The 49,732-nt window shown below is 51.2% G+C and carries 27 protein-coding genes and 1 pseudogene (1 of these 28 only partly in view); 13 read left to right on the forward strand and 15 right to left on the reverse strand.

Annotated elements, in window-relative coordinates:
* Positions 1 to 72 (reverse strand): annotated as a pseudogene (locus MRY86_RS27240) (AAA family ATPase) (its annotated part extends 75 nt beyond the left edge of the window); the annotation flags it as partial.
* Positions 73 to 385: 313 nt separating this feature from the next.
* Here MRY86_RS27240 and MRY86_RS19225 point away from each other — a divergent pair.
* The 4 genes from MRY86_RS19225 (at position 386) to MRY86_RS19240 (ending at position 6,771) form a co-directional block, all read left to right on the forward strand.
* Positions 386 to 4,030 carry a reprolysin-like metallopeptidase gene (locus MRY86_RS19225; RefSeq protein WP_293566959.1) on the forward strand — a complete coding sequence of 1,215 codons (3,645 nt, stop codon included), beginning with the start codon at positions 386 to 388 and terminating at the stop codon, positions 4,028 to 4,030.
* Positions 4,031 to 4,776: 746 nt separating this feature from the next.
* Entirely contained in the window at positions 4,777 to 5,514 is a 738-nt protein-coding gene (locus MRY86_RS19230) for a hypothetical protein (protein ID WP_293564382.1), read from the forward strand.
* 29 nt (positions 5,515 to 5,543) lie between these two features.
* On the forward strand, positions 5,544 to 5,882 hold the full coding sequence (locus MRY86_RS19235) for a hypothetical protein (RefSeq protein ID WP_293564380.1): 339 nt from the start codon (positions 5,544 to 5,546) through the stop codon (positions 5,880 to 5,882).
* A gap of 37 nt (positions 5,883 to 5,919) precedes the next feature.
* Positions 5,920 to 6,771 carry a DUF5777 family beta-barrel protein gene (locus tag MRY86_RS19240; RefSeq protein ID WP_293564378.1) on the forward strand — a complete coding sequence of 284 codons (852 nt, stop codon included), beginning with the start codon at positions 5,920 to 5,922 and terminating at the stop codon, positions 6,769 to 6,771.
* Between the two features lie 36 nt (positions 6,772 to 6,807).
* On the opposite strand, the gene MRY86_RS19245 is transcribed toward MRY86_RS19240, so the two are convergent.
* Positions 6,808 to 7,659 (reverse strand): zinc-dependent peptidase, encoded by an 852-nt coding sequence (locus tag MRY86_RS19245; RefSeq protein WP_293564376.1) that lies wholly within the window; start codon positions 7,657 to 7,659, stop codon positions 6,808 to 6,810.
* 85 nt (positions 7,660 to 7,744) lie between these two features.
* Here MRY86_RS19245 and MRY86_RS19250 point away from each other — a divergent pair, with 85 nt between their 5' ends.
* Together MRY86_RS19250 and MRY86_RS19255 are read left to right on the forward strand one after the other, a co-directional pair.
* Positions 7,745 to 8,191: a DUF2214 family protein gene (locus MRY86_RS19250; RefSeq protein ID WP_293564374.1), complete on the forward strand. Its 447-nt coding sequence runs from the start codon at positions 7,745 to 7,747 to the stop codon at positions 8,189 to 8,191.
* A 49-nt stretch (positions 8,192 to 8,240) separates the two neighbouring features.
* A complete protein-coding gene (locus MRY86_RS19255; protein ID WP_293564372.1) occupies positions 8,241 to 9,167 on the forward strand; it encodes a bestrophin family protein in 927 nt (308 codons plus the stop codon).
* On the opposite strand, the gene MRY86_RS19260 is transcribed toward MRY86_RS19255, so the two are convergent.
* Positions 9,164 to 10,240, reverse strand: coding sequence for a transporter substrate-binding domain-containing protein (locus tag MRY86_RS19260; RefSeq protein ID WP_293564371.1), 1,077 nt, complete (start codon positions 10,238 to 10,240; stop codon positions 9,164 to 9,166). The two genes, MRY86_RS19255 and MRY86_RS19260, sit on opposite strands and share 4 nt — an antisense overlap.
* A gap of 157 nt (positions 10,241 to 10,397) precedes the next feature.
* Here MRY86_RS19260 and MRY86_RS19265 point away from each other — a divergent pair, with 157 nt between their 5' ends.
* The gene (locus MRY86_RS19265) at positions 10,398 to 11,909 is read left to right on the forward strand and encodes a calcineurin-like phosphoesterase family protein (protein ID WP_293564370.1); all 1,512 of its coding nucleotides are present in this window, start codon (positions 10,398 to 10,400) and stop codon (positions 11,907 to 11,909) included.
* 16 nt (positions 11,910 to 11,925) lie between these two features.
* Here MRY86_RS19265 and MRY86_RS19270 read toward each other — a convergent pair whose 3' ends face one another.
* The 4 genes from MRY86_RS19270 to MRY86_RS19285 form a co-directional block, all read right to left on the reverse strand.
* Entirely contained in the window at positions 11,926 to 14,307 is a 2,382-nt protein-coding gene (locus tag MRY86_RS19270; protein WP_293564368.1) for a M14 family zinc carboxypeptidase, read from the reverse strand.
* A gap of 105 nt (positions 14,308 to 14,412) precedes the next feature.
* Entirely contained in the window at positions 14,413 to 15,645 is a 1,233-nt protein-coding gene (locus tag MRY86_RS19275; protein WP_293564366.1) for an ABC transporter permease, read from the reverse strand.
* 14 nt (positions 15,646 to 15,659) lie between these two features.
* Entirely contained in the window at positions 15,660 to 16,178 is a 519-nt protein-coding gene (locus MRY86_RS19280; RefSeq protein ID WP_293564364.1) for a hypothetical protein, read from the reverse strand.
* A gap of 16 nt (positions 16,179 to 16,194) precedes the next feature.
* On the reverse strand, positions 16,195 to 19,740 hold the full coding sequence (locus MRY86_RS19285; protein ID WP_293564362.1) for a PASTA domain-containing protein: 3,546 nt from the start codon (positions 19,738 to 19,740) through the stop codon (positions 16,195 to 16,197).
* Positions 19,741 to 19,844: 104 nt separating this feature from the next.
* Here MRY86_RS19285 and MRY86_RS19290 point away from each other — a divergent pair, with 104 nt between their 5' ends.
* On the forward strand, positions 19,845 to 21,134 hold the full coding sequence (locus MRY86_RS19290; protein WP_293564360.1) for an MATE family efflux transporter: 1,290 nt from the start codon (positions 19,845 to 19,847) through the stop codon (positions 21,132 to 21,134).
* Positions 21,135 to 21,140: 6 nt separating this feature from the next.
* Complete coding sequence (locus MRY86_RS19295; protein ID WP_293564358.1) at positions 21,141 to 21,890, forward strand: 7-carboxy-7-deazaguanine synthase QueE; 750 nt, start codon at positions 21,141 to 21,143, stop codon at positions 21,888 to 21,890.
* Positions 21,891 to 21,965: 75 nt separating this feature from the next.
* On the opposite strand, the gene MRY86_RS19300 is transcribed toward MRY86_RS19295, so the two are convergent.
* The 6 genes from MRY86_RS19300 to dcd form a co-directional block, all read right to left on the reverse strand.
* A complete protein-coding gene (locus MRY86_RS19300; RefSeq protein ID WP_293564356.1) occupies positions 21,966 to 25,577 on the reverse strand; it encodes a reprolysin-like metallopeptidase in 3,612 nt (1,203 codons plus the stop codon).
* A 153-nt stretch (positions 25,578 to 25,730) separates the two neighbouring features.
* Complete coding sequence (locus MRY86_RS19305) at positions 25,731 to 29,384, reverse strand: reprolysin-like metallopeptidase (RefSeq protein WP_293564354.1); 3,654 nt, start codon at positions 29,382 to 29,384, stop codon at positions 25,731 to 25,733.
* A 105-nt stretch (positions 29,385 to 29,489) separates the two neighbouring features.
* Entirely contained in the window at positions 29,490 to 33,149 is a 3,660-nt protein-coding gene (locus MRY86_RS19310; protein ID WP_293571825.1) for a reprolysin-like metallopeptidase, read from the reverse strand.
* A gap of 326 nt (positions 33,150 to 33,475) precedes the next feature.
* Positions 33,476 to 36,712, reverse strand: coding sequence for a UvrD-helicase domain-containing protein (locus tag MRY86_RS19315; protein ID WP_293566848.1), 3,237 nt, complete (start codon positions 36,710 to 36,712; stop codon positions 33,476 to 33,478).
* A 126-nt stretch (positions 36,713 to 36,838) separates the two neighbouring features.
* On the reverse strand, positions 36,839 to 39,586 hold the full coding sequence (locus tag MRY86_RS19320; RefSeq protein ID WP_293566849.1) for a carboxypeptidase regulatory-like domain-containing protein: 2,748 nt from the start codon (positions 39,584 to 39,586) through the stop codon (positions 36,839 to 36,841).
* Positions 39,587 to 39,836: 250 nt separating this feature from the next.
* Complete coding sequence (dcd, locus tag MRY86_RS19325) at positions 39,837 to 40,373, reverse strand: dCTP deaminase (protein ID WP_293566850.1); 537 nt, start codon at positions 40,371 to 40,373, stop codon at positions 39,837 to 39,839.
* 231 nt (positions 40,374 to 40,604) lie between these two features.
* Here dcd and MRY86_RS19330 point away from each other — a divergent pair, with 231 nt between their 5' ends.
* Positions 40,605 to 41,114 carry a hypothetical protein gene (locus MRY86_RS19330; RefSeq protein WP_293566851.1) on the forward strand — a complete coding sequence of 170 codons (510 nt, stop codon included), beginning with the start codon at positions 40,605 to 40,607 and terminating at the stop codon, positions 41,112 to 41,114.
* A 7-nt stretch (positions 41,115 to 41,121) separates the two neighbouring features.
* On the opposite strand, the gene MRY86_RS19335 is transcribed toward MRY86_RS19330, so the two are convergent.
* On the reverse strand, positions 41,122 to 43,398 hold the full coding sequence (locus MRY86_RS19335; RefSeq protein ID WP_293566852.1) for a hypothetical protein: 2,277 nt from the start codon (positions 43,396 to 43,398) through the stop codon (positions 41,122 to 41,124).
* Positions 43,395 to 44,327 (reverse strand): WD40 repeat domain-containing protein, encoded by a 933-nt coding sequence (locus MRY86_RS19340; RefSeq protein ID WP_293566853.1) that lies wholly within the window; start codon positions 44,325 to 44,327, stop codon positions 43,395 to 43,397. Before MRY86_RS19340 ends, MRY86_RS19335 begins: the two co-directional genes overlap by 4 nt.
* 83 nt (positions 44,328 to 44,410) lie before the next feature.
* On the opposite strand from MRY86_RS19340, the gene MRY86_RS19345 reads away from it, so the two are divergent.
* From MRY86_RS19345 to MRY86_RS19355, 3 genes are all read left to right on the forward strand, one after another.
* Positions 44,411 to 45,079, forward strand: a complete 669-nt coding sequence (locus MRY86_RS19345; protein ID WP_293566854.1) for a 4'-phosphopantetheinyl transferase family protein — start codon at positions 44,411 to 44,413, stop codon at positions 45,077 to 45,079.
* A gap of 429 nt (positions 45,080 to 45,508) precedes the next feature.
* Positions 45,509 to 46,177, forward strand: a complete 669-nt coding sequence (locus MRY86_RS19350) for a response regulator transcription factor (RefSeq protein ID WP_293571828.1) — start codon at positions 45,509 to 45,511, stop codon at positions 46,175 to 46,177.
* A 533-nt stretch (positions 46,178 to 46,710) separates the two neighbouring features.
* The coding region (locus tag MRY86_RS19355; RefSeq protein ID WP_293571829.1) for a hypothetical protein at positions 46,711 to 49,732 on the forward strand (3,022 nt) is incomplete at its 3' end.

Consider the following 49,732-nt stretch of genomic DNA (forward strand, 5'->3'; position numbering starts at 1 on the left):
CCCTGCAAGAATGGGGTATGTCTCAACCTGTCTACAAACAGCAGTGGTCAGCTGCCGGTTGATTATGCTCATAGTGACTAGATGGTAAATTTTGAAAATACAGGCTATGTATTTTGAATTTGCAGTGCTTAATCCAGTCATTTCGGTTATGAAAGGGCATAAGCAATCCTTCTTGTAAGCTGCGTTCGTGTTCTCCTCTGCATCGATTTTTTCTCAAAGGCAGCTCGCCTTGACCTGTTACGGTCTGACCACGTGAAGCTCCTGTCGCCCGGTCAGGTAACTCCAAAGTCTCGATAAGTCCGAGTTTTTTTTCACACTTGTATCATTTCCGCCAGCAAAGCAGTACGAGTAGTCAGAAATGGCACTGCCAAATTTTGTAACAATAATGCTATGTATTATGCTCAGCTTCACGAATTCCATGCCAGGACTTGTATTCATACTCTGCTTTCTTACAACTGGGCTGTCTGCACAGTCCAATCCCTGGAGAGCAGTAGGAGAGGGTGAATTTGCCACTCAGGCTATGGATCGCTCCATCATTCCTCAGAAATATTTGACTTATGCATTAGATATGGATGAATTGCAAGTCGTTTTGGAGCGTGCTCCAATGCGGTATTCTCCTGAATCTTATGAAGCGGTGGTAATACTACAGCTACCAATGCCCAATGGTGCAACGGAGCGCTTTAGAATTTTTGATGCACCGATTATGCAAACTGATCTGGCTGCCCGGTATCCTCTGCTTCATGCGTATGCAGGAGTCGGTATTGATGACCCAACAGCCAGCCTGCGATTCAATATCACCCAGTTTGGGTTTCATGCCCTGATATTATCTGGTAGGCACAGCCCGGTATATATCGATCCTTATTCAAAATCAGATACGCGTCATTACTTAACCTACTATAAGAGCGATTACCAAAAAGCAGAAAGCCACGAATGCCATTTCGGTGAAGAGCAGGATCTGGCAATTGAAGACCTTCCCCTCGGAAGTTCCCAGAGCGATTGCAACTTAAGGACCTACCGGTTGGCACTTGCCTGTACGACTACTTATGCTGATTTTCACGGTGGGAATAAGCCAGATGTGATGGCTGCATTTCACACGACGATGACCAGGGTGAACGGCATATTTGAAAGAGAAGTTGCGGTAAGTATGATGCTGGTCGCTAATAATGACGAGTTGATTTTTATTGAGGACTCCCCTTACAGCGACGAAACCTCCTTTGGTATTTTTGATGAAAACCAGGTGGTTTGTGATGATATCATAGGTACAGCGAATTATGACATAGGGCATGTATTTGCCCATGAAGGTGGCAGTGTAGCTTTAGGAGGAGCTGCGTACAGAAGCGCTGCCTGCGTTGACCAGATGAAGGCGAGTGCTTTTTCAAGCTTTGACCCACCAGTTGGAGACCCGTTTGACATTGATTTTGTAGCTCATGAAATGGGGCACCAGTTAGGTTGTAGCCATACCGCAAGCAACAACTGTAATAGTACGCGTGCGACCTCTGTGGAACCCAGTGACGCGTCCACTATCATGGGGCAGTACTTTTGTGACCTGCCCAATATACAGGCCAATAATGACGCCTATTTTCATGCTGTGAACCTCCTGGAAATTGGTTACAATACGACTGAAGGCCCGGCGGGGAGCTGTCCGACTTTGACGGATACCGGCAATACGCCTCCTGAAGTTGAGGTAGAACAGCAGCGTTATGTATTGCCTATTTCCACTCCTTTTAAATTGGAAGCTATTGGACAGGATGCCGATGGTGATGTATTGACCTATTGTTGGGAGCAAATGGATAACGAAATGATCCCTAACCCGCCAATACCTGAAATCGAAGCCGGTCCGGCATTTCGATCCTATGAACCTGTAGAGGAGCCCTATCGTATTTTTCCTGCGCTTGAATACCTCATTAATGGGACCGATTATCAATGGGAGGTCCTGCCGGCAGTGAGCAGGGAGATGGATTTCCGTGTCACGGTGAGAGACAATTTTATGGGGGCGGGGTGCACGAGCGAAGCCGATGTAGATTTGACTTTTGATGAAGGCGCAGGCCCATTTCTCGTTCAATCCCCGAACTCAGATGTAGTTTGGTATGAGGGCGCTTCCTATACGATTAGCTGGGATGTGGCCAATACAGATATGGCGCCGGTAAACTGTAGTCAGGTAGACATACTGTTATCAACCGATGGAGGATATACCTATCCGGTTAATTTGGCAACCAACGTCCCGAATGATGGTGCCCACATTATTGAAGTACCGGAAATACTTTCTAGCACGGTCAGAGTGATGGTCCGGTGCTCGGACAACCTATTCTTTGATATCTCAGATGAAGATTTTTCGATTGCTACCGCCTCCAACCCTGCTTTAGGGCTGGCAGTGGATGCCCCGGTGCAGCAGGCATGCCAGAATGCCGAAAGGGTTAATTATCAGTTGTCTTTCAGCTCGATTGCCGGGTTTGATGAGGAAGTGACATTAAGTGCAAGTGGTATTCCGTCCGGAGCAAGCTTCAGCTTTTCCAGTTCCAGCTTTATCCCACCGGCAAACATAAATCTGGACATTGAGGGGCTCGAGAATGTCGCTCCAGGAGCCTACACCATAGATATTAACGCCAGTTCCGCCTCTAGTGATCTGGGGCAGGAAGTTATACTGGAACTCGAACAGGACATTCCAGAGCCTATCTTGCTAACTACTCCGGCAAATGGGGCATCAGGAGTGTCGCTCCGTCCTGATTTTAACTGGTCTGGTGGAGGTAATGACCCAGAATATATTGTTGAAATCGCCAGAACGCCTGGATTTGGGCAGGCGGTGGTTGAGGTAGGCAGGGTCAACACGGAAGCTTACACTCCAACAGTAAGCCTCGCTCCTCTAACGGTCTATTATTGGCGGGTAAGAACGCAGAACTCCTGCACTCCTGCTGAAGGTGCCCCATGGTTTTCTTTCCAAACGGGTGGAGAAGGGTGTTATATCTTCACGAAGTCTGATCCGGCATACGTGCACGGATATGTGGACACTGAAACTTCTGAGTTAACCGTAGGGCATGACTTAAGTATAACCGATGCAAATGTTCAGCTTGAGATTTTCCATAAAAATATTGGCGACCTTTCGGTAAGCCTGACAGCACCTTCCGGCACATCCGTAGAATTATTCAATCGTCCGGGGGTTCCTGCCACTGATATTGGGTGCTCCAGAGACGATATGCTCCTGATATTCGATGATGAATCCTCCAATTCAGCCGAACAGCTGGAAAATTCTTGCATCAACGGGCAAGAATACGGCATTGAAGGAACCTTTCAACCTATGGTACCTTTAGCCAATTTTAATGGTCTGCCTTCGGCAGGCGTATGGACCTTAAATATATCAGATGACAAATTTATGCACGCTGGGTCAGTTGACAATTGGTCGTTAGAGCTTTGTTTTGATCAGGATGCTGCTAATCCGCCCGCTTTTTCCAAAATGGCCCTCGCCGTACCTGAAAATGGAAGTGCCCTTATTCAGAGCAATAACCTCCTGGCGAGCACTTCCGAAAACTCACCAGAAGAAATCATCTACACCATAGTGTCTATTCCATCCGCAGGCGATCTGAATTATAACGGAAGTGTTGCAATGGCTGGCACCACTTTCAGCCAGGCATCGATCAATGGTGGTGCACTGAGTTATACAAACACCAATCCGGATGCTGGCACTGATCAATTCAGCTTTGATATTGCCACTCCTCAGGGAGGCTGGATTCAAGGGGAATCACTAAACCTAAATATAGGTGAGGGGACAAGCGTTAGGGAGAATAGCTCTAGTCTTCAATTCGACCTTTTCCCCAACCCATCAACTGGAGTACTTAATTTAAATCTGGCAGAGTCAGGCTCCCAAAACCTCAAGCTACAGCTTTACAGCATCTCCGGCACCGTAATTTATGAAACGCAAATAGATCCGGCTCACCGGATGCAGGAACTTGACATGGAAGAAGTCCCGCCAGGCGTATACCTGGTCGTACTATCAGATGGCGCGCATCTCGGGCGGAAAAAGTGGATTAAGATCTAGAAGCATTAACCTTCACAGAAAGGTAAGTGAAAATGCCCCTGAAGTTTCAGATATACGCAGTACGGAGTGGTCACCCACTGGCGCTGACAGCCAGCACGGGGAACGATAAATGCCGGGCTAACAGTCCAGACACTCATCGTCTGGGGCATTGATCCAGCCATTCATCGTCTGGGTCAATGATCCAGCCATTCATCGTCTGGAATCTTGGGTTTGCGACATCGGCCACTGACAAAGCGTAGCTTATCAGGACAGGCCGCTGATGAAGTCAAGCTTATCAGGGCAAGCGCGAGCCACTTCTCAGCGTAAATGCTGACCCGCCTGCCTTAGTATTAGTACGGCTTCCGGTGGCCGAAGCCCACAGGCGACGGGACACGGGCAGGCATTGAGTAGGTTTGCTGCTCCGATCTTTATCGGAGACCACTTAATCGTCAGTATATTCAGGTAGATCGTATAGCTCAGGATAGCCCGATGCTAGAGTTGGAAATAGGGGCGGGCGAAGTGATGGTGGTTCGTTGACTCTTATGCGTTAGCCATGCTAATTATGCAATGCACCTGCCTCGCTTAACATAGAATACCCAGTGGTTTAACGCGGAGTTAACATACTGATAGTCAATATTGTAAAGGTAGGGTGCTGGTTCTGCTGTGGTGTTGATTAAAGTCAGCCCAGCCGCTGTTTTTCCTAAATGCAGATCGATAGCAATATGCTGAATTTGCAAAGGAATGATTCACCAATACACCGCTATCGTATGCATCCCCTTAAATACCTTTTATTGCTCAGCTTATTGATTTGGAGTTGTGACAACGCGACAAGACATCATGAAGTCACGATTGTTAATGGAACGGGTTCAGGCTCCTATGAGCTTGGAGAAAAGGTCTACATCGAATCTGATAATGCTCCAGAAGGAGAAGCTTTTTTCAAATGGGAAGGAGATACTTTTCTATTGGACCAAAGCAGGAGCCCCGAAACTTCCTTTACGATGCCATTCCAGGACATACAGCTTACGGCTACTTTCAAAGACTTGCCCAGATACAATCTTGCCGTTGAATCTGGAAATGGATCAGGTGCCTACCTTGCAGGTACTATAGTCCAGGTCTATGCGTTTGCAGCGGCTGAAGGAAAGGTATTTGACCACTGGGAAGGAGACGTCGCATTTCTAGAAGACTCCACCTCTATGCAAAGCACCATTGAAATACCGGAATTTGATATTAGCATCACTGCTATCTATGTTCCCAACCCTTCAAACCTGGTTAGTTTTAGCCAAGAGGTATTGCCGATCATGAAGGTGAGCTGTACCAATACAAGTTGCCATAGTTATGGCACGGTTTCGGAACCGCTAACCAATTATCAGGAGATTAAGTCTATTCTACCTAGTGTAAGGTCTGTGATTGCCAACGCCTCCATGCCTGTCGCGCCTTATGAGTTGACTCAAGAGGAACGGGAGTTGATCATCGAATGGATTGACCAGGGTGGATTGAATAATTAATACTATACCACAACTAAGTTTTAGTTTCTATGAAGAACGTGATAGCACTTCTGATGCTCTTGTTTTTGTTGCTGTTGACCAGTTTTTCGGATAAGGGTTCTGTAATTCCGGCCTCCATTGTATTTGAGAGAGATATCTACCCCATTTTTCAAACTAAATGCAATCAGGGGGAATGCCATGGAGATAAAGGGAAAGCTTTTCCGAAATACACCTCCTATGGTATTATTAAAGGAAAATCCAGGAAAATAGCCTATCGCCTGAATAAGGAAAAAGACCCTATGCCTCCAGTGGATGCAGACCTTCCATTGACCTCTGAAGAACGCCAACTTATACTTGACTGGATCGCCTCGGGTGCCCCAAGAGATTGATCATCATTGTCTGTACACCAAATAATTTAGTAGTCTGATGAAAAACATAGCCATAATTGTAGCCCTAATGCTTATTACCGGTAGCATATGGGCGCAGCAGGAGCCCGTTGAGCGATTTCCCGTCTACGAGACGTTTCGAACCTACTACTTACTCAACGGGCATACTACAGAGATGCTTGCAAAAAGGGATTTGCTCCTAAACATTTCCCATCGGTTTAACGGATACACTTCAGAAGGGATTCAAGAGCTTTTTGGCTTAGATGGATCTGCAAATATCCGGTTGGAATTAATGTATGGCCTTACTGAGAATCTGGATGTTGGGTTCGGCAGAAGTAGTTTTTTTAAAACCTATGATGGTACCGTTAAATACCGGTTAGTGCAGCAAATAGAGCAAGGAGTTCCTTTTAGTCTGGTTTTATTTGGAAATACCGCTATCAGAACCCATGAATGGTCAGAATTGGAAGCCGCTTCTTTAGAGCGAAAACACCGGATAAGTTATCAGGTACAGGCAATGGTTTCCAGTAAGGTTTCAGAATTTTTGAGTATTCAACTGATGCCTACCTATATCCACAGAAACCTGGTGGAAGAATTAGAGGAAGAGAATGGCATCATGAGCTTAGGCGCAGGGGCTTCGGTTAAATTTGCTCCAAGCGTGGCGTTTAAAGTAGAGTACTACCATCGTTTCAGCGAAGCGAACATTGGAGCGAAATCATTGCATCATGCAGTTGGGTTCGGAATAGATATCGCCAATGAGCGGCACTCTTACCAGCTCCACTTTACCAATAATACAGGTCTCATAGGACAGGAATTTATTCCAAATACCCACGATAACTTTTGGAATAACCAAATTCACTTTGGCTTTAGAATCGTGAGAAGGTTTGCCTTATAGAAAGAAGCGGATCGAGTTTTATTGTAGCGTCGCTTCCTAAACCAATTCCCCCAGCACCGGCGTACCGGCCTTCCCTGGCGACTGATTAAATAGCCGGGCATAAGCTGCATAAAGCTCCGGCAACTGTGCCTGAAAAGCAGCCGGCCAGGTGAAGAAATGCACAATGCTCACCGGACGGAGCGGAATGGGGTCTAGGTTGATCCATTGCTGTATCCAGGCCTGGCTAAAGCCGCTGATTTGCTGTAGCTCGAGCCAGTGGTCTTCAGTAAGGGGCGGTATGTCGAGCTCAGGGTAGGAGCGCTCGAAGACTTTGGCATACTCGTGCAGCCCGATGTTGTAAAAGTTGTGGGGCTCCAGAAAGCCTTTCATCAGCTGCTCAGCGGAGAACAGGATGGCACCGTCTTCCTCGTAGATTTCGGAAGCGTGGTAATTTTTGGGATACTGAGGAGAAGGGAAAGGCTGCGGGAAAAAGATGAGGTGCTCAAATTTGGGCAACAAAAAGTCTTTGCGGCCGAAGGTGAGTTGCACGGCACAGATGGCAGCGACGGCTTTGAGGTCTTCCGTTACGTCTTCCATCCCTTTCGCCATAAAGTCATTGGCTTCCATGTACAGGCGTACCCGGCGGCGAAAGCGCAGCTTTTCAGAATCAGCCAGGCGCTGATAGTAGGGCAGGTGGCGCTGTAGCAACCCCCTCAGCTTTGGGGGCATATCGGGTGGGCGGCGGGTCCACCACCACCAGTTGATCTGTGGGCTTAGGATGTAGATAAAGGCCAGCGCAATCACAAAAGGCACGACGTAAATACTGTAGCTGGAATGGGCTTCCCAAGCCAGGAACAGAAACAGAATGGCTCCAAGTACAAAGGGGATGGATAAAATGCGTGCTGGCATATACTGGTTTTGAAGGGGAAATTACAAAATCAGTTAACACTTCGGGAGGAATCGTGTTTCATTCCCATTGCCAAAAATCATTGCTATGATAGCCGAAGCCATCGCCCGATATTTCCACTTTATCAGCATTCTGACTATGGTCTGTGCGATTGCCGGGGAAGCCTGGCTCATCCGGCCACGCTTGCAACGCCGTACCCTACAGCAGTTGTTTGTACTCGATAGCGTGTATGGGCTAAGTGCCCTGGCTATAGTGGGCATTGGACTATTGCTGTGGTTTGGTGTGGGCAAGCCTGCAGCTTACTATACATCCAATTGGGTTTTTCACCTCAAGCTGGGGCTCTTCACTGCCTTAGGGGTTTTGTCGATCTTTCCAACTGTATTTTTCTTCAAAAATCGGAAGGGACAAGAAACAGATTGGGTGGAGATTCCGGCACGCATCCGGCTCCTGATCCGCCTGGAACTCCTTTTGCTGCTCTTTATCCCGCTTTGCGCAACGCTTATGGCACGCGGGTTTGGACAGGTGAGCGGATAGCTATATCTTTTGAGGTGCTGGTAGTGTTACCTGTTAAAGCCTCACACCTATGATCTATTACAAAACAAATGACAACTGGTTTGGTGACCTGCGCCACCTTGCCAAAAGCTGGACAATGGTCCGAATTATGCGCAGTGTCCTGCTTATCGGCGTTTATGCCGCAGTAGTCTGCCTGACGATCGAGTGGCTCAACCTTGGGCGGTATGTGGACCTCAATACCTCGGTGTTTTCTCTACTTGGGGTGATCCTCAGTATTTTGTTGGTTTTTCGGACCAACTCTGCCTACGACCGCTGGTGGGAGGCGCGCAAGCAATGGGGCGCACTGGTCAATAACACTCGTAACCTTGCCATTTATGTGCACAGTATGTTCCCACAAGACAACACCGCCATCCGGCGGTACATGGGCAAGCATATTTCCAATTTTTGTATCGCACTTGCAGAGCACCTTCGCGATGGGACCAAGCTGGAGCAGCTGATCTATCTGTCTGAGGAAGACCGCAAAGCTTACGAAACCAAAGCCCATGTGCCCAACTACATTGCCCTGCAAATTTTTCAGCGACTGGCAGAAGCCCACCGGAATCAGGAAATAAATGAGGGCGATTACATCAATATCAAAGCGCAGCACCAAAGCCTGCTGGATATCCTGGGGGCATGCGAGCGGATCAAGAAGACGCCCATCCCCTTCTCTTATGCCGTTTATCTGAAAATATTCATTACAGCTTATGCATTTTTGTTGCCCTTCGCGCTGGTCAATACCTTTCACCTGATGAGCATCCCCCTGTCGATGTTCATCTTCTTTGCGCTATTGGGCGTGGAGCTTTTGGGAGAGGAAATTGAGGACCCCTTCGGGCTCGACTGCAATGATTTGCCTACCGGCGATATAGCCCACACCATTAAAGGCAATGTATTTGAAATACTTGAATCCCGGCATCCGGTGGAATCCAGGGAGCGGGAGTTATATGAAAAGGTGTTCTAATCCTCACCAAGATACCGGTATACAGCCTTTTGCCATTTTGGTTCTGCGATTTTCTCCAGAAGCAATTGGTCGATCGGCTCTCGTACCGAACTGTCATCGGGAAGGGCTATACCCATGTTGTTCTTGAGTAAAAGCCTAGGGGAAATAGCCAGTCGCTGGTAGTAGTCACGGCTGTTGTTGAGATATTTCAAAACGGGCACGTTGGAGACCACCGCATCGATCTCTTCGTTTAGCAATGCATCAATAGCTTCTTCGATAGATGTGAAAGGAGTGTAGTTAATGTGCTCCCGAATCAGATATTCTTCTCCGGAAGACTTTCGTGCTGCTCCAACCCTAACCTGTCGCAGTTGATCATCTGACTGTATGTGGGAAGAAAGCCGGGTCGTAGTCAGAATAGCACTGGCATTTGCTGTAAATAGGGAAAGCAAAATAATACTGGTGAAAATCCATACAATGCCAAGTATTTTCCCGATTTGACTATTCGGTACTTTATCGCCATACCCCACCGTCGTCATCGTCACTGCAGACCACCATAAGCCATCGGCAAGCCCCTGAATATTTCGCTCGGAAGGATGTTCGCGATTGTAGCGCCGCTCAGCCAGCCAAACAATAGTGCCTGAGACAAGAAGAACAAGCAACAGGGTACCGATCAGTTCCAGGAGGTTGATGAGAATGGGCTTCCAGTAGTTGGCAAAAGCATTGCGGCGGGACCGGGCAGCTGTTGCAATACCTGTTCCGGAAGGATTGACGGCTTGTGTGAAGTCAACCAGGGCTTCCCGCCTTGGGGTGATCGATATAGCGCCGAGCCCTATGTCAAATTGACCTTGTTGCAAACCCGAAAGCAGCGTGTTCATATCGGTAAGGGTATAGGCGTAGGAGAAGCCCAGGTCGCCCGCGATATCTTCCCAAAGCTCCACCATTAAGCCACCGTAGGTACTATCCGGGTACTGAAGGCCAAAGGGCGGCGAATCATATACCGCTACCTGTAGTACATCCGGTGAATTAAGCTGGACTGATGCCTTTTGCCCCAATAGCCAGGCTGGTATCAAAAGGAAAATGAGTATTGATCGCATTTTCTAAAAAGTTGACCGGAAGATAAGAAGTGATCGTAAACCCAAAGTTAACAGGGTATAAATCAAACCTAACGGAAACTTAATTCCTCCTCATTTCAGAGGTTTCAACTTAATGCTCATCTTTGCGTTGCCCTGACCAATACCGAAAAAACAGAACATGGAGCAAGCGACCATAACGGGCAGGGTATATGTACAGCAAAACGATCTTCAAAAAGGCATCCCCAACGTAAGTGTTTCCGATGGCAAAATGGTCGTGCAGACAGATGCAGACGGGCGCTATACCCTGCCAAAGCCTAAAGCAGAGGGTGTCATCTTTATTACCAAGCCCGTTGGGTACGAGCTGCCGCTGAATGCCCACAATCAGCCACAGTTTTTCTATTTTATCCGCCCAGAGGGCAGCCCCAATAATGCCGAGCTGGAATACGAGGGTTTCGAGCCTGCCTCACTACCCGAAACCATAGATTTTGAACTGCTGCCGGGTCGGCGGCAGGAGCAGTTCAGGGCGGTCTTTTTTGGCGATATTCAGCCTAAGACCGAGGAAGAAGTCGGTTTTTTCCAGCAGCTCATGGTACAGCACCTCCTGCATCAGCCCATGGACTTTTTTGTGCCGCTCGGGGATATTGCCTGGGACGGGCTTGCCCTCTATCCGGAGATTCGGGACGCCCTTTCCGGGATTGGAAAGCCATACTACACAGTCTGCGGCAACCATGATATCAACCTGCGGGCTACAGATTCGGCATTCAGCCGGGAGACCTTTCAGCGCTACTTTGTGCCTACTTACTATGCTTTCGACTATGGGGAGGTACACTTTGTGGTGCTGGACGATATCGGCTACACAGGCTGGAATACCGAGGATGATACCTCTGGCATCACTCAGGGTTACCTTTCGCACCGACAGCTAGACTGGCTCCGCAATGACCTGGAAACCGTTCCCGAGGAGAAGCTGGTGGTGCTGCTTATGCACATTCCCATCTACACCGATATACTGCCCGCTGATACCTACCGCAATATTCAAAACCGGGACGATTTGTTTGATATTTTGGACCACCGAAAGCAGGTGCTGGCGCTGGCTGCACACACCCACTTTGTAGAGCACGTTGACTTACGCGAAGGCGGCTGGTCGGGCGATGGGGCCTTTCAGCATCTGGTCTGCGGAGCGGCCTGCGGAGCCTGGTGGAAAGGGCCCCGAGATTGGACCGGGCTACCCGTTCGACTGGGGATGGATGGCACCCCCAATGGGTTCTGGGTTTTCGATTTCGATGGGGCTGCTTATACCTATCGCTTTCAGCCGGCAGGCCAGCCCGAACAGGAGCAGGTGGGGGTACGGGCGCCCATTTCAGGACCGCTTGCTGTCTGTACGGATGGACAGGAGGTCATTGCAAATATTTATGCAGCCAGTTACGAAGCGGCCGTCACCTGCCAGATTGATGAGGGCGTGCCTGTACCTATGAAGCGCACGGTGGAAAAAGACCCACTTGTTTTGCACATGCTCGAGCAATACCCGGAAGATTATCCGCATTGGATGAAAGCCAGGGATTGTGCGCACCTTTGGAAAGCGCCGCTCCCGGATCATTTAAAGCCGGGCGTACATACCCTTACTTTCACTGCCATGGAGCCGGATGGGCGTACCACCACTGGGAAGCACACCTTTCGGTTATCCGTTGGTTGATGCCGGCTTACCTGGCTTACCGGATGACTTTCAGCCTATGCAAGACTTGCCCTCCAGCTTCCAGCTGCAAGGTGTACAAGCCAGCAGGCTGCGCACGCATGTCCAGCATAAAAGTTTGCCGGTTGCCAGCAGGAAGTGTTCTGGTGTATACGGTTTGGCCAAGAGCATTTCGTAAAATCACCTGGGCATTGTTGCGTTCAAACGTCCCTTCTACCTGTACCGTCAGTTCCTCTTGCACCGGGTTAGGAAATGCCCGCAACGCAGGCGCAGATGGTTGGAAGTCAGAGGCACTTACCGTGATAGAATCCAACGTGACCACTTCCAGGTCATCCACATAGAAGCCATCGAGTTGTATGAAGTTATCAGACGCCATTAGGAAACGGATAGAGACAGATTCGCCGAGGTATTCCGTCAGGTCAATTTCTTCCTGTACCCACTCATTTTGAATGCCCTGATAGAGCGGCTCTGCGGGCTGAAAACCACCATTGCCAGTCACGGTATAGCGGCCGCAGAGCGGAGTCCAGCTATTGCCGGCATCCGTGGAAAGCTGCACCTGAGCATAGTCGTAGTCATCCTCGGTTGCCCATCGGGCCTGAAAGCGCAGGAAGGCTTTGCCGGCTTCTTCATTTAGCGTCAGGTTTTCATTTAGCGTCAACAAGTTGGTTGTTGCAGCGGCGTAATTGCTGAAAGGGCTGTCAGTGAAGGAATTTGGGGCGGAGACAAAAGCCTCTGTAGTTGGTGCCCATGAGCCGCTGCTCGTCCAGTTGGACGGGCTGTCCATGGGGTCTGCGAAGACGGTGTTGGTTTCGCCATTGAGGTAGATTTTTTCCAGCGTATCGCGGTAAACGTATCCGCCATAATCCAATGCAATAGCGAAGCGCACTTCTTCAATAATGGCTGATCCCGGCATCACCAAGTAGTCGAAGGAGTAGCCCGTGCTTTCCAACAGATCAAGGGTGAGCACCTGTGGAGCGGAAGCCACTACTACATTAGAGCTGCCTGCGGTAACGCTTAGGGTGGCGCTGCCATCCTCCAGCCCAAACCGCTGTATTTCCATTGGGATCGTACCCTGTAAACTGCTAAGGGTTTCCGGCGTTTCGTCCCGTACTTCAAGGTAGTAGTGGACGAGGTTTGCCATAGCCAGGTTTTGCCAAAGCACGCCTTTGTTCAACCGGTCGATGGCTGAGGCAGGGGGCCAGAACCCGAAGGTGCCGGGGCCGACTTCCGGGGTGTAGGAATAGGCTTTGTCCTTGGTCTCCATTTCGCCGTACATCCAGTCGTCGCTGCCCCCATTGACCACGTAGCCCACGGTTTCGGTACCGGTGCCCAGCCTGAAGTCGTTGAAGCGGTTCATCACATTGCCCATGCCTTTGAAAAGGGCATCCTCGCTTGTGGGCACATCGTTGTAGCCCCAAGGGTGGATAAGGAGGTTGCCAAAGGTGTGGTAGTTCAGTATGATTTTGAAGTTATGCAGCTCGCAAAAAGCTTTTGCCGCTTGCGTCTCGGGCTCTGAGAAAGGCGCATCCCCCCGGAAAACCTGACTGTTTGGGTCGGGAGAGGAGCCGCTGTCGTCAAAACCCCACTCGAAGCCATAGTTGCGGTTAAGGTCTACTCCAAAAACATTGCCACCAAAGGGGCGGCGGTTTTTACGCCAAAGCCCGCCTCCCTGCGGCATAATTTGTTCATTGTACACGTAGCCATCCGGGTTGAGGCAGGGGATGAAGTACATGGCGGTGTTGTTGAGCAGAAACTGTACTTGGGGGTCGGAGTGATAATTCTCCAGGAGGTGCCACATGTAAAAAATCAGCTGAGAAAGGCTATTGGGTTCCCGCGCATGGTGGAGGGCGGTGTAAAGCACCTTGGGCTCGGCAGGCTCGTCCGTAGCTGCATTATCGGATATGCGGAGCCAGTAGATGGGGCGCCCTTCAAAGGTCGTGAAGGTGTCAATTGGAGTGACAGGCGTGATGAGCTCGGGGAACAGATCATGCATACGCTCCAGTTCGGCTAGCATCTCATCGTAGGTGAAATAGCCGCCCATTGTGCCGTCTACGTAGTTTTCGGGCGTAGGGATGTCTTCAAAGGGGTCATCCGTGGCGCAATCGCCATTGCGGAACCCGATTTGCTGAGGCTGCTGCTGATAATAGGTGCCTACATCTTCAATGGCAATTTGGTAGGGAATGCCAGCGGCTTCGAGCAACTGTACTTCTCTTTCCGAAAAATCATTCACGAGGAACGCACCCGGTCGGATAATGCCGTGATCGGTCTCCAGCCCAAGTGCGCCTACTTCCTGAATACTGTGGCGGGACAAGTCGACGCGTACCCGGTGGTAAGTGGTTTGTGCTGAAATAAATTGTGCTCCTAAGAGGAGGAGGGCGAAGGGTAGTAACAGTTGCCTCATGAGTTCGTTGTTTCAATATTAATCCGAAACGAACATAAGACAAAATTCTGGTACTCTGGTTGGTTGGAAAACCTGATTTGGACAAAAGGCTTGCAGAAAGAGGGCTTATTCTTCCCGGATCAGGGCTGAAACTCGCATGGAACGCAGGGCCGGAGGGAACGCAGCGAGCAGCCCAATTGTCACCACCGTTATCGCCACCGTTACAAAATCCATAAAACGCAAGCTGATCGGATAGGCTTCTACAATGAAATTACCAGGCACGGTAATGAGCCCAATGTACTTTTGAGCGGCATAAAGCCCGAGTGCCAAAACGATACCAATACCCAGGCCTAACAGGCTGAGCAACACACCCTCTGCCAGGAAAATATCGCGTATGGTCGTTTTCAGCGCCCCCATAGATCGGAGAATAGCAATGTCCGGCTGCTTTTCCAGCACGATCATCCACAGTGCTCCGATCATGTTGAAGGAAACCAGGAGCAGCATCAGGCTGGCAATGGCGTAGCTGAGCCACTTCTCGATCTGCATGAGCTTAAGAAAAGCCGCCTCCTGTTCAAAACGGTCTTTGACCTCATAATCTTCGCCGAGCAAAGTGGCGATTTGGGCCACAGCATCTCTGGAATCCACGCCTTCCTGCAGTCGGATTTCAATAGCGCTGACCTCATCGGCATCCGCTTCCAGTAGGCTACGCGCAAAGCTGATAGGCGCAAGCACGTATTCGTTATTGAACTCGTGCTGAATGACAAAGGTGCCGCCCGGATAAATATACCGGCGGCGGAAAGGCTGAAGCTGCCGGCTGAACATTCCCCGGCTTTGGCTTCTCCGGGGCATGTATACGCCCAGCTCAGTGAAAGGGTCGCCGACGTTGACGTTGAGTTTATCCCGCATGCCCAGGCCGAGTATGGCAAAGTCTTTTTCGCCGTCTTTCAACCGGTATACGCCTTCCCGGACGGTAGTGTCAATACCCACCACTTTTTCGTAGTTGGGGGCCACACCCTTGAGGGTGCCGAAATCCTGATTGTCCTTGTACTCAAAAAAGGCGACCTCCTCCAGCGAGGTGGTTACGGCGGCGACCTCCTCCAGTGCCAGCAGTTTTTCCAGTATTACCGTATCGGCCGTGAAGGTCTTGCCCTGTGCAGGAGTGACCTTCACATCCGGGTTGAAGTTGCTGTACATCGTCGCGATCAGGTCTTCAAACCCATTAAATACGGAAAGCACAAGGATAAGCGCCGCTGACCCTACTGCAATACCAAGCACCGCAATACCCGTGATGATATTGATGGCGTTGGTTGATTTTTTAGCAAGCAGGTAGCGGCGGGCGATCCGTATGGAAAACTGCATATTAAGGTTAATTACTAGCGCTCTGTAGGGCGTGTGGGCAGATTGGGTGTCTTGATAGTCCGGAGCATGCCGCGCTGTTCCTCGATCATCACGTTATGCTCGTTGTTCATATACTCGTACTCTTGGATCAGCTTTTGAATGTCCGCATTCATTTCTTCGAAGTCCGCGATACGGTTTTCCACGGGGTATCCTTCCACTTTTAGCCGTTCCAGTAGGTCATCGTGCTTTTTCAGGACTTCCGCCTGATGCCCGAAGAAGCCCTCGTGCTTTTCCAACAGCCTTTCGTGGTTTTCCCGAAGCTGGGTATGCAGGGAGTCGGTGCCGATTTTGTTGGGCTGACTGTCATACTGCTCCCGCAGCGCCGTGTATTCCCCCTTGGTCTGATCGAAGCTGTTGCGGTAGTACTTCAGGGAGGTGCGTGCCTCATCGTACTGCTTTTTCAGCTCTTCAAACTTAACCTCCTGCTCATTGGTGCAGGCTGTAAATGCAATGGCGATAAGTACCAGTAGAAAAGAAATTCGTGTCAGGTTCATGGTATGCATAAGGTTGTTAATTGAAATCTTCTTCTCCTTCCTGTAAAACATCTGCCGGTTCCGGGCAGCCATCAGGCCGTGTCGTGGTCAGGTATAAATCAATAGCGGACCCTTTGACGACCATCTGCCCGGGAACAAACTCCGGCTCCTGTTGGTAGACAAAAGCGCTGCTTTCCGCACCTTCTGCCCCGGAAGTTTGTCCGAGAGTGAGGTTGGATGTGGTTAGGAGGAATTTTGCTTCGTCAAATCGCTTGCAGATCAGGTCCGGTAGGGCTACTTCATTGGTAATCCGTTCTGTAATGACGAACTCAAGTGTCGACCCACGTGGGACTTTAACGCCCCGGCGCAGCATATCATCTGTAATTTTTAGCCCATTGTGGAAGAAGTGCAGCACTGTATTTTCCTCCTGTTTATTGTCAAATATCCGCTCTTGTATCCGGGCTTTCACATCAATGCGTTTGAGCTTGGTCCGGTATTGTTCAAAGTTGTATCCGGCACGCATCAATGTGGGTAGGAGAACGGAATCCGCCTGCGCCCGGTATTTGCTCACATAAATGGTCCGCCCCTCCTTAGCCCGCTGATTGGGCATAGGGTCCTGCTGGTAAATGGTATTGGGGCGTTTGTTGCTATCGAAAAAGGAATCAATAGCGACAATCCGGAAATTCTGTTTTTCAGCTTTGCGCATCGCATCCCGCATATCCATACCCGTATAGTCGGGTACCTGTATAGACTCCCCGTGGCGGGTGTAAATCTTAAGTGACCAGCGCACGATGTAGATGGAGCCGAAAACCATCAGGAGGATACCCGCAAAGTTGCGCAGAAAAACAGGAGACTTCAAAAACTGCCAGGTTTCCTCTAATACTTTTTTGGCCTTAGCTTTTACCTGTTCTGCCAGTGTGCTGGCCCCCCCGGTACCAGTTCGTTGGTCATTGGAGTGGTCCGGAGAGGCAGACTTGGTATCCTCATTCATAGTGATCGGATTGTGAATCGGTTGAGCTGAGGCCTTGGCTTCAGCCGGTATGTGTTGAATGTCGGTGTCGGGTGTTTGCAAAGCGCTGCTGATCACCTGGTCTATCATGCTGGCCGGGGTCTGTCCTGCCGCAGTAAGCTGCACGCCGAATAAGCTGTGCGGGGTGACCGGTGGCTGCAAGTTGATATCAAAAATACAAACCTCAGGTGCTTTGCCATCCTGCAAATGTACAAAAGCATCGAGATTGGCAGGGCTTTTCAGGTCAAGCAGGCGTATAGCTTTTTCCAATTGTTGCTGAATACTCCAGGTTAACCCTTCATCGGAGGCAAAACGTGCCGGGGTATGACTGTATTTTACAGCCTGCTCATACTTTTCTGCCGAGCGCAGAATGTGCCCGCTGGGCCGAACTTCTGAAATGGGCAGCCAATTGTATAAGACGCGGCCTTCTTTGGATGGAACCGGGCAGACATGCGCACTGATCTCCATAAGATAGTGCCCGGCTTTGCGGGAGATTTGCGGAGCTGCAACCATAGCCTGCTTTTGCGGGAAAAGGGTTCCCGGAGAGAGCCGCAGTATCCGCCGTGCTTCCTGTCCATCCTCCGGGCTCGTCCTGAAAAGCAGGCGCGTGTAGGCCTGTAGTTCTGTGCGGGTGGACAGCAGCTGTACCCCTGAGCTGTATTGCCCGTCCAAAGGCCGCACGATCATTGGGTAGCCCACCTGGTTTTCGAGACGGTTCAGTGCCCCCGCCATGTCTTTTTCGTATTCTGACCGGGTCAGTCTGAGCTGATTGGGGACGGCAATACCGTTCCGGTCCAGGGTCCGCAGCAATTGGTATTTATCTCCACAGAGCCGGGCAGCCTGGCTGGTTGCGCCATTGTGAGGCAGCTTTGCTTTTGCCAGTTGGTCCAGCAGCGCGATAGGTGCATCAGTGGAGGCAGGCAGCGTAAGCCACACATACCCGGCAATGGCCGGCCATTGGTTAACGGGGCAGGGCTCTGCCGTTTTGGGGTAAGCCCGGTTGCTGTGCCTTGCCGTGAAGGCCTGCAGGGCATCGTCCAGTTGGGGCGGTGTGCCCGGATGGCTGCAAAACTGGTGAAGCTCTGGCATCGACGCTGTCAGGAAAGCCTGGAGCGGCAACCGGAAGTAATGAATGCCGGTATCCGTGACCGTTTGCCAGATGGGAATAGGCCGAAAGCCCTGCATTCCGTCCAGCCATTGAAAGACCTCCCGTGCACTTTCCAGCGACAGCCCACCGCCGTAGCCAAAGCCGCCACAGACCAGGGCGATACCGGTTTCTTCTGTGGGCTCGATGGGGGGGAGTGGGGCTGTGCCGGGAGCATGCTCCAGCCCGGCTTGTATGAGGAACGTCAGGGCCTGGCCGGGAGGGAGGCCCAGTTGCCCAAACCCGGCCCAAACCGGTGCTTCAATGTTCCAGTCTGGCTGACTGCTGATGCGGTCGATGATGAACTGCCCGTCCGGCAGACTGTAGCCACTGATTTGGGCGAAAGCCCGAAGTTGCAGGCGCTGAAATACTTCGGTGGCCAACTGAGGGATATGGTCCAGAAATCCAGCGTTGGCGTACACTTCGGGGACCTGAGGGGGCAAGACGAGCAGCCCGCTTCCGGGAGCCGCCAGCACGCTACAGGTGAAAGGAATGCCCTGAGGTACCTGCTCAATGAGGACTTTTTCCTGTAAGCTTTTTCGGTGGCTGCGCAGTCGGAATTCAGTGACCGAGGATTGGGTCGACGCCGTATTGAGGTATTCAAAAAGTTGCTGTGGTGCGTTGATAACAACCCTTTCCTCTTCAGTTTGCACTTCTATTGGAAAGCCCATTCCGTCCTCTAAGTCACCCAGCAGCCGAATAGTTTCCCGGCGTTCAAAATTGTTGCTGTCGCGCCACTCTGCAGCCGGTAGAATTTCTTCAAAAAAGGTCCGGTTGATGGCGAGCTCAAACCGCTCCAGGTCATCGGGGTGCTCAAGCTGGGTCTGCCCGGCAAGGGTGGGGACATCGCCGGGGCGGATCCATACGGGGTATTGGAGTTCGGTGGTTACGCGCTGATGTAAGGTGCCGGAAGCGTGCCCGGTCCATTCTTCATGGTCTATGGCAATCGCTGGAGTGGTGGAAAAGTCGTGAAGGTCCAGTAAATCCCGCAGGCGGGTCCGGTCAGATGTATAACGGCAAGCCGCTGGCGAAAAGCCGTTGTAGGGCAGGCCCAGTTCTTCCAGTTGCTCCTGAAGCTGTCCGTCTTCGGCAAAAGTGCCCTGCATGGCCATCCAGGCAAAGTCAATAATTTCCGGCAAATCAGCCCAGGCCAGGGGCTTTTCCAGGTACAGCCACTCCGGTGTAGCCGGCAGAGATTCCTGGCTAAGAGAAAAGCCATCGGGCAGCGCCTGATTGGCAGCAAGTAAATCCCTGATGCTCGGTACATTGAGTGCTGCGGGCTGCATCTGCAGGAGCTGTCCATGGGCATCGATTAGCAGAGGGACTGGTTCAAAAACGGAACGGTCCAACAGGGCATAAATGGACCGGGCGTTCGGGAGGGAACGATCGCGCTCACGGGAGGGGCCACCAAACAGAATGCCTATTTTCATACGGCGTTGCTGATTTTCGGCTGTAAAGGTAAGGAAGTCTGTCAGAATATCGGGTGTGTAGCTCAGACGTAGAATGCGTATGTTTGCAGCTCAAACGGGCATTTATGAACCGAGAAATCCTACGGCTGGCCATTCCCAATATCATCAGCAACATATCTGTGCCGCTTCTGAGCAGCGTGGATACTGCACTGATGGGGCGCATGTCTGAGCTGCATATCGGAGCAGTGGGCATCGGGGCGATGTTGTTCAATTTCATCTACTGGAATTTTGGTTTTCTTCGCATGGGTACAACGGGCCTGACGGCTCAGGCGTACGGGCAGCAGTCGGACGAAGCCGTGGCCCACACCCTGGGGCGCGCGCTGTTGGTCGTATTTGGCGTGGCGACTTTACTTTTGCTATTGCAATGGCCTCTGGGCGAAGCAGGCATACAGCTGATGAACACGGAAGACCGGCAGGCGGGCCTGGTCCGGCAATACTTTTTCATCCGGATTTGGGCAGCGCCGGCTACCCTCGGGCTTTACGCCCTGATGGGCTGGTTCTTTGGTTTGCAAAATGCTATTTTCCCGCTGGTGTTGACCATCATCATCAACGTCGCCAACATCCTGCTCAGCGTTTACCTCGTAGAATACAGGGGAATGGGCGTAGCTGGTGTGGCTTATGGTACGCTGATTGCTCAGTACATTGGGCTGATCGCAGCTTTTGGGCTTGCTTTTTACCGCTACGGCCACCTGTTGGGGCACTTTCAGTTACGAGCCATTAGCCAATGGGAAAAGCTGCTCGGTTTCTTGCGTGTTAATGCCGATATTTTCATCCGCACGCTTTGCCTGACTGGTGTCTTTGGGTTCTTCTACTCCCAATCTTCCGGGCAGGGCGAAATGGTACTGGCGGTGAACACCATCCTGCTTCAGTACCTTAACTGGATGTCATACGGCGTAGATGGCTTTGCGTACGCGTCGGAAAGCCTGGTGGGCAAATACAAAGGAGCAGCAGATAACCCCAAAACCCGACGGGCAATAGGGCTTTCCTTTGCCTGGGGCATGGGGCTGGCCGCTTTGTTCAGCCTGGGGTACGGGCTGGGGGGCAACGCGCTGCTTCGGTTGTTTACCAATCAGGCGGATGTGATCCTCGCCGCTCAACCTTTTCTTTTTTGGATGGTCCTCTTCCCGCTGCTGGGTACTCCAAGTTACATTTGGGACGGCGTATATATCGGGTTGACGGCTTCGAAATCGATGCGGAACAGTATGCTCCTGGCGTTTGTTACCTTCCTGCTGGCGTATACTATTGCCCGCGGCTATGGCAACCACGGTCTCTGGCTGGCGATGTTGGTTTTCCTGGTGGCGCGGGGTGGATTCCAGCATTGGCTGTATCACCGCAAAGGGCTGGCACTGAACTGATTCATCATGACCATCAAGATAGCAAAACCGGACAAGGAACCGGAGATTTTTTATTCTATTCAGGGCGAGGGAAAAAACATGGGGCAGCCCAGTATCTTTGTCCGTACCTCCCTGTGCAACCTGCATTGCAGTTGGTGCGATACCGATTACACCTGGAACTGGGAGGGCACCCGTTTTACCCACGATAACGATGTGCTGCCTGGCTACCGGAAGTTCAAAAAGCAGGATGTCATTGCAGAGATGACCCTTGAGGAAATAGTGGAGGCGATACAACAGTATCCCTGCAAAAACGTGATCCTCACTGGCGGCGAGCCTATGCTGCAGCAACCTGCACTTGCCGCTCTGATGGATACACTTGGCAGAGACTACTGGTTTGAGGTGGAAACCAACGGGACATTACTGCCGGACCCTGCCTTCGAAGCGGCGATCCATCAGTATAATGTTTCCCCCAAGCTTTCGAACTCCAATAACAGCCAAAAGCTCCGGGAGCGGCCAAAGGTATACCGGTACTTCGCCCAGAGCGACAAAGCCCATTTCAAGTTTGTGGTGGCCAACCCGGTAGAATTAGAAGAGGTACTGGATTTGATCGATCGCTACGCCATTAAGCCCTCCCGGGTCTATCTGATGCCGGAAGGGACGAGTACGGAGCGGCTGGCCGAAAAGCAGACTTGGTTGGTGGAGGCCTGCAAAGCGCACGGTTTTAATTTCACAAACCGACTGCACATCTTCATCTACGGCAACAAACGCGGGGTCTAATGAACAGCGAAGGGCAACCCCATCGGGATTGCCCTTCGCCATTTTCCAAATCAAGGTGTAAACCTTTCAGTCAGGTTATTTTCGGATAATCAGCTTCTTCGTTAGCTGTCCGTTACCCGTGCGCAGGCTAACGGCATAGATGCCGCTTGGGAGGTCTGTGGTTTCCAGGCGCATCTGACGGGCACCACTTGGAAAGCGTACCTGCAGCAGCAGTTGGCCTTGCAGATTGAAGAGCATCACCTCAGCCTGTTGCTCTACCGGGTGGTCCAGTTGAAGAGTCACCTCGTCCTGTGTAGGGTTGGGGAATAGCGACAAGTCATTGCTCAATCCTTCTTCACGGGTATTTACTACCGCGCCTTCGTCAATGACGATATTGAAGGTTTCGGTGCCGATAAAGCCGCCGTCAGGATTCTCCAATACAAAAACAAACTCATCGGCTTGTGTATCGCTGCCATCGTGTACGTACACCAGGTTTAACGACTCGATGGTCTCTTGTGTGAAGTGGTCATTGACAGCCAGCTCAAAGCCGCCGCGGAACAGCTGCCCGTGCTCCGGAAGCGTAATGATTCGGTACTTGAGCTGTGCTGCGCCATAGTTTTCGTCTGAGGCGCTGAGCTCGGCTGTGGTAACTGTATTGCCGCCACCCGGAGGTACATTGAGTGGCTCATTGGTCAGCAGGCTAGGCTTAGCAGGTTCTGCTGTAGCGCAAAACTCAATAGACCAGCTTTCGATAGCCCCACCGCCACCGCTGCCGACCGCCTGTACTTTCAGCTGCCACTCACCTGCAGTGCCTTCTCCGTCAAAGTCGGAAAGGCTGCCTTCCGGCTGCGCAATCTGCCCGGTAAGCGGAGGGCAGTTGATACCAAATGGCGCCTCATCGTCAAAGCCCAGACGGATAAGCCCCGTACTCAGGCAGTTTTGATCGAAGAGCAGGACTTCGGTGCTCTCGGGGCTGATGAGGGAAATTTTTAGGTTGTTAACCGGCTGATAGGAGACCTCCACGTCCGACAGGTTGATGTCGCTGATCGTCCCTGTCTCCAAAATATCCAATCTGGAGATTTTTTCGTTTGGATTAGAAGCAATATTAATTGGAAGGTCATTGGCCGCATATTCCTCGCAGGAAATACTGGCGGTGCGGAAAACAGATGGATCCGTCCAATCACCAGGGCCGCATTCTTCACTTACCGGCCGGATTCTCCAGTAGAAGAACTCATTGTTTTCCAGTATGATATCGTCTGGTACAAAATCAGTAGTTTCCAGAATGTCATTTTCGCTGTAGATGACCGAAGCTCCAAAAGCCGGGCTGGTGGCGAGCTCAAAATCATAGCGATCGGCATCTGGCACATCGCTCCAGCTATAGGGCGTAGAGAGGACAATATCGGCGGTGCCATTGGTTGGGAAGAGCAGTTCCAGTTCGGAGAAGTCATTGGAAATAGTAGACAGGTTGAGGAAGCGTACTGCTGCCAGGAGGCTATCGGTTACACCTGTAACTTCCAGGTTGAAGTTATCTTCCGCAAAGGTGCTCCAATCAATGGTCAGTGTGGTGGTGTTGCCGGGCGTGACCGGGTTTTCGCTGAAGCTTACGACAGCTTCGGCAGGCAGATCGCCCTCCAGTGACAGCGTAATAGGCTGGTCAAAACCAAGGATAGGCGAAGTGCTGATGTCAATGGTGGTTACATCAGGAAGACAAACCGGGCTGACCGATTCGGGCGTAAGCGTCATGGCAAAACCAGGCTCTGTAGCGGGGGCGATTTCAAAGTCGGCATTAGAAATATCGAAGAAGATATTCTCTGATGCTTCTACCCGGATACGGGCATCAGTGGAAACTGCATCCGGAACGGTAATAAAAGCACTGCCGTCATTGGGCGTCCCTTCCAGCAAGGTGAAAGGATAGGTCTGCCCGCCGTCTACGGATAACTTTATATCAACGTGGTAGCAGCGCACCCGGTTGTTATCGGTATTGGCTACATCCCAGCGTACTTCCTGATAGCCGCCAACGGTCCACACGACAGTATCTGAGTTGGGGATTTGCACACGGAAAGGCCCGGAGTTTTCGTCCGATTTGAAAGCCACAGCAGCCCATACGGCATTGCCACCTTGTGGGTTGTTGTCCCGAACGGTGCAGCGGAAGGTCAGGTTGCGGCCGTAATCGGGGAGTATTTCGGTGTTATCGAAGTTGTTGTTGATGATTTTATTGAGCCTTGGGAAAACCCGGGTTGGGGATTCCACGGGAGAGAAGGACCGGAAAAGCGGGCTGTCTCCCTGAGGGTTGCCCAGGCCTACATCGTTAGGGCCGAGGTTGTACTGTTCCCAGCAGTAAGTAATGGCATCACCATCGGGGTCTGCACCCATTGCAGTCAATTGAAAAGGAGTACTCAGAGGGATCCAGAATCCGTCTTCCAATGGGATTTCTACAGTGGGCTCTGCATTAGTCGTAGGGGTTTTGGTGGGGCAGTTGTCGCCATTGCCTTCCCGGGTGTAGTTAAAAATTTGTTGCAGTGACCCGGTGTGGTAGTGGTCATCGGTCATATCGGTGATATTGTCATCTGGGGCGCAAATGCCCGCGTACGCCATGATAGTGCTGCCACTACCGGGCTCGAAAGCGGTCGCGGCGGTTACATTCTGGCAACTGTTCATCGTGTGGGTAGCGCTGAACTGATGCCCCATTTCGTGCGCAATGATATCAATAACGAAGGGATCACCTTCCGGAAGGGTAATGCCCGATACGCCATTGGCTTTGTTGGTGTTGCAAGCTGAACTCAAAGAAGCCACACCGTTGCCTACAAAGTCATTGTGAACGTTGAGGACATGCCCTATATCATAGTTGCTCAGGCCAATAGTGGCGTTGATGATATTCCCGATTTGATTGAGCAGCTCTCCGGTATTACCATTAGAGAGGTTGTCGGTCTCAGGGTCTGTGAAGATGATTTGATCATTGTTGTCAATCAGTTCTACCCGGATTGCCAAATCGCGCTCAAAAAGTTGATTCAGGCGATTGACCTTGAGTACCATAGCTTCGAGGGCATCTTCCTTTGTGCCACCGTGGTACTCCGTGTATTCTCCTGTGCAGGCCATGGCTAAACGGTAGGTGCGCAGGGTCGCCTGCATGAGTAAACCGCGCTCACTGATGGCTGGTGTTTCGGTTGAATGAGCTTCTTCCTGTTCTTCCACCTCACAGCGGAATTCCTGATAAAGTTGTGCATTAGGATTTTGGCGGGTTGCGTATGCAATGTAGGCTGAGCCGGCCTGATCAATATACACGCGGCCTTCATCGGCCATAATTGTGGCGTAGAAGCCTTTGTCAGGGCCAAAGCCCAGGCGGATGGATTCGCGGGGGTTATCCGGATTCCAGCCCCGAAAGGTTTGGATAGCCGGGTAGCGTTGTGCCAGTCCGGGCGCCATGACAGGTGCTTCCACAATAACAAAAGCCTTTAGGGTGCCATCTGGCATCGGCATCATCAGCTCTAGTGGTGCCGCTTCAGTAAATTCGGCTGGTGCGTCGCGTAATGCCGCTTTCATACCCTGAAGGTTTAGGTTGAAAGCCTCGTAATGGTCGACTTTGTACTGTCTTTGTTGCAGCGGTTGCTGTAAAGCAGACCTGGATTCAGCTGTGGTCCAGAAATTCTGTTGCCCTATCGCCGGAATCACCATGGATAGTAAAAGCAGATAAGTAAGCGTAAATCTCATTTTAGTTGTTTTTTTCCAAATGATAGACAAATTCAAAGCGTCGCAGTTCTCAGAGGAGTGGAAAAGTAACAGTATTTGTTTTTTTGACCAGGGCTTTGGCGGTATTTAATATTACCGGGCAGCATTACACTGCCCGGCCAAATTTTTTAGGTGTTAGTGAACAGCTATTTTTCGAATGACAGCACCTTGCTGCGTTTGTACGTTGAGCAGGTAAATCCCCCGGGGCAGCTGGCTGATATCCAGGTCTACGTTGCCGCTGACACGATTGAATGCCTGCTGTGTAAGCATTTGTCCCTGTAGGTTGATCAACCGTAGCGTTACGGGGCCTTCCACCGCTTGCCCGAATGCAACATTCAGCAGGTCGCTTGCCGGGTTAGGGAATACCTTGAGCGTTTGATCAAGCTGTTGGTCAAAAGTGCCAACCGTGGCATCTTCATCAATTTGAATACTAAAGGTTTGAGTGGGGATCCATCCGCCCTCCGGGTTCTCCACGATAAACGTGAACCCATCTGCTTCCGTATTGCTGCCATCATGTACGTAGGTCAGGTTGAATAGGCTAATGGTCTGTTGCGTAAACTGATCACCTACACCAAGCAGGTCGCCCCCACGGAAAAGCTGACCGTTTTCGGGGAGTGTGATGATGGTGTATTCGATATCTTCCGGAGCACTTGTATTATCCTGTACCTCCAGTTCATTTACGGTGATGGTATTGCCCCCACCCGGCGGCACAGCCAGTATCTCGTTTCTGATTACGGTGGGAGAAGACGGCGTTACAGCAGCACAGAATTCCAGCCCCCACTTCTCGAGTGCGCCTCCACCGGTGCCTTGTTGAATGATTTCGATTTCCAGCGTCCACTCTCCAAAAGTATCTTCTCCATCAAAGGCGGAGAGGGGCTCGTGGGGCTTTACAGGAATGGTGGTGATGGGAGGGCAGGCGATAGCGTTCGGGGCTTCATCGTCAAAGGAAGCCCGGAGCAGCGGCGAACCAAAGCAGGACTGGTCGAACAGGACTACACGGGTCCCGGCTGGGCTGATCACCGACACGCGAAGTACATTGACCGTCTGGTAAGGGATCTCCAGCTCATCGATATTGATATCGCTAATGGTGCCGCTTTCGGTGACAAATATCTTGGATGTTCTTATGCCCGGCTGATTGGAGAGGTTAATAGGCAAATCTACGGGCAAGTTGTTCACACAGTCTACCGTAGAGGTTCGGAAGGCTATAGGCTCAAGGTATGCTCCCGGGCCACAATCATTCTCTGGGCGTACCCGCCAGAAATAAAGCTCATTTTGCTCAAAAAAGCCTTCTGGTTGATAGACCGCCTCCGTTAGCCCCGAAGATTCCTCAAAGATCGTACCCTCTTCAAAAGTGGGGCTGGTAGCAATCTGAATATCATAGCGGTCAGCACTTGGTACGTCCAGCCAGCTGAAATCTGTACTAAATACAATGCCAGACTGACCATCCACAGGCGTAAGCATTTCCAGGGCTGAATAATCGCTGGACAAAGTAATCACCCGAATCTCCCGCAAAGAGGTATCGACGCCCGGTATCACGGCCTGAACCATTAGATTGATGGTGTCTCTTCCTTCGTTTGGCGCAATATTCAGATTCAGGAACGCAGATTCGCCCGCAGTTACGGAATTTGAAGTAAAGTTTGCAGAAGACCCTGCCGGAAGTTCACCAATAAGGCTCAGTGTGAGGGTACTATCAAAATCAAGGATGGAAGTAGTACTGACCTCTATGCTCAGCGCCTCACTGGGCAGGCATACCAACGGGAAGGTGGCAGGCGATACACTCATCGCATAGCCAGGCTCCGTGGCAGGCTCAATGGCAAAGTCGAAGTCGTTGATATCGAAGAAGATATTGTCGGAAGCCTTGATTTTGATCCGTGCATCGTTCGTTGACAGATCTGGTACGTCTACAAAAGCTGACCCGTCATTTGGTGTAGCTTCCAGTAGGGTGTAGGGATAAGTAAATCCGCCATCCACAGACAGCAGCACATCTACATATTGGCAGTTAACCCGTGGGTTGGTGGTATTGGCGACATCCCATGTCACCTCGCGGTATTCTCCACCGGTCCAGGTCACACCTGTTCCATTTCCGGTCAGCACGACGAATGGGCCTGCCGTTTCGTCTGATTGGAATGAAACAGGCTGCCATACAGCAGACCCATGATTGATGTTATTGTCGCGTACGACGAATTGTAAAGTCAAATCACGGCTGTAAGTCGGCAATACTTCGGTATTATCGAAATCGTTATTGATAATCTTATCCATTCTGGGGAACACCCGGGTGTTCCCATTTGCAGATGGGGGGAAGGAACGGAAAAGCGGCGCATTGCCTATGGGCTCACCAATTGGTGAGACGGGCCCAAGGTCAAATTGCTCCCAGATGTAAGTCAGGTTGTCTCCATCTTCATCCGTAGCAGTTGCGCTGAGTTCAAACGGTGTAGAAATGGGGATGAAAAACCCGCTTTCATAGGGCATTTGTATTTCTGGTTCATGATTTTCGGTAATGGTTTCTGTACCACAAGTGGCACCGGTACCCACTCTTGAATACCCAATGAGGTCTTCAAGTGAACCCACATTATAATAAGGGTCACGGAAAGCGATATTCTGGTTGCCGCAAGCGCCGGCATAAGACATGATGGTTGTTCCACTGCCCGGCTCGTAAGCGTTGGCAGAGGATAACTGATCCATGTTGCCGGGGCAATTGCTCCAGCTGTGGCCTACAGAGAATTGGTGGCCTACTTCGTGAGCCAAAGTGCCCTGAGCGGTGAAAACAAGATTGCTGGAAGAAAAGCAGGTTACGGCCCTGCCTTTATTGAGGGTGCAAACGCCTCCACCAGCTACGCCACCAACATCCGTGCACCCTCCTGTGAATATGTGGCCAATGTCGTAACTGTTGAGCCCAATAGCACCATTCAAATACCCCGCAATTTGATTTAGGAGGACAAGTCCCTGGTTCGCGCTGTTGAAGGGGTCGGTGCCGGGGTTAAGGTGGATCAGCTGGTCGTTGTTGGGTACGAGCTCCATACTGACTGAGCTTTCGGTTTGGAGGACTTCATTCAACCGGTTGAAGATCGTGGCATAGGCGCCAAGAACGTCATCCATCGTACCCCCCTGATTCTGGGCAAACTCCCCGGTGCAGGCAGCGGCCATACGGTAGGTTCGAAGTGGCAGGCTGGCACCGGAAAAGCTACGGAATGATAAAGCTTCCGTATTGCCACGCTGGTGTTCTTCACCAAAGTGCTCCTCGTGTATCTGATCATTGAACCCGCATGAAGCATCTGTAAATGCCTCAGGAGCTACATCCTTTTTGCTGTAGAAGGCGTAATACCGAACCTGCCCGGAGGCGTAAGGCTCAATGTAAAACCTGCCCTCCGGAGTTTTGAGCCCCACGGTAAGGCCTTTGCTCGTTACTTCAAAACGGGCAGAGACAAGGGGGCGGTTTTTGCTTATGGCGGTGTACGCCTTAATATGTGGGTACTTCGCAGCCAGTTCAGGGGCCATGATCCGGGATTCCACCACATCAAATAGCTCTACGGTGCCATCAGGGAGCGGGAGTTCCACTTCAGCAGGGTTATGCTGTGCAGCTGCTGTGAAGGCAAGGGGGGCACCAGCAACCTGTTGAACAAAAGATGCATAATCTAAAGCCAGGGTACGGTATTGCTTTGCCGCGGTAGCGACTTCAGCTTCCGGAGCTAGCAGGATGCCCTGTTCACTAATCTCAGTCCACAAGCCGGACTGCGCATTCAAAAGAGAGCTTGCAAAAAAGCAAAGAAGAATAATAAAAATGGGTTTCATACTTCTACAGTTATACTGTCGTGGACGATATCCAAAACATGGGGTTATAGCCTTATCAGAAAAAGTACCGGGCAACGGTTAGCCGCCCGGTACTTTTGAATTCGTTTATTGTACAGATACTTTTCTGCTGACCAGCCCTTTTTCCGTCTGAACGGTAAGGAGGTAAATGCCCTTTGGAAGTTGATCAACATTTAATGTAACGGTTCCACTAATACTGTTGTAGGCCTGTTGAGTGATGACTTGTCCCTGCAAATTAATCAATTGCAAAGCTACGGTGCCATCAATGGCTTGCCCAAACGCTACATTCAACATATCCCGGGTAGGGTTAGGGAATACTTTGAGCGTTTCATCCAGTCTTTGGTCAGCAGTGCCAACGGTCGCATTTTCATCGATCTGTATGCTGAAAGTCTGCGTAGGAATCCATCCGCCCTCCGGGTTCTCCACAATAAAGGTAAACGCATCCGTTTCCGTATTACTGCCATCGTGCACGTAGGTCAGGTTGAACAGGTTGATTGTCTGCTGGGTAAATTCGTCACCTACGCCAAGCAGGTCGCCCCCACGGAAAAGCTGGCCGTTTTCGGGAAGGGTGACAATGGTGTACTCAAGTTCTTGCGGCGCACTTTCACTATCCTGTACCTCCAGTTCATTCACTGTGATGGTGTTGCCACCACCGGGAGGTACAGCGAGGACTTCGTTCCTGATCAATGCAGGGGAAGAGGGTGTTATAGCTGCACAGAATTCCAGTCCCCACTTTTCCAATGCGCCACCTCCGGTACCTTGCTGGGTTATTTCAACTTCCAGTGTCCATTCCCCAAAAGTGTCTTCTCCGTCAAAGGCAGAGAGCGGTTCATGTGGCTTTACCGGAATCGTCGTGATAGGGGGGCAGGCAATTGGGTTTGGGGCTTCATCGTCAAAGGAAGCCCGAAGTAGCGGAGAGCCGAAGCAGGACTGATTGAACAAGACCACCCGGGTCCCGGCAGGGCTGATCACCGACACCCGAAGTACATTCACTGTTTGATAGGGGATTTCCAGCTCATCAATATTGATATCACTGATAGTGCCGCTTTCAGCAACGAAAATCTTGGAGGTCCGTACCCCGGGGTTATTTGAGAGGTTTATGGGTAAGTCTACCGGTAAGTTGTTTTCACAGTCTACACTGGAAGTTCGGAAGGCATTAGGCTCCAGATAATTTCCTAGTCCGCAATCGTTACCGGGGCGTATGCGCCAGAAGTAGAGCTGGTTTTGCTCGAAGAAACCTTCCGGTTGGTAGGCTGCTTCGGTGAGCCCCAAAGCCTCCTCAAAGATGGTACCCTCCTCAAAAGTAGGGCTGGTAGCAATCTGAATATCATAAAGGTCGGCACTCGGTACGTCCAGCCAGCTGAAATCTGAACTGAAAACAATGCCGGATTCGCCATCAACGGGCGTAAGCATTTCCAGCTCCGAATAATCACTGGATAAGGTGATCACCCGAATTTCCCGGAAGGAAGTATCAACGCCGGGAACCATCGCCTGCACAAGTAGGTCAAGGGTGTCCCTGCCCTGGTTAGGAGCGATATCAAGGTTCAGGAAGGTTGATGCGCCTACGGCTAGTGTGTCCGAGGTAAAGGTAGCAGAAGAACCCGCGGGCAGTTCACCTACAAGGCTCAGCATCAGCGTGGTGTCGAACCCAAGGATTGCGCTGGTGCTGATTTCGATGCTCAAAGCTTCGCTTGGCAGGCACACCAGTGGAAAAGTAGCAGGTGCCACGCTCATCGCATAGCCCGGCTCGGTAGCGGCCTCAATCGTAAAGTCAAAATCATTGATGTCGAAGAAAATATTATCAGAAGCCTGTATGCGGATACGGGCGTCTTCGGTGGCTACGTCCGGTACATCTACAAAGGCTGAGCCGTCGTTTGGCGTCGCTTCCAGCAGGGTGTAGGGATAGGTGAAACCACCATCCACAGAAAGCAGCACATCCACATACTGGCAGTTGACGCGTGGGTTGGTGGTGTTGGCCACATCCCAGGTCACTTCGCGGTAGTCCCCCCCGGTCCAGCTTAGGCCGTTTTCATTACCGGTCAGCACCACAAAAGGCCCGGCTGTTTCGTCTGCCTTAAATGCGACAGGTTGCCAAACGGCAGAACCATGGTTGACGTTGTTGTCACGGACGACAAACTGGAAAGTCATATCCCTGCTGTACGTGGGGAGTACTTCCGAAGCATCGTAGTTGTTGTTGATAATTTTGTTGAGACGGGGGAAAGTCCTGGTGTGGCCGGAAGGCGAAGGTGCGAAAGTCCGGAAAAGCGGCGCATTGCCAAAAGGCTCGCCAATTGGAGATACCGGGCCGAGGTCAAACTGCTCCCATACGTAGGTCAGGTTATCCTCGTCTTCATCGGTAGCTGACGCACTTAATCTAAATGGCGTGGAGATGGGAATAAAGAAACCATCTTCATAGTCCATCTGTATGACGGGCTCGTGGTTGTCCGTAATGGTTTCTGTTCCGCAGTCAGACCCGGTACCCTGTCGTGAAAAACCAATGAAGTCTTCCAGAGAGCCGATGTTGTAGTAGTCGTCGTTATTGGTGACTATATTCTGGTTGCCACAAGAGCCGGCGTAAGACATGATGGTACTGCCGCTGCCTGGCTCGTAGGCGTTCGAGCTGGACAACTGCTCCAAAATACCCGGGCAGTTATTCCAGCTGTGGCCAGCAGAAAACTGATGGCCGACCTCATGCGTAACAATCCGGTCCACGATGGCTACAACGTTGCTAAAGGAAAAACAGGTCACGCCCCGTCCTTTGCCGGGGGTACATACCGCACCGCTTACCACGCCGCCTACGTCCGTACAACCTCCGGTGAAGATATGACCAATGTCAAAGCTGTTCAACCCGATAGCGCCGTTCAAAAAGTCTTGGTTTTGCCCAAGCAGGGCGCCTCCCATGTTTGCATTATTGAAAGGGTCTGTGCCGGGGTCCAGGTGAATCAATTCATCGTTATTGGGAATAAGCTCCATGGCAACAGAGACTTCTGACTGGAACACCTCATTCATCCGGTTGAGGGCCACAGCATAGGCACTCATGACATCATCCATGGTGCCGCCCTGCCCCTGTGCGAACTCACCCGTACAAACCAGCGCCATGCGGTAGGTACGCAAGGGTAAAGCCGCACCAGCTGTACTGCGGAAGGACAGTTCTTCCGATTCCCGAGTGCGTTCCTGATGGACTTCAGCCAGCATCTCTTCGGCATGATTGTCAAAACCACAAGTGAGCACGGGCGTTTCTTCGAGCTGCTGATGGCGTTTGTAGTAGCTGATGAAGTAACGGTTCTGGTGAGAAGCATAAGGCTCCACGTGTACACGGCCCTCAGGGGTGTTGATCCCTGCGCTAATCCCTTTGGTTGTTACTTCGAAGCGCGCCGTAACGAGCGGGCGGTCTTTGCTGATCGCTGTGTAAGCTTTGATATAGGGGTATTTTGCAGCCAGCTCAGGCGCCATGATTCTTGACTCCACAACTTCAAACTTCTCAATCGTGCCATCCGGAAGCGGGAGTTCAATTTCAGCAGGAGCATTCTGAGCCGTTGCTGTGAATGCAAGCGGCGCATTGGCAATCTGTTCCACAAATGCCTCATACTCCAGCGCCAGAGTGCGGTATTGGGTTGCGGTGATTGCGACCTCAGACTCCATAGGGAGCATGATGCGCTGTTCGCTAACATCTGTCCAAAAACTGGACTGCGCCCCCGCAAAGCCGAGGATAAATAAACTAAGGAGAAAAGTAAACAATGATTTCATAATTCTACAGTTGTTCTGCAATGACCTTGATCCATAAATTCAGGGCCGGGCCTGATGATATAATTGCTGCACTTTGTTTGGCGCAGTTAAGTCTTGCTTTCAGTGGTTTTTTTGAGGGCTTCTTTAAAAAGGACACTCCCTTTGTGCCGGGCTCAGGAGAGTACGGCTCATTGGAAAAGTCCCGGTTTTAAGCAATAAAGTTTGGCAATCAGCGGGCTGCATCCTAATGAATAGACACAAATTTACTAGTATTCACCTATTCCTGTAAAGAAGATGCCAATATTGTTTGTCGGGATATGGCGGTCATTGGTAGAAAATCGGCATTTTCAAGGCTTTTCCTCCTCCAGTTCCACCCATTGGCCACTCAACGGGAAGTGGATCAGGCAGCGGACTCTGGGCTGCCCAAGTACGGCCTTAATGCCGCGCATAGCCAGAAATGCCCAGCCGCCCATTTTACGTTGCGCCACAGCACCCAGTTTTCTGCCATCATTTTGGTCATGTCGGAGGTGCTGTATTATGATGGCTTCATCGGGTTTCAGTATCAAGTGGTGCAAATAGTCTTGAAAAAGCCGGCCCTTGTAAAAGAAATGCAAGGGATACTGCCGGTAATGAGCCTGGGGCTGGAATTGCCGGTCCAGCCCCTTATGCCAGGCATCGGCTTGTTGCAATATCGTGCGTGGCGGCAGGTGCTCCAGTTCGTACCGTTGCAGAAAACGCAGTGCCGCGTCCGTTCGACCTGTGGTATCGTGGTTCGGCTGATCCGCGAACAAAAAGGCGGTAACCGCGCGCAGTGCAGCTATGCGGTCTTCTCCCTCGGACAGCGCCATTGGGGTAGCATAAGCATAAGCCGGAAGCGGATGCACGCGGGCGTCTTCCACCTGATCTTGTGGGAAGAGGTAGTCAAAATGTTCATGCTTGCCCGGTCCGGCAGGCGTGCGGAGGAAAGTTATCGCTTCAGCAACTTCTGCTCCGGCTGGTTCAAAGCTTCTTTCATAAGTGAAGATTTCTGCTTCGATATTAATGAATTCATCTGCCCAGCTCCACGGGGTTTCCACGTTGCCAGGCTCAAGGGTGGGGTGGGCTTCTTCTCCAGCATGCCAGGTGCGGTTAAGCCATTTGGCCGGGCTTTCACGGGTGGGAAAAATGAGGTAATCCCGCGCACGGGTAATACCTACGTAGAGCAGCCGGGCTTCTTCTGCAAGGGCCTGCTTTCGGGCTCTGACACTGGCCGGGCTGCTTTGCAGTTGCTCGTCCCAATAGGTATTTTTGTACTGCTTGTCGTAAGGGTTAACCCAGTACCGAAGCCACCGCCCGCCGAGCACGTTGTCGAGGTCCACCTGATCGGTCTCTGAGATGATGTCAATGCCCCAGGGGTCGGCTCTCAGGTTGTTTTCCAGGTCATGGCAGATGACAACCGGCCATTCCAGGCCTTTGCTGCGGTGGTAGGTCAGTACATTGACCGCATCAGGCCCTTCACCGGAACCCTGCAGGTCGTTGCCATCCTTTTCCAACGCATTCAGCCAGAGTAGGAAGCCACCGGTAGAAGCCGCTGAGTGCATCCGGTTGCAGGCCGATTCGTACTGCAGCGCGTATTGGCGCAGCACGTCCACGTTGCTTAGCCGTTGTCGGGTATTCCCCCAGCGGGCAACGGTACGTCTGACCTGTAGCCGTTCCATGAGCAAGTCCAGGGTTTCTGCGCTGGATAGCTCCAGCGTGTTTTTGCGCAGGCTCTTTAATTGCTGGATGATTTCGGCTTCGGACTCCCAGGGTTGGAGCCCTTTCTCCCTGGCTTCCTTTGCCGCGACGTAACTGAGCCGGCTTTCGACAATTGTTTCCAGGTCATGGCTTCCGTAAAGCATTAAAACCTCTGCTACCGATAAGTCATCATAAGGGTTGATCAGGTATTTCAGGCAGGCCAGGATATAACGGGCTTCCGCCGTACGCAACAGCCCCGCTCTTGAGATTGCCGCTTTGAGCCCGGCTCTGTGCAGCGCTTCTGCCATGGCCTGGCAATTGTTGTTGGACCGGCAAAGAATAGCTACATCGCCCGGGCGTACCTGCCGGGGTGGACCGCCTGATTTAGGCTCGGTGTAATGCCCTTTTTCCAGCCACTGCCGCAGCGTGTCTGCCAGGCAGTTCTCCATCCAGGGGCGGCCGGGGGCGCGTTTGCCTTCCTCCTGCAAAAAATGCCAGTGGATCAGCGGATAGCCCAGCTCAGCAGGTTCCGGGCCGTCGTTTTTGCAGTCTGGGTTATTCTTGCCGTCCCGGCATCGCTTGGCTTTCAGGGCTACCTGCTCCTGCGGAAGATCGGGGAAGGCTTTGGTGAACAGGGCGTTGGTCGTATTGACAATCAATTCGCGGGAGCGCCAGGAGAACTCCTGAATGTCTTTTGGGTCAATACCGCCCTGCTGCTGAATGATAGCTTGCATCAGCTCGGGGTCTGCCCCCCGGAAGCCATAGATCGACTGCTTGGGGTCGCCCACCCATACAGAGTAGCGGGCAATGCGGGAGAGTTTTAGGAATATTTCGAGCTGAAGAGGGCTGGTATCCTGAAATTCGTCGACCATCAGAAGGTCAATCTCCGCCTGTAGAACGGCCTTGATCGGAGGCTGGTCCAGGAGCTGATTGACCAGCGTTTCCATGTCCGTGTAGTCGATCAGCCCCCTTTTTTTCTTGTATTGGTCAAACTCCTCAATAGCCGCCTGCGCCAGGTCAAAGAGGAGGTAGGTAAAGTTCTGTATGTCACGGTGGAAATCCGGGTGCTGATAGTGTTGGTAAGCAAATTCGAGAAGGTCTTCAGCCTCTTCCCGGCTTTTAGCACCCACGCCGAGCTTCGAAATTTTGGCCCACTCATGCCAGAACAGGTGCCCGCGGTTTTCCAAAGTACGTTGCATGCTCTTGAGGGTACTTACAGCGCCCTGGGTCTTCTTGGTATGGTCCTCGTTGTGCTCCAGCCTGGAAATGGTAGCCTGAAGCAAAGTGCGCAACCGGTCCTCATAGCTTTCACCCGACAAAGGTTTGGGGTCGCCGAGCAGTTCAAGGAAAGTCTTTACGGATTTGGCCTTGCTTTCCGATATAACTGTCGCCGGAAAATTATTGGAGCGGATGATCTCGGTGAGCTGTTTGAGCACATGACGCCAGTCGCTGTAACTTTGGGCAGTCAGGCCGAGCCGTTCGCTCAGAGCTTCCATCTGGTCTACCCGCTCTTCTGTCAGTACCGTTGCCAGCGATTGATTGAAAAGGTGCTGCTGGTCCTCATCGGCGATAATGTCCACCTGTGGGGAAACGCCCGCTTCAAAAGCAAACCGTTGCAACAACCGTACGCCCAGGCTGTGGACGGTCCCGATCATGGCATTGCTCAGCTGATCGGCTTCGGCAATACGGCCTTTGGCGAGCAGGCTGACGCGTACCCGTTCCTGCAACTCTGCAGCGGCCTTGTTGGTGAAGGTCGTAGCGATGATGCCACTGGCGCGAACATCTTTTTCCAGAAGTTCTGTCATTTCCTGCGTGAGGCGATAGGTCTTGCCACTGCCTGCGCCGGCGGAGATAATGCGTAAATTCATAAAAATTCGTTTGCCTGCTGCTTTGTGCCTGGATGGGATCAAGATAGCGCGATCGGAGAGAAATAAAAAACCGGGCAGGAAAACATCGTGATTTCCTGCCCGGTAGGCTCGTGATTGGACTATTTTTTAGTTGCCGGGGTCGGCATCGCCGTTGATGTCCCCCATCTTTATACCTATGAAGTCTGCATCGGTAACTCCAGTTGAAGGCAATTCATTGATTTCTATAGCGGTGGGGAGGTCTTCCAGCCATGGATTCTGAGGGTTAGGGAAACTGTAATCCGCCGTCAGGAATTTCCAGCTTGGGCTATTGCCCAGGGTGCTGACCTGACCTAGTATCGCCCGCCGGATGCCAATCATGTCGAGAATGGTAATCGAACTGGTGTTGTTGATATCCGCTGCCAGGTAGCTGTAAGGGTCACCAAAGGGCTGAATGCCAAGGATGTGCTGATTAATAAGGATCAGGTCGAAGGTAGATACACCGTTAAAAGGCTGTTCATCCAGGCTAACCGTTACGGAATAAGGCAGCCCAGCTTCGAGATGGATAAAGCCAAATTCCCCGTTATTGTCCGTTATGGTGCTGCCGTTAGCACTGCCGCTTAGGGTTACAAATGCTCCGACGATGGGTTCACCAGTCTTCGTGCGTACCTGCCCCCGAATCAGGCCTTCGATGACAATCGGAACACTCACGCGTGCCAGTCCGTAGTGGTTAGGCCGTGCGGCATCTTCCAGCTGGCCACCAATCAGGAAGGTGTTCTCATCCAACACCAGAGCAGTGCGGATGCGCTGCGTTTCAAAGCCTTCCTCATCGAGCGTTTCCAGGAGCAGGCCGTTGTTTTCGAGCAGGACCATCTGCGGGATGGGGGTATTACCGATTGAATCCACAGGCCCAACCGTTAGAATGCTTTCATTGGCGAGCAGCCCGACAAAGGCCGGGGCACCTTCCTCCGCTCCGGTAGCTGAACTAAAGAAACCAGGCAGGTCGAAGGCAGGGTCCAGCTGGCCATTCGGCAGCAGCCGTGTGAGGCAGGAGTCTGGCCCAACCGCAAACTGCCCGGCAAGCAGCAACGCTCCGTCGGGCTGCTCTGCAAAGCTGATTTGGCAATCGCCGGTGCAAACCAGGTTGGCGGGGGCATTGAAAGTAGGATCGGGCTGTAGGTTAGTGCTGAGTTGCAGCAGGGTAGAGGCAGGCCCTCCGTCCAGGCTGATATTTTCCCCGGCAATCAGAATGCGGCCGTCCGCCCGCCGGAATAGCCCACCGGCTTCCCCGCTGATCCGGTCAGAAAAGGTTTCATTAAGCGTGCCGTTGAAGTTAAACAGGGCAAAATTTTGGGCGACGATGCCCGGATCAAATACTGTAAAGTCGCCACCGGTCAGGACTTGTCCGCCGGGCAGCGGCAAGATGTGCAGAATGTCGCCGAGGGGGAGCGGGCTAATGGTGAAGGCAGGGTCAATTGCCCCGTTTGGCGTAAGCCGCAGCAGGGGAGACTGCCCCATGCTGTTGCCCGTGGCATTATTGGTGCCGCCCAGCAGCATACGCCCTTCTGTATCGACTGCTACAGTATTGATGGTATTTCGGTAACTGATGTTTGGGCTGTTAAAAGCGGGATCAATACTGCCGTTGCTCAGCATCAGGCGGGCGACGTTGACGCTATGCATGTCTCCGATCATTGCAAAGTCGCCACCTATGCAGACGCGGTTGTCATCATAGCGGGTGATGGAGTTGATGCGGCCCGGGCGCTCAAGCATGGCGTCAAAAGCGAGGTCCGGAATGCCCTGCTCATCAAAATGTGCCAGGCCCAGCGTTGGCTGCCCGTTGAATGCGCTGAAATTTCCACCGATAACGTAGCTGCCATCCTGATAAAAAGCCAACTGCCGGATTACGCCATCTGCACCAGCACCAAAATCGTAGTAGTCTAAGCCTGCATTGGGCACATACCGGTGTACAGCATTGGTGTTGTTGAACTCACCGGCAATCATAATGTCGCCGCCCGGAGAAAGCGCCAGTGCCATAGGAATGCCGAAGATGTCGCTCCAGTTGTTGATGCTGCCATCTACATTCAGGACCACCACCGCATACCGGACCAGGAAGGTGCTTGAGGTCAGTACAATGCGCCCCAAGTTGTCAAGGGCGATATCCCGGATAGAGGTCATGAAGTTGTTGACGCCCGGAAGGTCAGAAGAAAAGGTAAAGTTGTTAACAGGTTGCCCGTTGTAGGTCCGGTAGCTGATGTACCCTTCCGGCCCGTTGGGGCCACCGATAATCGTACCGCCAATAGCAAAGCGACCGTTCACCTGTGTGATCAGGTCACTAACGAAAATGGTGGTGCCGGGGTTGAGTGGGATGATCTGGTTCAGGCTGCCACTCGTATTCAATCGCACCAGCCCCTGTGCCTGCATGCCATCGAAAATCGTAAAAGCACCGCCCACGAGAATGGTGCCATTAAACTCCACTTCAATATCGTTGATGGTGCCCGCCGGTATGGTTCCGGCCTGGAAGCTCAGGTCCTGGCTGCCGTCGGTGTTTAGTCTTAGGATGTGGAGCTCATCTGTATTGGAGTCCGTGAAGGAGCCGCCGATGATCACTTTGCCATCCGGCTGAATGGCCAGTGCCGTAACCGAGAAAGGGATGCTGGCCTGAAAGGACTGGTCCAGCGTGCCATCCGCATTAAAACGGGCCACGCTTGATTCTTCAATCCGGTTGGCCATGGTGAAGGAGCCGGCAGCAATAAATTTACCGTCGGGGAGGAGTCTAAGCTTCTCCACATCACCGGGCCGCGTGATCAGGGGGGAAAATTCAGGGTCAATTGTTTGTGCTGCGGCTGAAAACTGCAGCAGCATGCTGGCGAGTGCCAGGCAGAGGATTCGATGTACCATTGGGATTATGTTTGTTGTTCACAATTATTCATTCATCCCCAAAGGGACAAATGATAGACATGGCAGGCAACCAACAGCTGCTTACCGGAATGGGGGAGGTGTTTTTCGAATCCGATTCTCAAAAAAGGCGTGCTGAGGCAGTAGCTAGCGGTGAACTGAGGGTAGTCAGGTTGACCGCTACTGTAGAGGGAATTTTGTGCTTAAAAGCCTAAAAATACGAAAACTATGAATTTAGTGCTCACTCTAAGGGTTAAAACTTATTGCGCCACATCATGCTTTCAACGGGCTTTTCAGTACGTTCCGTGTACTTGGCGTTTTCTTTCTTGTTATAATAATTTTGAATGGTGCCTTCTACCTGAAAGTAAATCAGTTGTCCGATAGGCATGCCCGCATAGACCCTAACGGGGTGGGTGCAGGAAATCTCGAGCGTCCAGGTGTTGCAAAAGCCAACGTCGCCTTTGCCTGCCGTAGCATGGATGTCGATGCCGAGGCGGCCCACACTAGACTTGCCTTCCAGGAAAGGTACCGAGTTGTGTGTCTCGGTGTACTCTTCGGTAACGCCCAGGTACAGGGTGTTGGGGTGGAGGACAAAGCCGGTTTCCGGTATTTCGAGGTACTCAATCCGGTTGTGCCGCCTTGCGTCGAGGATATGATCTTTGTAAATGGCCAGCGTCTTGCCCAGGTGCACATCATAGGAATTGGTGCCGAGGCAATCGGGGCGAAAGGGTTCAATGACAATCTCTCCCTGTTCAATACTTTCCAGAATACGGGTATCAGATAAGATCATAGCCTGCTGTAGTCTCAATGGTTAGCCCGCTAAGGTATTGGATTTTTCCGGCATGGACTGTTGTTGCACCTGTTTTATTGAGAGGGAGGGTTAAAATCTCCGAGACACATGAAAAAAATGTCAATTTATGCAATTTAGGGCAGGGGCTGTTGCGTTACTGTACCTCGAAATACGACTTTCTTGAAAACCTATTCGCGTTTTCTTTTCGAACACCCAAAATTTGACGACGCTATGAAAAAGGCAGTTTTGCTTTTTGCCCTGTTTGCAGTGAGCCTGCAGTTGACCGCTCAGGTTATTCCTTATCAGGAGCTGTCCCGCCCGGAACAAAAACCAGGCACAGACCTTAAAATTTACTTCGAAACGCCCCACGATCTGATTGTCGTACAGGATGGCTACATTTCTCATCAGTCCAAAAACTACCACGAAAGTACGCCGGGAGGCTATAGTGCTCAGCCCGTGCAGTATAGTGCTCAAACCGTGCTAGAGGGTATCCCCCTGAATGGTAATCAGCTGCTGGCTCTAAAAGACCGGATCAAAAATGCTGGATTGCTAAGTTTGAACGGAAATGCCTTCGGTGCCCCCGCCCATCAAAACGGTGAAGACCACATTATCCGGGTAGAAGTTGACGGACAGAAGCGCAACTTGATTTACCGCCGCAACGCCAGTTTTCCCAATGCGCCCGGCTCCTTCAATCAGGTGAGCGAGTACCTGTGGTGGCTGGTGACGGAAGTGGAACAGTAAAATCGTATTATCGTGGTAACTGACCGAAGAGCTCAGGTAATTGCTCTTCGGCTGGTTTATTATTTGGCGTGAAACCAGTATGCCCCTCGCCGCCAAGCGTAGGGTAGCTTGGGTATTTCCACCAAAGCACGCCCCGGCACCAGTCTGTGGACCTGGCGAGCGCCTGTGTGACGATATGGTAGCACCGGAGCTGGGCTGAACCTGAGTAAGTTTGGCCGTCTCCGTCAAGGTGAGGCTGCTGCCAGGGGTTGGCGGTACTGGTGAAACCGATTTCTGTAAGGACCAAAGGGCGACCGAAGGTTTTGGAAACGGCCCGGGCCTTCTGAAGTATTTGCTCAAACCGTTCGGACAATTCAGCCTCTGATGGATTTTGGGCTTCACTCAGCGGGTAATAACAATTCAGCCCGATCAGGTCGAGCTCGTCCCAGAACGTCAGCCTTTCAAACTCAGGGCCCCAGTTGGCGGCATAGGTCAGTTGGCCGCTGTAAAGGGCCCGGACGGTTTGAATGACTTCCCGCCAGGCATCTGACCGGGCGATCGTTGCCTGCGCGAATTCCACGCCGACACAAAAAACGTCAGCTTCATAAACCTCCGCCATTAGCGCATAGTGCACAATCCAGCGGGTGTAGTGCCCGAAGAAGGCCTCCCAATCTGCTTCGTTGTCCATTTTTACATCGCCGGGCCAGTGGCCACCGCCCATCCATATTTGTGGCTTGAGGACGGTTTGCAAGCCCAGTTGACGGGCGTAGACAAGGTCGCGGATGACACTTTCATCGTTTTCAGTGCCCGCACGGCTCATGATGGACAGGGGTTGAGGTGCGTTGGGAGTGCGCATGTAGGAATAGGGGACGATCGCCACGGCATTAGCGCCCAGATTGAACTGCTCCTCCAGCATCCCGGCGGCGAGCTCAGAGCCGTAGCCGTTGTAAATGGCATAACCTTCGTGCGCGAAGTTGAAGCCTTTCAAGTAGGGGGCTGTGCCCGTCTCCCGGGGTTCGGGTATGATTGCATTTTCCAAAAGGTAGCCCCGCCAATCCCTCTCCATAGAAAGTAGTGCTGCCGCATCGGGCCGCCAGTTGGCATAGTTTTCCAGAAAAGCCGCTTTTCCCCATTGCTGCAACAGGAAGTCGCAAAAGGCGGCCGCCGTAAGCTGCCTGAGAAAGGGCGACTGATATTCGTCGGACCAGAATGCTTCCAACTCGGAAAGTGCGGGCAATAGCCCGGTATGGGCCAAACGGCGCTTCCAGTAGGTTATTCCCTGTTTCTGCCAATCTGGGTTAAACCTAAGCGCAAGCCCCGCTTCAAGTATTGGGAATTGAGGTGCCTCCAGTATTTTCCGGAGCAAGTATTGATTTTGAGGCCCCAGCCAGTAAGTCGCATAAATTGGATCCACGATGGCATCTACTCTGTTAGCATCGATGCTGACTTGTAGTGGGGACGTGTTATTCAGGGCCATTCCTTTGGCCTCCATGCCAGGGAAACCATGAACCGGGATGGGGCCCCCACTCCAACTTGTGCCGCAAAAAGCCAGAACAGCGGCTGCCTGTTGGTCGCAGGCCTGCGCAAATGACCGGAAACTTGCAATATTCGTACTATCGCCATGCCAGTGGTATTCGAAACAGGCGGCAGAAGGGGGTACCAAATCAGTTGAGGCGGCCTGAAATTGCTGTTCAGCCTCCGGCGTCCAATCTTTAGGATGGTACTTTCCACATCGGATGCGATAAGGGCCCTGGTAAACCTCATACTGCCAGCCTCCCCAGCCAAAAGCCGAAAAGCCTTCTCTTATTCGTTGGGCGAGAGCCTCCCTGAGCTGCCTTTCGTCACTTGCAGTAGCCAGGAACATCGGAAAGAACGGGTCGCGCGGGTTGGGGTAAAAAGAGAGGAACGCTACAGCGTCTTCCGGAACAGCTTGCCCATTGAGCAGTATGGATGGAGGCTGAAAGCGGATAGCCGGACGGAGCGGTGTATTACAAATCCAGGGGTTGTTTTCCGGGGTGCCGATCAGAAAAAGGCTGCCCTTCAGGTCTTCCGGTTTGGCTTGTTTCGCGTCTACCATGCGGACTTCAAAAGGGTCCAGTGCTGTGGAAAGCGTATTTAGAATAGAGTCCATGGAAGCCGGGTAGACTACTGTAATAGCTTTGGACTGCCAGAAATGCTGTCTCAGGGTATCCAGGTGTGGGAGGTTGGTAACGGAAGCTTTTGCGGCCACTTGCTTATGATCGGAGCAGTGCAAGCTTAGAGCTATAATAAGGCTACAGTACGCCAGGGCACTAAGTCGTTTCATACGTTGGTGTCGTTAGCAGGGCTGACCTCCCAAATGATCAGGCTACGATCATCGCTGGCGGAAATCAGGTAATTTTTATAAGGCGTCCAGAATAGGCGGTTTACGGAATTAAGGTGCCCTTTATCCCGAATGGTCTCCAGCACTTTGAGCAGTTCAAAAGATTTGGCGTCCCAGATTTTCAGAGTTTTATCCCGGCTACCGGTTGCGAACCAGCGCCCACAGGGACTGAACACGATGCTGTTGATTGTAAACCAATGGGCAGGCTTTTCATTCACACACTCAGGCGTACCGTTTAACTGCCAGACCTTCAGGTGAGCGTCTCGGCCACCGCTGAGCAGGTAAGCTCCATCAGGACGGTAGGCTAGCGAAAAGACAGAGTTGCTGTGGGCGTCCTTTATATGGTGGCGGATGGCAAGGGTCTGAGCGTCCAAAAGGTAAATACTATTATCGCTTGACCCTACTGCAATTTCTTTTTGATTTGGTGACACAGCAAGGCTCCTGAGGCTCTGATTGGAGAGTTGCATACTTTCCAGGGCCTTGCCCGTTGCCCGGTCCCATTTGGTCAGCATACCCTGTCCTCCTGCGGTGAGGATGTAGTCCCCCAGGGCTTCGATGGCGAAAACACCCTTTTGGTGATGAGCGATATTTCGGGTTTTCTCTGGGTTTTCGAGGTCTACCCAATGTACGCCCCCGTTCATATTGCCTGCAATCAGCATATTGCGTTCCGGAAGATGGAGAATAGAGAAGACCTGCGTTTCCACCTTTGCGATAAGCCTGCCATTTTCCGGCTCGTCTAAATTCCAGCGCACGATCCATCCGTCGCCGGCTCCGGAGAGGAAGGTATTTGGCGCCTGGTCTTCGCCCAGGGCAAAAACAGAGGCATTATGACCGGTGAGTTGAGCAATTTTTGCAACTTTAAGGCGAGGCATAGATCAGCTGGGTTTTGAATGAAAAAACAGAATATGTACTTTTTTTGTTGCTGTAGAGTCGATAAAGCACAGTTTATTAAAATATGCCCTTAAGTTTGCATCATGCTATTGAGCCGGTTGGTGAGATCGGCGTCTGGGATATCGAAGAACCCGAGGATTGGTTTCTGAGTCGTCTTGATTTGAAGGATCCGGAAGCTGCTCAATTACACAAGCTGAAAGGGCGCAGAAGGCTGGAATGGCTGGCTGCCCGTCAATTGGTCCATCAGATGTCGGGCAGGCGACAGCGGGTATTGTTCCAAAAAGATGAATACGGTAAGCCTCATTTAGAGGATTCTCCTTTTCAAATCTCCATCAGCCATTCTCATGACAAAGCTGCCGCAATTGCAGCCCCAGAGGTGGTAGGGATAGATATACAATATTGGGTGCCCAAGATAGAACGTTTGGCCAAGCGTTTCTTGAATGCCTCTGAATTAGACCACCTTGCCACAGACCCTGAGGAGCGCTTGTTTCAGTTGCACGTACTTTGGGGGGCTAAGGAGTCTTTGTACAAGGCTTATGGCCGCCGGCAGCTTGACTTCTGCCAGCATATGGCGATTGGGCCTATAGATGGCGAAGGCCGGGAAGGAAAGGTAAGGGGGCAGGTCAGCAAAGCGGCATATCAGCGGCAGTTTTCCATTACTTACCAGTCTGTTGGTTCGTATATTTTGGTTTATGCCATTGCCGAGCCACGAACAAGCCATTCAAAACCCTGACAGAAGGAAGGCACTGGCGTAATGTCGGCAAAAAAGGGGCTTGCTACCGTGCGTTTTCGCCTTAACCACTGCTGGCTCATTTGGTAAGCCCTCACCCCTAAGCGGCCGCTGTTCCCCACAGGTATCTCAAAAATAAGCTGTTCACCCTCGGGTATCAATGACACCACGTCCTGGCTGCTTCCACTGAAGTCAGGGCTGAGGACTTGGAAAAACTTGTATTTTTGCGTACATTTATTTCACATCTGCCTTTTATAAACATTTTCGACAGCCTGTTTATAAGCCCCCCTTTGAGTAATCTCGATAAACAAGAGCTACCCGCAGCACTTGAATGTGCGAAGTTGTTGCGGTGTTAGCGTTGTAAATTTCCCATGAACAGCGAGTTTGAAAAGGGCCTAATGCCCGCTTCAGGCTCTAAAAAAAAATGCTATTATGAGTATTAAGACACTCATAGCCGATGACCATCCTATCTTTCTGGAAGGCTTAAAGTGCCTACTTCGGCAAGAGGCATTTAGCTTTCTTGAAGTCGTTGATGTAGCGACCAATGGAGTTGAGGCCTATCAAAAAGTAAAGCAGCAAAATCCTGACCTGTTACTCATAGATATGAATATGCCGGAGATGGATGGCCCGGAGGTGATCAAACGCCTGAGAAAAGAAGGCACGGAGATACAAGTTTTAGTCCTGAGCATGTATGATCAGCCCCGGTTGGTCCGAACGGCGTTTAAGGCTGGCGCAGATGCTTACCTGCTCAAAAATAAGGCGCCGGGAGAGTTGAAAAAAGCCCTGTCAGCGCTCCAGAAAAAAGAAACCTATTTTGGGAATGGCGTATTCCTTAATGAGACTGGCCGTCGCAAACGATTCAAGGCTGCCGATGCCTCCTATGAGCGCTCAGATCAGTATGTCAATCAGCATCTGCTTACCAAAAGAGAGCTTGAAATCCTGAACCTGATTGCAGAAGCACTCAGCAATAAAGAAATCGGTAAACGGCTGTTCATTAGTGATCAAACGGTAGGGGTCCACAGAAAGAATATTATGCGTAAACTAGGGGTGACGAACACGGCAGGCTTGATCAAGGCGGCCCATGATCATGCATTGATTTGAGATTTACCCCATTTAGGGTATAAAAGTTTCTACCTAAAGTTTTATATTTGTATTCTAATAAATTGCATTTGAAACAAAGGACAAAAAATCCAAAAACTATTTTCCGCCATTAAAGAGTGTGGTATTTAGTTGGTTTTATGTTTTGTCTTTTTACATTTGTCTGAATAATACAAGACTCCCATGAATCAAGAGCATATCAGTAGTTCTACTGGTTTCCTTCTTTGTATTTCATGCCCAAACGAAAAGACAATTTCTTTCACGAAACATCTGACACACATAGATGTTACCAGACACTGAACAGCGCTTATGCCTTGGTTTACCAGGCGATAAGCTTTATTTGTTTAAGTAAGTTCCGCTGTAATGGTATTACGTTATCAGCGTTTCGATATTTAAGGTACGACGACCCCGTTTTAAAACAGACCTAAGCATTTGATGATACCTAGTTTAAATGTACAATGGTGCATTCTCAAGTATCGCACAATAATTTTTAACGACCTTTTTTAATCTAATTATTTCAAACAAATCGTGATCTTATGGAAAAAACGAAGTTTACATTCGTTTCTCCATCTCAGCTAGTAAGCGTACTTACGTTCGCACTGTTGACTTTCCTGGGCCTTCCACAGGCTTTTGCACAGGACTGTCCGGCACCATCGAACGTAGATGTAAGCTACAACTGTGATGGAGTAGTTGTATTGGACTGGGACATTACTGACCCAGATGGTCTGGTACAGACTTACACCGTTGACATCGAGAATGGCAACCAGCCGGTTGTCGACTTTGTCAACATGACCTCCACTGAGCTGACTATTGTTGCAGGTACCCTGACACCAGGCACGACCTACAACTACGCAATCACTGCGAACTGTGCAGCTTCCAATGTTTCATCTGCAACTGGCCAAATTGAAGGCGCGGACATTCAGAACCGCCAGCCTTCTATTGTTCTTGTAGATACAACAAACCCTTACTGTCCTGATGATGAAACCAGTGGTACTATCACTGTGGAAGTAGAGGATGATGGATGTGGAGCAACTTATGACATCTCTTTAGGCGGCACTACTTTCTTTGGCGTTCAAGCTGAACAGGAAGTAACGTTCACTGGTCTGACTGCAGCACCAGGCGGCACAACCTACACGGTTGGTCTTGATCTTGGTAATGCAGGCGGTTGCAACTACGACACAGACGAGACCGGCTGTGTTTCTTCTGTTGACTTAGATGTAACCCTTACTCCACAGGATAATGCAGCACCTGATCTTAATGTGACTGCAGCCGGTGGAATCGATCTGGGCTCAGGAGCAACGCTTACCTATACTCCGCCAGAGGGCGAGTGTGGCGTGCAGTTGCTTTGGTCTGTCTTTCCCTTTGACGACTGCGATAGCCCATCTGAAATTGACTTTGAAGTTACGATCGAAAATGATCTTGAGCCTGCGGTTAATCCTACTGCAAGCTTCACTCAGGATGTAGTTGATGCAGCTTATGCACTCAATATTTTTGCTGCTACTGGTACAAACACTATCACCATTAGTGCTACAGATGCCAACGGCAACAACACTACAATTGAGTTTGAAGTCGAAGTTATAGACGCACGTGCACCTGAAATTTATGGTCCTGGCGATATCAGCGTTGAAATTCCTGCTTGTCAGGATGGCGGCGTTCCGGTAAACTGGACTGTTTCTGCTGTTGACGATTGTGACCTTGACGTAGACCTGGTTATCGATGCTGGAAACACAGATCCTGCTATCACAGGTAGCGGCGGTGTACTCGGTGTGGGTACCTATGACGTAGCTTACACGGCTACTGACGACTACGGCAACAGCTCTAACTACAGCTTTGTAGTAGATGTAACTCAGGCTGCCAGCCCTGCTCCAATTGTAGACATTTCTGGCAATGGGCAGTTCTCAGTACCTGCTTGTGCTGATGATGTGTTGGCTACTTTCTCTGGCAATATCTATGATTGTGATATTGTAGATGGCGGTGTAGCACCAGGAGACATTCAAGTCAATGCAGTTGGTTTGACGGCTGGTGCTCAAGCTGAGCTCTTCGTGACTTTCGTTAATGCGCAGGAAGACTTTGCATACTTTGAGGTAACAGGTGTGATGACTCCAGGTGAATACATCGTTGTGTTCAGTTACCGTGATGTATCTGTCGACCATGGCGTAACTGTTGTACAGGATGCCAACCAGCCTGCAACAATTACTATGCCTGGCAACCTGAGCTTCCTTGAGCCTGCATGTACTGCTGGTGCTGATTTGAGCTTCCAGGTGCAGATCACAGATGATTGTGACTTTGACCTTTCTGGTGCTACTTTCACACTGAACGGTGCGGCTGCTCCAGCAATTGATGCGGGTGCATCTGATCCGGAAGCTGGTCTGTATGTATGGAATCTGTCTGGTATCCCAGCGGGCTCTTACACACTGGTTGCTACCTACGAAGACAACGATGGTGCAGTTTCAGAAGGCACGGCTACCTTCACGGTAACCGACCAGCCTGACAACGCTGCTCCGGTTATCGTATACCCATCTCAGAACTACAATATTGCACTTGACCCATGCGGTGACCCAGTGCATATGCTGGTGTTCAACGTATCTGCTATCGATAACTGCGATGGCGACGTTACTCCAGATGTTTCTGTTAGTGGCGCTGCTACCTTAGTAGCTGGCGCTGGCAACACATTCGTTCTTGCTGCTCCTGCTAACATGGGGCCATACACCGTGACGATCGAAGCGGAAGATGCAGCTGGTAACAGCCGCACGGAGACCTTCACTGTTAGCGTTACTCAGGAGGCTGCTCCTGTAGCAAATCTGGCATGTAATGACAATATCAATGTTACGCTTGATGACAACTGCTCTCGCGTAATTACCGCAGATATGGTACTCGAAGGCAACTTCGGCTGTGCCACTGAGGATGATTTCATAATTAACATCGTCAACGATGATGACCCATCTAACGGCAATATCCTTGACGGTCATGGTCAGTTCATCTATGAGATTACCACTGGAACCGGAGCGTTCGATGGTTTTGTAGGCGCTTTCGCGCCGTCGAACTGGAATGTTATCCAATTTGACCCAGCTGACCCGGCTGATGTTGACTTTACTCAGGACCAGCTGACCATTACTACTGGTGCTGATGACGGTGCAGTAGTTTCTATTGCTGCTCCTTTTGCAACTACAGTTACTTTCGATTATGCTTGGCAACAGGAAGCTATCTTTGTTGATGATATCATTATTATCGATGTAGATGGAACGATTCTATTGAATGTTGACTTTGACAACGATATCGTGAATACTGGTTCTGGCTCTATCAGCGAGGACATTCCAGCAGGTGCTCAAATTATCTTCACTGTTGAGGGTGACGGCTTCCAAACAAGTGGCAATGACTCCTTCTTGGAAGTTACAAACTTCACCTTTACCTCAACCGCAGACCTTGGCGCAGGCTTCGAGCCATGCTGGGGCTATGTTACCGGCGAAGACAAGACAGCACCAGTTGTTGATTGCCCAGACGACACAGACGTAGCGACAATCTCTGAGTCTGTACAGAAGATCCAGGGCGCCCTGGAGA

This window comes from Phaeodactylibacter sp., assembly GCF_022763345.1.
Lineage (GTDB): Bacteria > Bacteroidota > Bacteroidia > Chitinophagales > Saprospiraceae > Phaeodactylibacter.

Coding starts and splice junctions, on each gene's coding strand:
- MRY86_RS19225 (WP_293566959.1), top strand. CDS start 386: ATGCTATGTATTATGCTCAGCTTCACGAATTCCATGCCAGGACTTGTA.
- MRY86_RS19230 (WP_293564382.1), top strand. CDS start 4,777: ATGCATCCCCTTAAATACCTTTTATTGCTCAGCTTATTGATTTGGAGT.
- MRY86_RS19235 (WP_293564380.1), top strand. CDS start 5,544: ATGAAGAACGTGATAGCACTTCTGATGCTCTTGTTTTTGTTGCTGTTG.
- MRY86_RS19240 (WP_293564378.1), top strand. CDS start 5,920: ATGAAAAACATAGCCATAATTGTAGCCCTAATGCTTATTACCGGTAGC.
- MRY86_RS19245 (WP_293564376.1), bottom strand. CDS start 7,659: ATGCCAGCACGCATTTTATCCATCCCCTTTGTACTTGGAGCCATTCTG.
- MRY86_RS19250 (WP_293564374.1), top strand. CDS start 7,745: ATGATAGCCGAAGCCATCGCCCGATATTTCCACTTTATCAGCATTCTG.
- MRY86_RS19255 (WP_293564372.1), top strand. CDS start 8,241: ATGATCTATTACAAAACAAATGACAACTGGTTTGGTGACCTGCGCCAC.
- MRY86_RS19260 (WP_293564371.1), bottom strand. CDS start 10,240: ATGCGATCAATACTCATTTTCCTTTTGATACCAGCCTGGCTATTGGGG.
- MRY86_RS19265 (WP_293564370.1), top strand. CDS start 10,398: ATGGAGCAAGCGACCATAACGGGCAGGGTATATGTACAGCAAAACGAT.
- MRY86_RS19270 (WP_293564368.1), bottom strand. CDS start 14,307: ATGAGGCAACTGTTACTACCCTTCGCCCTCCTCCTCTTAGGAGCACAA.
- MRY86_RS19275 (WP_293564366.1), bottom strand. CDS start 15,645: ATGCAGTTTTCCATACGGATCGCCCGCCGCTACCTGCTTGCTAAAAAA.
- MRY86_RS19280 (WP_293564364.1), bottom strand. CDS start 16,178: ATGAACCTGACACGAATTTCTTTTCTACTGGTACTTATCGCCATTGCA.
- MRY86_RS19285 (WP_293564362.1), bottom strand. CDS start 19,740: ATGAAAATAGGCATTCTGTTTGGTGGCCCCTCCCGTGAGCGCGATCGT.
- MRY86_RS19290 (WP_293564360.1), top strand. CDS start 19,845: ATGAACCGAGAAATCCTACGGCTGGCCATTCCCAATATCATCAGCAAC.
- MRY86_RS19295 (WP_293564358.1), top strand. CDS start 21,141: ATGACCATCAAGATAGCAAAACCGGACAAGGAACCGGAGATTTTTTAT.
- MRY86_RS19300 (WP_293564356.1), bottom strand. CDS start 25,577: ATGAGATTTACGCTTACTTATCTGCTTTTACTATCCATGGTGATTCCG.
- MRY86_RS19305 (WP_293564354.1), bottom strand. CDS start 29,384: ATGAAACCCATTTTTATTATTCTTCTTTGCTTTTTTGCAAGCTCTCTT.
- MRY86_RS19310 (WP_293571825.1), bottom strand. CDS start 33,149: ATGAAATCATTGTTTACTTTTCTCCTTAGTTTATTTATCCTCGGCTTT.
- MRY86_RS19315 (WP_293566848.1), bottom strand. CDS start 36,712: ATGAATTTACGCATTATCTCCGCCGGCGCAGGCAGTGGCAAGACCTAT.
- MRY86_RS19320 (WP_293566849.1), bottom strand. CDS start 39,586: ATGGTACATCGAATCCTCTGCCTGGCACTCGCCAGCATGCTGCTGCAG.
- dcd (WP_293566850.1), bottom strand. CDS start 40,373: ATGATCTTATCTGATACCCGTATTCTGGAAAGTATTGAACAGGGAGAG.
- MRY86_RS19330 (WP_293566851.1), top strand. CDS start 40,605: ATGAAAAAGGCAGTTTTGCTTTTTGCCCTGTTTGCAGTGAGCCTGCAG.
- MRY86_RS19335 (WP_293566852.1), bottom strand. CDS start 43,398: ATGAAACGACTTAGTGCCCTGGCGTACTGTAGCCTTATTATAGCTCTA.
- MRY86_RS19340 (WP_293566853.1), bottom strand. CDS start 44,327: ATGCCTCGCCTTAAAGTTGCAAAAATTGCTCAACTCACCGGTCATAAT.
- MRY86_RS19345 (WP_293566854.1), top strand. CDS start 44,411: ATGCCCTTAAGTTTGCATCATGCTATTGAGCCGGTTGGTGAGATCGGC.
- MRY86_RS19350 (WP_293571828.1), top strand. CDS start 45,509: ATGAGTATTAAGACACTCATAGCCGATGACCATCCTATCTTTCTGGAA.